Source organism: Roseivirga sp. (assembly GCF_034669765.1).
Classification (GTDB): Bacteria; Bacteroidota; Bacteroidia; order Cytophagales; family Cyclobacteriaceae; genus Roseivirga.
In genome coordinates, this window is record NZ_JAXMOQ010000011.1 from 1 (window position 1) to 57,296 (window position 57,296).

General features: G+C 39.5%; 60 protein-coding genes and 1 tRNA gene (1 of these 61 running past the window's edge). 27 read left to right on the forward strand and 34 right to left on the reverse strand.

Features of this window, described 5'->3' with window-relative positions; translation table 11 throughout:
• Positions 1 to 358: 358 nt before the first annotated feature.
• From pfkA to VOI17_RS17225, 5 genes are all read right to left on the reverse strand, one after another.
• Positions 359 to 1,342 carry a 6-phosphofructokinase gene (gene pfkA, locus VOI17_RS17205; RefSeq protein WP_323758467.1) on the reverse strand — a complete coding sequence of 328 codons (984 nt, stop codon included), beginning with the start codon at positions 1,340 to 1,342 and terminating at the stop codon, positions 359 to 361.
• A gap of 99 nt (positions 1,343 to 1,441) precedes the next feature.
• On the reverse strand, positions 1,442 to 2,011 hold the full coding sequence (locus VOI17_RS17210; RefSeq protein WP_323758468.1) for a NifU family protein: 570 nt from the start codon (positions 2,009 to 2,011) through the stop codon (positions 1,442 to 1,444).
• Between the two features lie 48 nt (positions 2,012 to 2,059).
• Entirely contained in the window at positions 2,060 to 3,457 is a 1,398-nt protein-coding gene (locus VOI17_RS17215) for a dicarboxylate/amino acid:cation symporter (RefSeq protein WP_323758469.1), read from the reverse strand.
• Positions 3,458 to 3,474: 17 nt separating this feature from the next.
• Complete coding sequence (gene aroC, locus VOI17_RS17220) at positions 3,475 to 4,551, reverse strand: chorismate synthase (RefSeq protein WP_323758470.1); 1,077 nt, start codon at positions 4,549 to 4,551, stop codon at positions 3,475 to 3,477.
• Positions 4,552 to 6,000, reverse strand: a complete 1,449-nt coding sequence (locus tag VOI17_RS17225) for a BatD family protein (RefSeq protein ID WP_323758471.1) — start codon at positions 5,998 to 6,000, stop codon at positions 4,552 to 4,554.
• 143 nt (positions 6,001 to 6,143) lie between these two features.
• Here VOI17_RS17225 and VOI17_RS17230 point away from each other — a divergent pair, with 143 nt between their 5' ends.
• Positions 6,144 to 6,332, forward strand: a complete 189-nt coding sequence (locus VOI17_RS17230; RefSeq protein ID WP_323758472.1) for a hypothetical protein — start codon at positions 6,144 to 6,146, stop codon at positions 6,330 to 6,332.
• A 41-nt stretch (positions 6,333 to 6,373) separates the two neighbouring features.
• On the opposite strand, the gene queG is transcribed toward VOI17_RS17230, so the two are convergent.
• From queG to ruvB, 3 genes are all read right to left on the reverse strand, one after another.
• The gene (gene queG / locus VOI17_RS17235) at positions 6,374 to 7,303 is read right to left on the reverse strand and encodes a tRNA epoxyqueuosine(34) reductase QueG (protein ID WP_323758473.1); all 930 of its coding nucleotides are present in this window, start codon (positions 7,301 to 7,303) and stop codon (positions 6,374 to 6,376) included.
• Between the two features lie 410 nt (positions 7,304 to 7,713).
• Entirely contained in the window at positions 7,714 to 8,103 is a 390-nt protein-coding gene (locus VOI17_RS17240) for an endonuclease domain-containing protein (RefSeq protein ID WP_323758474.1), read from the reverse strand.
• Positions 8,104 to 8,322: 219 nt separating this feature from the next.
• Positions 8,323 to 9,357, reverse strand: a complete 1,035-nt coding sequence (gene ruvB, locus VOI17_RS17245) for a Holliday junction branch migration DNA helicase RuvB (RefSeq protein ID WP_323758475.1) — start codon at positions 9,355 to 9,357, stop codon at positions 8,323 to 8,325.
• A gap of 113 nt (positions 9,358 to 9,470) precedes the next feature.
• Between ruvB and VOI17_RS17250 the strand changes: the two genes are divergently transcribed.
• A complete protein-coding gene (locus tag VOI17_RS17250; RefSeq protein ID WP_323758476.1) occupies positions 9,471 to 10,496 on the forward strand; it encodes an FAD:protein FMN transferase in 1,026 nt (341 codons plus the stop codon).
• Positions 10,497 to 10,582: 86 nt separating this feature from the next.
• Complete coding sequence (locus VOI17_RS17255; RefSeq protein WP_323758477.1) at positions 10,583 to 11,329, forward strand: zinc permease; 747 nt, start codon at positions 10,583 to 10,585, stop codon at positions 11,327 to 11,329.
• Between the two features lies 1 nt (position 11,330).
• Here the strand turns inward: VOI17_RS17255 and VOI17_RS17260 are convergent, their stop codons facing one another.
• A complete protein-coding gene (locus VOI17_RS17260; RefSeq protein WP_323758478.1) occupies positions 11,331 to 11,807 on the reverse strand; it encodes a YdeI/OmpD-associated family protein in 477 nt (158 codons plus the stop codon).
• 104 nt (positions 11,808 to 11,911) lie between these two features.
• Here VOI17_RS17260 and acs point away from each other — a divergent pair, with 104 nt between their 5' ends.
• The 4 genes from acs (at position 11,912) to VOI17_RS17280 (ending at position 16,882) form a co-directional block, all read left to right on the forward strand.
• On the forward strand, positions 11,912 to 13,810 hold the full coding sequence (gene acs, locus VOI17_RS17265) for an acetate--CoA ligase (RefSeq protein ID WP_323758479.1): 1,899 nt from the start codon (positions 11,912 to 11,914) through the stop codon (positions 13,808 to 13,810).
• A 111-nt stretch (positions 13,811 to 13,921) separates the two neighbouring features.
• A complete protein-coding gene (locus tag VOI17_RS17270) occupies positions 13,922 to 15,142 on the forward strand; it encodes a DUF4221 family protein (protein ID WP_323758480.1) in 1,221 nt (406 codons plus the stop codon).
• Positions 15,143 to 15,208: 66 nt separating this feature from the next.
• On the forward strand, positions 15,209 to 16,099 hold the full coding sequence (locus VOI17_RS17275; protein WP_323758481.1) for a cation diffusion facilitator family transporter: 891 nt from the start codon (positions 15,209 to 15,211) through the stop codon (positions 16,097 to 16,099).
• 120 nt (positions 16,100 to 16,219) lie between these two features.
• Complete coding sequence (locus VOI17_RS17280) at positions 16,220 to 16,882, forward strand: class I SAM-dependent methyltransferase (RefSeq protein ID WP_323758482.1); 663 nt, start codon at positions 16,220 to 16,222, stop codon at positions 16,880 to 16,882.
• A 112-nt stretch (positions 16,883 to 16,994) separates the two neighbouring features.
• Here VOI17_RS17280 and VOI17_RS17285 read toward each other — a convergent pair whose 3' ends face one another.
• The 4 genes from VOI17_RS17285 to VOI17_RS17300 form a co-directional block, all read right to left on the reverse strand.
• On the reverse strand, positions 16,995 to 17,675 hold the full coding sequence (locus tag VOI17_RS17285) for a Crp/Fnr family transcriptional regulator (RefSeq protein WP_323758483.1): 681 nt from the start codon (positions 17,673 to 17,675) through the stop codon (positions 16,995 to 16,997).
• 5 nt (positions 17,676 to 17,680) lie between these two features.
• The gene (locus tag VOI17_RS17290) at positions 17,681 to 18,304 is read right to left on the reverse strand and encodes a LysE family translocator (RefSeq protein WP_323758484.1); all 624 of its coding nucleotides are present in this window, start codon (positions 18,302 to 18,304) and stop codon (positions 17,681 to 17,683) included.
• On the reverse strand, positions 18,301 to 19,365 hold the full coding sequence (locus VOI17_RS17295) for a hypothetical protein (protein WP_323758485.1): 1,065 nt from the start codon (positions 19,363 to 19,365) through the stop codon (positions 18,301 to 18,303). Before VOI17_RS17295 ends, VOI17_RS17290 begins: the two co-directional genes overlap by 4 nt.
• A gap of 385 nt (positions 19,366 to 19,750) precedes the next feature.
• Entirely contained in the window at positions 19,751 to 21,616 is a 1,866-nt protein-coding gene (locus VOI17_RS17300) for a sigma 54-interacting transcriptional regulator (RefSeq protein WP_323758486.1), read from the reverse strand.
• A gap of 218 nt (positions 21,617 to 21,834) precedes the next feature.
• Here VOI17_RS17300 and VOI17_RS17305 point away from each other — a divergent pair, with 218 nt between their 5' ends.
• The 5 genes from VOI17_RS17305 (at position 21,835) to VOI17_RS17325 (ending at position 24,687) form a co-directional block, all read left to right on the forward strand.
• Entirely contained in the window at positions 21,835 to 22,221 is a 387-nt protein-coding gene (locus VOI17_RS17305; protein ID WP_323758487.1) for a TonB-dependent receptor plug domain-containing protein, read from the forward strand.
• A 145-nt stretch (positions 22,222 to 22,366) separates the two neighbouring features.
• The gene (locus VOI17_RS17310; protein ID WP_323758488.1) at positions 22,367 to 22,801 is read left to right on the forward strand and encodes a TonB-dependent receptor plug domain-containing protein; all 435 of its coding nucleotides are present in this window, start codon (positions 22,367 to 22,369) and stop codon (positions 22,799 to 22,801) included.
• Positions 22,802 to 22,921: 120 nt separating this feature from the next.
• Positions 22,922 to 23,389: a YHS domain-containing (seleno)protein gene (locus VOI17_RS17315; RefSeq protein ID WP_323758489.1), complete on the forward strand. Its 468-nt coding sequence runs from the start codon at positions 22,922 to 22,924 to the stop codon at positions 23,387 to 23,389.
• 111 nt (positions 23,390 to 23,500) lie between these two features.
• Positions 23,501 to 24,016, forward strand: a complete 516-nt coding sequence (locus VOI17_RS17320) for a hypothetical protein (protein ID WP_323758490.1) — start codon at positions 23,501 to 23,503, stop codon at positions 24,014 to 24,016.
• Positions 24,004 to 24,687 (forward strand): NRDE family protein, encoded by a 684-nt coding sequence (locus VOI17_RS17325; RefSeq protein ID WP_323758491.1) that lies wholly within the window; start codon positions 24,004 to 24,006, stop codon positions 24,685 to 24,687. The genes VOI17_RS17320 and VOI17_RS17325 overlap by 13 nt, the downstream gene beginning before the upstream one ends.
• A 108-nt stretch (positions 24,688 to 24,795) precedes the next feature.
• Here the strand turns inward: VOI17_RS17325 and VOI17_RS17330 are convergent, their stop codons facing one another.
• The 3 genes from VOI17_RS17330 to VOI17_RS17340 all read right to left on the reverse strand — a co-directional run bounded on the left by VOI17_RS17330 (position 24,796) and on the right by VOI17_RS17340 (position 29,201).
• A complete protein-coding gene (locus VOI17_RS17330) occupies positions 24,796 to 25,470 on the reverse strand; it encodes a hypothetical protein (RefSeq protein WP_323758492.1) in 675 nt (224 codons plus the stop codon).
• Between the two features lie 328 nt (positions 25,471 to 25,798).
• Positions 25,799 to 28,168 (reverse strand): ribonucleoside-diphosphate reductase subunit alpha, encoded by a 2,370-nt coding sequence (locus VOI17_RS17335; protein WP_323758493.1) that lies wholly within the window; start codon positions 28,166 to 28,168, stop codon positions 25,799 to 25,801.
• Positions 28,169 to 28,202: 34 nt separating this feature from the next.
• Positions 28,203 to 29,201: a ribonucleotide-diphosphate reductase subunit beta gene (locus tag VOI17_RS17340; protein WP_323758494.1), complete on the reverse strand. Its 999-nt coding sequence runs from the start codon at positions 29,199 to 29,201 to the stop codon at positions 28,203 to 28,205.
• 475 nt (positions 29,202 to 29,676) lie between these two features.
• Between VOI17_RS17340 and rplU the strand changes: the two genes are divergently transcribed.
• The 4 genes from rplU (at position 29,677) to VOI17_RS17360 (ending at position 32,950) form a co-directional block, all read left to right on the forward strand.
• Positions 29,677 to 29,988: a 50S ribosomal protein L21 gene (rplU, locus tag VOI17_RS17345; RefSeq protein ID WP_068412329.1), complete on the forward strand. Its 312-nt coding sequence runs from the start codon at positions 29,677 to 29,679 to the stop codon at positions 29,986 to 29,988.
• 9 nt (positions 29,989 to 29,997) lie between these two features.
• A complete protein-coding gene (gene rpmA / locus VOI17_RS17350; protein WP_068412330.1) occupies positions 29,998 to 30,273 on the forward strand; it encodes a 50S ribosomal protein L27 in 276 nt (91 codons plus the stop codon).
• An 89-nt stretch (positions 30,274 to 30,362) separates the two neighbouring features.
• Positions 30,363 to 31,433 (forward strand): helix-turn-helix domain-containing protein, encoded by a 1,071-nt coding sequence (locus VOI17_RS17355; RefSeq protein WP_323758495.1) that lies wholly within the window; start codon positions 30,363 to 30,365, stop codon positions 31,431 to 31,433.
• A 92-nt stretch (positions 31,434 to 31,525) separates the two neighbouring features.
• Positions 31,526 to 32,950: an amidohydrolase family protein gene (locus tag VOI17_RS17360; protein WP_323758496.1), complete on the forward strand. Its 1,425-nt coding sequence runs from the start codon at positions 31,526 to 31,528 to the stop codon at positions 32,948 to 32,950.
• A gap of 98 nt (positions 32,951 to 33,048) precedes the next feature.
• On the opposite strand, the gene VOI17_RS17365 is transcribed toward VOI17_RS17360, so the two are convergent.
• The 7 genes from VOI17_RS17365 to fbaA all read right to left on the reverse strand — a co-directional run bounded on the left by VOI17_RS17365 (position 33,049) and on the right by fbaA (position 40,312).
• The gene (locus tag VOI17_RS17365) at positions 33,049 to 33,669 is read right to left on the reverse strand and encodes a hypothetical protein (protein WP_323758497.1); all 621 of its coding nucleotides are present in this window, start codon (positions 33,667 to 33,669) and stop codon (positions 33,049 to 33,051) included.
• Between the two features lie 36 nt (positions 33,670 to 33,705).
• Positions 33,706 to 34,518, reverse strand: a complete 813-nt coding sequence (locus VOI17_RS17370) for a hypothetical protein (protein ID WP_323758498.1) — start codon at positions 34,516 to 34,518, stop codon at positions 33,706 to 33,708.
• 92 nt (positions 34,519 to 34,610) lie between these two features.
• Positions 34,611 to 35,216: a rhomboid family intramembrane serine protease gene (locus VOI17_RS17375; RefSeq protein WP_323758499.1), complete on the reverse strand. Its 606-nt coding sequence runs from the start codon at positions 35,214 to 35,216 to the stop codon at positions 34,611 to 34,613.
• Positions 35,217 to 36,191, reverse strand: coding sequence for a polyprenyl synthetase family protein (locus tag VOI17_RS17380; RefSeq protein WP_323758500.1), 975 nt, complete (start codon positions 36,189 to 36,191; stop codon positions 35,217 to 35,219). It abuts the gene before it with no gap.
• Positions 36,151 to 38,349 (reverse strand): ribonuclease R, encoded by a 2,199-nt coding sequence (gene rnr, locus VOI17_RS17385; RefSeq protein WP_323758501.1) that lies wholly within the window; start codon positions 38,347 to 38,349, stop codon positions 36,151 to 36,153. Before rnr ends, VOI17_RS17380 begins: the two co-directional genes overlap by 41 nt.
• Before the next feature lie 70 nt (positions 38,350 to 38,419).
• Positions 38,420 to 39,130, reverse strand: coding sequence for a 3'-5' exonuclease (locus VOI17_RS17390; protein WP_323758502.1), 711 nt, complete (start codon positions 39,128 to 39,130; stop codon positions 38,420 to 38,422).
• 117 nt (positions 39,131 to 39,247) lie between these two features.
• Complete coding sequence (gene fbaA, locus VOI17_RS17395) at positions 39,248 to 40,312, reverse strand: class II fructose-bisphosphate aldolase (protein WP_323758503.1); 1,065 nt, start codon at positions 40,310 to 40,312, stop codon at positions 39,248 to 39,250.
• A gap of 197 nt (positions 40,313 to 40,509) precedes the next feature.
• On the opposite strand from fbaA, the gene VOI17_RS17400 reads away from it, so the two are divergent.
• Both VOI17_RS17400 and VOI17_RS17405 read left to right on the forward strand, forming a co-directional pair.
• Positions 40,510 to 41,973, forward strand: coding sequence for a M20/M25/M40 family metallo-hydrolase (locus VOI17_RS17400; protein WP_323758504.1), 1,464 nt, complete (start codon positions 40,510 to 40,512; stop codon positions 41,971 to 41,973).
• 2 nt (positions 41,974 to 41,975) lie between these two features.
• Complete coding sequence (locus VOI17_RS17405; protein ID WP_323758505.1) at positions 41,976 to 42,722, forward strand: sulfite exporter TauE/SafE family protein; 747 nt, start codon at positions 41,976 to 41,978, stop codon at positions 42,720 to 42,722.
• On the opposite strand, the gene VOI17_RS17410 is transcribed toward VOI17_RS17405, so the two are convergent.
• Both VOI17_RS17410 and VOI17_RS17415 read right to left on the reverse strand, forming a co-directional pair.
• The gene (locus VOI17_RS17410; protein ID WP_323758506.1) at positions 42,708 to 43,187 is read right to left on the reverse strand and encodes a nucleotidyltransferase; all 480 of its coding nucleotides are present in this window, start codon (positions 43,185 to 43,187) and stop codon (positions 42,708 to 42,710) included. The two genes, VOI17_RS17405 and VOI17_RS17410, sit on opposite strands and share 15 nt — an antisense overlap.
• Complete coding sequence (locus VOI17_RS17415; RefSeq protein ID WP_323758507.1) at positions 43,180 to 43,365, reverse strand: hypothetical protein; 186 nt, start codon at positions 43,363 to 43,365, stop codon at positions 43,180 to 43,182. The genes VOI17_RS17410 and VOI17_RS17415 overlap by 8 nt, the downstream gene beginning before the upstream one ends.
• 62 nt (positions 43,366 to 43,427) lie before the next feature.
• On the opposite strand from VOI17_RS17415, the gene VOI17_RS17420 reads away from it, so the two are divergent.
• From VOI17_RS17420 to VOI17_RS17430, 3 genes are all read left to right on the forward strand, one after another.
• Entirely contained in the window at positions 43,428 to 44,000 is a 573-nt protein-coding gene (locus VOI17_RS17420; protein ID WP_416376058.1) for a Crp/Fnr family transcriptional regulator, read from the forward strand.
• A 68-nt stretch (positions 44,001 to 44,068) separates the two neighbouring features.
• Positions 44,069 to 44,635 carry a DinB family protein gene (locus VOI17_RS17425; protein ID WP_323758508.1) on the forward strand — a complete coding sequence of 189 codons (567 nt, stop codon included), beginning with the start codon at positions 44,069 to 44,071 and terminating at the stop codon, positions 44,633 to 44,635.
• A 48-nt stretch (positions 44,636 to 44,683) separates the two neighbouring features.
• Positions 44,684 to 45,139 (forward strand): nuclear transport factor 2 family protein, encoded by a 456-nt coding sequence (locus VOI17_RS17430; RefSeq protein ID WP_323758509.1) that lies wholly within the window; start codon positions 44,684 to 44,686, stop codon positions 45,137 to 45,139.
• Positions 45,140 to 45,215: 76 nt separating this feature from the next.
• Here VOI17_RS17430 and VOI17_RS17435 read toward each other — a convergent pair whose 3' ends face one another.
• Positions 45,216 to 47,615 carry an ABC transporter permease gene (locus VOI17_RS17435; protein WP_323758510.1) on the reverse strand — a complete coding sequence of 800 codons (2,400 nt, stop codon included), beginning with the start codon at positions 47,613 to 47,615 and terminating at the stop codon, positions 45,216 to 45,218.
• A 493-nt stretch (positions 47,616 to 48,108) separates the two neighbouring features.
• Here VOI17_RS17435 and VOI17_RS17440 point away from each other — a divergent pair, with 493 nt between their 5' ends.
• Complete coding sequence (locus tag VOI17_RS17440) at positions 48,109 to 48,345, forward strand: hypothetical protein (RefSeq protein WP_323758511.1); 237 nt, start codon at positions 48,109 to 48,111, stop codon at positions 48,343 to 48,345.
• Between the two features lie 46 nt (positions 48,346 to 48,391).
• The gene (locus tag VOI17_RS17445; protein WP_323758512.1) at positions 48,392 to 49,537 is read left to right on the forward strand and encodes a DUF4221 family protein; all 1,146 of its coding nucleotides are present in this window, start codon (positions 48,392 to 48,394) and stop codon (positions 49,535 to 49,537) included.
• Between the two features lie 642 nt (positions 49,538 to 50,179).
• Here VOI17_RS17445 and VOI17_RS17450 read toward each other — a convergent pair.
• Both VOI17_RS17450 and VOI17_RS17455 read right to left on the reverse strand, forming a co-directional pair.
• Positions 50,180 to 50,253 (reverse strand) — tRNA-Ala (locus tag VOI17_RS17450).
• 36 nt (positions 50,254 to 50,289) lie between these two features.
• Positions 50,290 to 50,769: a C40 family peptidase gene (locus tag VOI17_RS17455; RefSeq protein ID WP_323758513.1), complete on the reverse strand. Its 480-nt coding sequence runs from the start codon at positions 50,767 to 50,769 to the stop codon at positions 50,290 to 50,292.
• A gap of 107 nt (positions 50,770 to 50,876) precedes the next feature.
• On the opposite strand from VOI17_RS17455, the gene VOI17_RS17460 reads away from it, so the two are divergent.
• Together VOI17_RS17460 and VOI17_RS17465 are read left to right on the forward strand one after the other, a co-directional pair.
• Positions 50,877 to 51,545, forward strand: coding sequence for a CAP domain-containing protein (locus VOI17_RS17460; protein WP_323758514.1), 669 nt, complete (start codon positions 50,877 to 50,879; stop codon positions 51,543 to 51,545).
• Positions 51,546 to 51,667: 122 nt separating this feature from the next.
• Positions 51,668 to 52,261 (forward strand): hypothetical protein, encoded by a 594-nt coding sequence (locus VOI17_RS17465; RefSeq protein WP_323758515.1) that lies wholly within the window; start codon positions 51,668 to 51,670, stop codon positions 52,259 to 52,261.
• Between the two features lie 61 nt (positions 52,262 to 52,322).
• Here VOI17_RS17465 and VOI17_RS17470 read toward each other — a convergent pair whose 3' ends face one another.
• From VOI17_RS17470 to VOI17_RS17490, 5 genes are all read right to left on the reverse strand, one after another.
• Entirely contained in the window at positions 52,323 to 53,084 is a 762-nt protein-coding gene (locus VOI17_RS17470) for a peptidase (protein WP_323758516.1), read from the reverse strand.
• 62 nt (positions 53,085 to 53,146) lie between these two features.
• The gene (locus VOI17_RS17475) at positions 53,147 to 53,626 is read right to left on the reverse strand and encodes a DUF2306 domain-containing protein (RefSeq protein ID WP_323758517.1); all 480 of its coding nucleotides are present in this window, start codon (positions 53,624 to 53,626) and stop codon (positions 53,147 to 53,149) included.
• 2 nt (positions 53,627 to 53,628) lie between these two features.
• Positions 53,629 to 54,189 (reverse strand): hypothetical protein, encoded by a 561-nt coding sequence (locus VOI17_RS17480; protein WP_323758518.1) that lies wholly within the window; start codon positions 54,187 to 54,189, stop codon positions 53,629 to 53,631.
• A 58-nt stretch (positions 54,190 to 54,247) separates the two neighbouring features.
• A complete protein-coding gene (locus VOI17_RS17485; protein WP_323758519.1) occupies positions 54,248 to 54,535 on the reverse strand; it encodes a transcriptional regulator in 288 nt (95 codons plus the stop codon).
• Positions 54,525 to 55,106, reverse strand: coding sequence for a hypothetical protein (locus VOI17_RS17490; protein ID WP_323758520.1), 582 nt, complete (start codon positions 55,104 to 55,106; stop codon positions 54,525 to 54,527). Before VOI17_RS17490 ends, VOI17_RS17485 begins: the two co-directional genes overlap by 11 nt.
• A 115-nt stretch (positions 55,107 to 55,221) precedes the next feature.
• On the opposite strand from VOI17_RS17490, the gene VOI17_RS17495 reads away from it, so the two are divergent.
• Both VOI17_RS17495 and murQ read left to right on the forward strand, forming a co-directional pair.
• Complete coding sequence (locus tag VOI17_RS17495) at positions 55,222 to 56,058, forward strand: N-acetylglucosamine kinase (protein WP_323758521.1); 837 nt, start codon at positions 55,222 to 55,224, stop codon at positions 56,056 to 56,058.
• Positions 56,059 to 56,122: 64 nt separating this feature from the next.
• Complete coding sequence (gene murQ, locus VOI17_RS17500) at positions 56,123 to 56,932, forward strand: N-acetylmuramic acid 6-phosphate etherase (protein WP_323758522.1); 810 nt, start codon at positions 56,123 to 56,125, stop codon at positions 56,930 to 56,932.
• A gap of 66 nt (positions 56,933 to 56,998) precedes the next feature.
• Here the strand turns inward: murQ and VOI17_RS17505 are convergent, their stop codons facing one another.
• Positions 56,999 to 57,296: the final stretch of a GyrI-like domain-containing protein gene (locus VOI17_RS17505; RefSeq protein WP_323758523.1), read on the reverse strand. The gene runs 302 nt beyond the window's last position; the window shows 298 of its 600 coding nt (coding positions 303–600); its start codon lies off the right edge, out of view — the gene reads right to left on this strand; the stop codon is at positions 56,999 to 57,001.

The following is a 57,296-nucleotide window of genomic DNA, read 5'->3' on the forward strand; positions in this document are numbered from 1 at the left end:
CCCTGCAGGCTGGCTCAATTCTAAATTCTTCCACTGGAAGAATTCTTAACGTATTGCCCTCCTACGGACTACTTCAAAAAGCTCAGCACATTGCTGGGCTTTTTTGTTTTTAATCACTTTATGTTGAGTACTTCGGGGAGCTTCCCTGCAGGCTGGCTCAATTCTAAATTCTTCCACTGGAAGAATTCTTAACGTATTGCCCTCCTACGGACTACTTCAAAAAGCTCAGCACATTGCTGGGCTTTTTTGTTTTTAATCACTTTATGTTGAATACTTCGGGGAGCTTCCCTACAGGCTGGCTCAATTCTAAATCCAACTTGGATAAGCTTGCCCTATAAATTGGATTACTTGACTTTAATTAGATCGATAGAATTTTAGCGATCCTAAACTCGTCAGCATCAATTTCCTTAATGGTTTTAACTGCCTCGTTGATGGGGGTATAGACCACCTTACTGTTCACTACCCCAACCATAACATTTGATCGCCCATTTAGCAAGCCCTCAACAGCAGCCACGCCTAGATGACTGGCAAGCACCCTATCTGAAGTAGTAGGAGAACCACCTCGCTGTAAATGCCCCAAAACAGTGACGCGAATATCAAAGTAACCTAACTGAGCTTTTACTTTGGCTGCTATTTCATAAGCAGAACCAAGTTTACAGCCTTCGGCCACAATTACAATATTAGAAGCTTTATGATTAGATGCTCCTCTTTGAAGTCTTCTGATCAAATCATCAATTCCCCAATTATGCTCTGGCAGTAACATCGCCACGGCACCACCACTTATCCCAGAATTTACAGCAATAAAGCCAGCATCTCTGCCCATGACCTCCACGAAGAACAGCCTTTCATGAGAAGAGGCCGTATCTCTAATTTTATCAATCGCCTCGGTAGCCGTATTACATGCTGTATCATATCCAATGGTAAAATCCGTTCCTGCCAAGTCATTATCAATTGTGCCTGGTATTCCTAAAACAGGAACATCATACTCTTGACTAAACACATCGGCACCAGTGAACGAACCGTCACCACCAATTACCACTAAAGCATCTAAGTCATTTGCTTTGAAGTTTTCGTAGGCTTTTGCTCTCCCCTCTTTGGTTCTAAACTCATCACTTCTAGCGGAAAGTAGAAATGTACCTCCACGACTTAGTATGTTAGATACTGATCGCGCTTGAAGTTGTTCTATATCTCCATTAATAAGTCCGTCATAACCTTTATAAACTCCATAGACATCGAGGTTATAATAAACACTAGACCTAACCACTGCCCTAACAGCAGCATTCATTCCTGGTGCGTCACCCCCAGAGGTTAGTACAGCAATTTTCTTGATGTTCGCTTTCATACTATTCATTAAATAGAGTTTCTAAATCTAAGTGATGCTCAAATAAAAAGGTGATCCTTTCGAATCACCTTAAATATAAACTCAATATGTTTAATTCTTTTAAACCCCTTCAGCTACCACTTCTCTTACATCGTTAGGAAGCATTCTTTTTAACAAGTTCTCTATACCTGACTTTAAGGTAACAGCTGAAGCCGGACATCCGCTGCAAGAACCTTGAAGGTTCACTTTTACCACTCCGTCATTAAAGGAAGCAAAGCCAATGGCTCCACCATCCTGTTCTACTGCTGGGCGGATGTATTCGTCCAAAATGCCTTTGATTTGTTTTACTACTTCAGAATCGTTTTCGTCAAATAATGGATCTTTCTCCAACTCCTGAAGAATCAAAGGCTTTTCGTTCTCTAGGTATGGCTTAATTACATTTTTAACTTCATTCTGAATCTCTGGCCATTCCACAGATTCCGATTTAGTAACTGTAATAAAATTACTCATGTAGAACACTCTTTCTACTGAAGGGATATTGAATAATTCTTGTGCCAAAGGAGATTCCTTAGCTGATTCAATATTAGGATAATCGAAACTCACTCCCTCTTGCAAAAGCATAAAGTTCACCACAAACTTCATAGAGTTTGGGTTAGGGTTGGCTTCCATATATATGTTTACCGCTTTCATATCTAACTGTCTAGTCCTTTTGAACCACAAAGGTAATTGAAAAGTTTCTCAGTCTTCCTTTAATTCGTTTTCAGATTTAGCAACTAAGGTAGCTACTGTAGCATCACCTGTTACATTAACCACCGTTCTTAACATATCCAGTGGTCTATCGACAGGAAAAATAATTGCTATCCAGGCCGGGTTTAAGCCCACAGACTGAAGCACTACCACCATCATAACAATTCCAGCACTAGGCACTGCTGCCGAACCGATAGAGGCCAAAGTAGCGGTAAGCACAATTGTAAGTTGCTGCGTTATGGATAAATCAACCATGTGCATTTGCGCCATAAAGACTACCGCAACGGCTTGATACAAACTCGTTCCGTCCATGTTCACTGTTGCCCCAATAGGCAAAACAAAGCTCGAAACGTTTTTGGACACTCCTAGATTATCTTCAACACACTCCATAGTCACTGGCAAAGTTGCTGCGCTAGAACTGGTTGAAAAAGCCAAAAATTGAGCTGGGCTAATTTTTTGAAAGAACTTTTTATAAGAAAGTTTCTTGACGAAAGTCTTAACAATAAGTGGGTAAAATATAAAAATCAAGAACAGAAGGCCAGCCACTAAAGTAACAGAGTAGGAAGCTAGCCCTTTGAAAATCTCTAGTACTTCACCTGGCGTGTCCGCCATTTTCGAAATAACACCAGCCAATAAGGCGAAGACAAAGAATGGTGCAGACTTCATTATAATGTCCACCATTTTAAGAAATACTTCGTTGGTGGCATCCACAAAATTCTTAAGCCCAGCACCCTTGTCGTCAGGCACTAGTGCCAAACAAATCCCAAAAAATATGGCAAAGAAAATTACCTGGAGCATCAGTTTGTCATTCGACAGTGACAGCACAATATTTTCTGGCACCATATCTACCAAAAAAGAAAGAGGCCCCTCATCTTTCTTCTCATTTGCTGTCGCCTGCTTTTCCTCGACCATTTTCTTTTCAGCCTCGGTCATTTCTTGCTTGAAATCGAGATTGTTATATTTTGGGTCAGCTAAAAAGTTCTTACCATCTAATATTTCAACACCGTCTGTAGACGCAACCCACTCTTCGTATTGGAGTCGATTTTTTATTCTTTGCTCCTCGTCAATAAAATCACCTGGTCTAAAAACATTTACCAAGACTAAACCAATACCCACAGCGAAAACCGTTGTGACTAAATAGAATGACAATGTCTTAGCACCCATTCTACCAAGTTTGGACAAGTCTTTTAAGCTAGAAATTCCTCCAATAATGGAAAACAGCACTAATGGAACTGCTATGTACTTCAACATTCTGATAAAAATCTGACCAAATGGGTCGATCCAATCAGTAGTAAATTGATTCCAGCCAAGTGCACTTGCGGTGAATGCCCAAATAACACCAGCCAAAAGCCCGATCATTATTTTGATATGAAGAGGAAGCTTTTTCATATGTATATATAGATAGTCTAAATTCGATTAGTCTCGCTAATTAGCAAATAATCAGCAATTACCAAAGCGGCCATTGCTTCTACGATAGGTACCGCGCGCGGTACTACACAAGGGTCGTGGCGACCTTTACCTTCTACCGCAACCGTATCTCCAGCTTCATTAATACTTTCTTGATCAATCATGATTGTAGCAACGGGTTTAAAGGCTACATTGAAGTAAATATCTTGCCCGTTCGATATACCTCCTTGTATGCCCCCAGAGTAGTTAGTTCTGGTTTTCACTATGTTATTATCCATATAGAACGCATCGTTATGTTCCGAACCATTCATTTTTACCCCTTCAAAACCACTCCCATATTCAAAGCCTTTTACCGCATTAATAGAGAGCATGGCTTTGCCAATTTCCGCATGAAGCTTATCAAAGACAGGTTCTCCCAAACCAGCCGGAACGCCCAGAATAACTCCAGTAACAATTCCACCAATGGTATCACGATTTTTACGTGTTTGGTCAATTAGCTCAATCATTTTTTCAGCCATTTCTGGATCGGGGCAACGAAGAATGTTGTCTTCGGTTTTTGTAAGGTCGAGCTGAGTATAGTCTTTATCCAGTTTCAAGTTCCCAACTTGAGATACATAAGCATGAAATGAAATTTCATGATGCCTGAGGTAAAGCTTGGCAATGGCTCCAGCGGCAACTCGGGCAACTGTTTCTCTTGCAGAACTTCTTCCCCCACCTCTATAATCACGAATGCCATACTTTTTCTGAAAAGTATAATCGGCATGCGATGGGCGGAATTTATCTGCTATATGAGAGTAGTCCTTACTTTTCTGATCTTGATTTCGGATGATAATACTAATCGGTGTTCCAGTAGACTTCCCTTCAAAAACACCAGAAACGATTTCAAACTCATCGGCTTCTTTCCTCTGAGTAGTAATTTTAGACTGCCCTGGTTTTCTCCTGTCCAGCTCTGATTGAATAAATGCTTCATCAATATGCAAACCCGCTGGGCAGCCATCAATGATTACACCCAAAGCCTTTCCGTGAGATTCTCCGTAGGTGTGGATTCTGAAAAGATTACCGAAAGTATTGCCCATTTATTTTTTAAAGTAGATGAAACCAGCGCCCGCGAACATAGCTAATATTAAAATATTGGCAAGGACTTGCATGGTCTTATCTTCGGTCAAACTTTCTAAATTATTTGATTTATCTTCAATGGAGTCATAAAACGAGCCTAAATCAACTGAAGAAATTGAAATGTTCTTTTTACTTTCTCCCGTAACCTCAAACTTTACTTCAGATTTAAGGGTATCATATTTAGCAGTTTTCGGGTTAAAATACACCCAACTGAAATAGTCTTCCATGTTATACTGACCTGGTTCATTTGGCAAACCATAGTAAGTGAATTTTTTTGAACCCGTTACTTTGCTATTATTACGGTTTATGTCTTGACTCACATCGGGAGGATAAAATTCAATGGCTTTATTGTCAGGAATTTTCGGTCCACTAATTCCAGAAATATTACCTTCTCCATAAATTCCAAAAGTATACTCAAAGCTTCCACCGGTCTCGAGCGTTTTCTTGCTCATTTTTTCATCTAAAAAGAATTCCCCAACAGCAACCGCATCTTTAAGTGGGTGAGGTGGCAAAGCCTTCACCTTCACCGTCTTCTCCTTAGAGTAGAAGGTTTTAAAGTCCTCTTTTCTATCTCTCCCAAAAAACGAAGGTGATTTGGCCACTTGGTATTTAATCATTTCAAATGGCACGGAAGGGAAAACTATAGGATCTAGGTTGAGCGGAAAATAAGTGGCTCTATAAATTTTATACCTAATATATCCCTTGCCACCAACATTTACCTTCTCCCCAGTAATGCTCTCAATATTAAAATTCTCTTCCCAGCTATTGGTAGGGCGCAGGGTTTTAAGCACTTCTGACAATTGAGTACCAGGGTCATTAAACTGCAAAGGTGCTCTATTATCTTCAGCTACATAAAAGGCAAAAGTGGCCGTAAAGCCTTCTCCCATATAAACTTCGTCCTTATCTGTAGTTAGCGCCAAAAACGCATCTTCTTTCACCTCCACAAATTCAGGGTCCTTTTCTTCTCCAAACAGGTTATCAAAAGTGTTATGGCCGTATGTTGTTCTATTACTGTTTCTTCTGGTTTCAACCGGAGGGATAATCTTAATTTTCTTTCCCTTTGAGGAGATTGCTACTCCATTCACATCAATAGTAAAATCCTCCAACTGATATGTGCCCTCTTCTAAAGGAAGGTAGCGCTGAATAATACTCTGAGAAGAGCTCACCTGCCCGTTTATTATATTGGTACTGCTACTAGAAGAGGTCCCTCTTTTGGCAAAACCATCAATATTTGGAAAGTCTGTATACGATTTCAGTTTACCATTCAACACGGTTACCTTAATGGTAAAAAGCTGATTGAGGCCTACTTCGTCTGGCCCTAATTCAATAGAAGTTGATTGCGCCTTTGCCACCCAACTAAAGCATATGAGACAGGCGACAAGAATGAATTTTGAACTGGTAATTCTCATGTCAATTTATTATATTCGCTTCTCCTCAAACGAAGAGGTTTTAAATATAATTTAAATTTTTGGGGTAACTAAATCCTAATCGCTTCGTTCGTGATTATGTGCGAAAGGCACAATAGATTTATAACCAATTAAACGATCTTGACATGTTGGAATATTTCAAAACCATCCTCGCGAAGGTGAGCTTCGATAAGAAGCTATTTGAAAAAGAGTTGAGAAAGGCTATTCACTCCGTCATCGGAGAAGAATTAGAAGAATTAAAACGGTGGTGCTATGCAAAATTTGGGCACTTATACGGAAATGTTCTTAAAGAACAGTTTTTACTCGCAGTATAAAATCATTTAATCACACCGCCCGTTGCCGTCTTAGCAATGGGCTATTTTTTTGCCATTTTTATATTTCTTTTCAACCCTTCCAGCTTGGTTCTTTTCACTGCCGAACCTTTAAAAACCGATCGAAAAACCTCCTCCGTTAAATCTTGCCAATTATTGTTAAATAATTCTAAAAGCTCATTTTTAGGATGGAAGTTAGGCTCGGAGTGCGGCTTTGAAAACCTATTCCATGGACAAACCTCTTGGCAGATATCACAACCGAAAACCCAGTTATCCATCTTCCCTTGAAAAGTATCGGGAATTTGATCTCTCAGTTCAATAGTCAGGTAAGAAATACATTTGTTCGCATCTACTTCATAAGGTGTAATCGCATCGGTTGGGCAAGCATCGATGCAGCGGGTGCAGGTTCCGCAATAATCTTTGATTGGACCATCAGGCTCAAGTTCTAAATCAATAATCAATTCGGCTAAAAAAAAATAGCTGCCTTGCCCTTTATTGATTAATAAGGTATTCTTCCCTAACCAGCCCAAACCGCTTTTAGCCGCCCATTGGCGTTCCATTACAGGAGCCGAATCCACAAATACTCGGCCTTCCACATCTCCAATTTCTTCCTTTATAATCGACATGAAGGTTTTCAGCCGATCCTTAATGACAAAATGGTAATCCTCTCCATAAGCGTATTTAGCCAGTTTCAAATGCTCTGGATGTTCTTCGGCTAAATCTTTTTCAGGATAATAATTATAAAGTAATGAAACCACAGATTTAGCACCAGACACCAGTTTACTTGGGTCAAGGCGTTTATCGAAATGGTTTTCCATATAACTCATTTCGCCATGATTCCCCTTCTTTAACCAAGCCTCTAAACGTGGGGCTTCATCAGCCAAAAACTCTGCTTTGGAAATACCACAGAAATCAAAGCCTAGCTTTTGGGCTGTTTGCTTGATGATGGTGGTATTTTTAGAAATGTTTTGCAATAAATTTGAATTCTAAATTCTTGAAAATTAACTTCTATTTTCTAATATATATAGTCACCTCCCTGCCCTCCTCTGCTCCTTCGCTATAGGCTTCGGGCGCAAGAAAAAGGAGGGAATACTTTGTTAGTTAATATTTTGGCCTTTCCACATAATAAGCATTCCACTATAGGGCTCAAATATCTACTTTATCTCAAACCATTACCCTCTTGAGAGGGATTAGGGGTGTGTTGCTAAACTATTGTCTCACACTTTATTCTTTTGTCACCTCCCTACCCTCCTCAAGGAGGGAATACTTTGTCAGTTAATAATTTAGTCTTTCCACATAATAAGCATTCCACTTTAAGACTGAAATATTTGATTTACCTCAAAACCATTCCCCTCTTGAGAGTGGCTAGGGGTGTGTATTACTCCTAACTTCTAGTTTTCTCAAATTCATCAATATACTCTTCAATATCCGCTATCGCTGCCTGAATATCATGCTTAATCGTTTCATCTCTAAATCTCAGGAACGTTATTCCTAAAGCTTCAATTCTTTCTTGACGATCTTGATCATTTCTCCTTACATCTTCCCTATCATGATAATTGCCATCAATTTCAATAACGAGCATTAAATCGTAACAAAAGAAGTCTACAATCCAGTGAAGAATGGGTTTTTGTCGATGAAAATCATACCCTCTTCTCCTACCTCTCTTAAGCTCATTCCACAAAAGCACTTCAGTTAGAGTGCTGTTATTCCTGAGGTATTTAGCCTTCTCAGTGAGTTCTTTGTCGTAGGTTATTTTTGGTTTAAACAGGTTCATGCTATCACATTCTTGTCACCTCCTTGCCCTCCTCTGCTCCTTCGCCATAGGCTTCGGGCGCAAGAAAAAGGAGGGAATACTTTGTCAGTTAATAATTTAGCATTCCCACATAAGAAGCATTCCACTTTAAGGCTGATATATTTGATAAACCTCAAAACCATTTCCCCCTTGAGAGGGGCTAGGGGTGTGTTGCTAAAAGGCATTAACAAAGCATAACTTCTAAGAATCAAACAAACTACCTGTCTGCCCGCCTGGAGGTTTAATATTCAAATGTTTGTAAGCCAATTCTGTTGCTTCACGGCCGCGAGAGGTACGCTTAAGGTAGCCTTCTTGAATTAGGAAAGGCTCATAAACTTCTTCTATGGTTTCGGCCTCTTCACCTACTGCCGTGGCAATGGTAGAAATACCTACTGGCCCGCCTTTAAATTTTTCGATAATGGTAAGCAAAATACGGTTGTCCATTTCGTCCAATCCATGCGAATCGACATCCAAAGCGTTCAATGCCATTTCACTTATCGCTTTGGTAATGGTTCCTGTTCCCTTGATTTGAGCAAAATCCCTTGTTCTGCGCAAAAGGTTGTTCGCAATTCGTGGAGTTCCTCGGCTTCTTCTTGCAATTTCATAAGCTGCATCATCATCAATAGGCGTATTCAGAATTTCGGCTGATCGTTGAACGATGGTGGTTAATAATTTAGCATCATAATATTCCAGTCTGGCATTGATCCCGAAACGCGCACGTAAAGGTGATGTCAATAAACCCGACCTAGTAGTAGCTCCAATTAACGTAAATGGTTCCAATGAAATTTGAACTGAACGCGCATTTGGCCCTGAATCGAGCATAATATCGATGCGATAATCTTCCATAGCGGAATACAGGTATTCCTCTACAATGGGATTCAGCCTGTGGATTTCATCAATGAACAACACATCACCATGTTCAAGATTCGTTAATAAACCAGCTAAATCGCCTGGTTTATCGAGTACGGGGCCAGAAGTAATCTTTAAATCAGACTTAAGTTCATTGGCAATAATATGAGACAGGGTGGTTTTACCCAAGCCCGGAGGGCCGTGCAATAAGACGTGATCCAAAGGCTCTGACCGCCCTTTAGCCGCCAAAACGAATATTTTCAAGTTCTCTACAATCTTATGCTGCCCCGTAAAGTCCTCAAAACTTAGCGGTCTCAGTGCTCTCTCAATATCCTTTTCTTCAGGATTGAGATGATCATCTTCAGCATTTAAATAGTCTTCGCGCATTCACCAATCTTTTTGCTAAGATAGCAGTTAGTTTTTTTCACCTAATCAATCTTTTACTCTTTAACCTTACATCAAGGAAAAGCACTCATTATCTTTGCTCAAATTTTGAGACAATGGACAAGAATCAAAGGTCTAGAATATACCTACTCGTGTTAGTAATTGCAATTTTTGTGGTTTGGAAATACCGCGAAAACCAAAAACCAAAAATGGTATTGGTTCAGGGCACCACAATGGGCGTTATTGCTTATAACATAAAGTATATTGACGAAGACCTGAGGAATTTCAAAAAGGAGATTGATTCACTTTTGATAGACTTCAATCAATCACTTTCTACTTACATCCCCGATTCTGAAATTTCAATCTTCAATAAAGAAGGAAAAGCGACTTTCAACTTCCCCTACTTTTCAGAAGTACTTATCGCCAGCCAAGAAGTATATAAGGCATCTGGAGGTTATTTCGACCCAACAGTAGGCCCATTGGTGGATGCTTGGGGTTTTGGTGATGGAAAAAGCGTGATGCTTGACAGCGGTCAAGTAGATTCAGTTTTGAAGTATGTAGGCTTTGAGAAAGTTAAATTCACAAGCGAAAAAGTATTTAAAAGTATTCCAGAACTCAAACTCAATTTTTCGGCCATAGCAAAAGGCCAAGCAATTGATGTAATAGCGGAGTATTTAATGAAACAGAATATTGAAAATTTCATGGTTGAAATAGGTGGCGAAGTGCGTGCGAAAGGCAAAAACGACTCAGGCGAAACTTGGACCATTGGTATTGAAGTACCCGATGAGAACCGAGTGGGTGGAGTTTTCGATGCCATTCAACTAGAAAACCATGGAATGGCCACTTCAGGAAACTATCGTAATTATAAAATTGTGGATGGGAAAAAAGTGGCCCACACCATTGACCCAAAAACGGGGTACCCAAAAATGATCACGCTTTTGAGCGCGACCATAGTAGCCCCAACTTGCATGTATGCAGATGCTTATGCTACAGCATCAATGGCCATGGGATTAGACAAAGCAAAAGCAATGGTAGAAAGTAACCCAAGCTTGGAAGCCTACTTTATTTATTCCGACCAAGACGGAAATACGCAAACCTACATTTCTTCTGGCTTAAAGGGAAAAACCATAAACGAGCAATAATACAGTGACCTATAGGGAACTATTTAAATGAAAATTCGATTTTCTTTATCATATTTGCAATGTTGTTGCATTAACGATTTTTAGGTTTGCTTATAAACGTCACCATTTTACTGCTTTGCGCGCTTGTTCCAGGCCTCTTTATTTTAGGCAATGCCACTTTTAGTGACACCAAAATTCGCTATTTCCTTGTTTTTGCTGGAGCCTATTTATTTTCAGTTACAGTAATCCACCTTATTCCAGATTTATTCATGAGTGGAGAAGATCCATTCAACCTTGGCCTCTACATCCTTATCGGGTTCTTTATCCAGAAAGTATTAGAGAATTTTTCTAGCGGGGTAGAGCATGGCCATATACATGTTCACACCAAGGTGCCTGTTACTTATTTGTTAATTGCCCTTGTCCTGCATTCCTTTTTAGAAGGCTCTATTCTAACAGACTCCTTACATTCCAATCATACTCCTGATTCAGTTTACAGTCATGGAAGTTCGCCTAAAATTCTATTAGGAATTGTAATGCATAAAATACCTGCTTCATTAGCGCTAATGGCACTATTGGTTGCTCAACTTAAAAACAAATACAAGGCTTTCGGCCTACTATTCATCTTTGCCATTAGTTCGCCTTTGGGTTTAGTTACCTCCGAGTATTTTAGTCATTCCAACCTATTACCAGAAAAATACCTTATCATTTTCTTTGCTGTTGTGACAGGCAGTTTCCTTCAAATTTCTACTACTATTTTTATAGAAAGCGATCCTCATCACAAACTCGACTGGAAAAGATTTTCGATTTCTCTAGTGGGTGCGGGGGCAGCGGTATTGGCTCAGTTGATAATTTAAATTACGGATGCTTCACTCCACCCAATAGCATTTCAATGGTTTTTTCAAGTCTGCGGTCTTTGGTTTCTTGCTTTTTAGCAGAAGTAATCCAAAGTGCATATTCTTTTCTGTTGGTGTAAGAGAGTGAGTTAAAAAATTCTTCTGCCTTTGAATTGGTATGCAAAAGTGTCTGAAGCTCAGCTGGCACCTCCACAATTCTCTCTTCAGTATCTTTTTGAATGGTGACAGTCACTGTATCTCCATGACTTTTTTCAATCGCAGCCCTAATGTCATTTCTTAAAATCAAAATATGTCCTGTGCCCATATTGGCAATTGAACCTCGGTATGGCTCCCCATCAAAAGTAGCCCTCACTTTCACTTGGCCTTTCGTCCCAAACACTTCCTCCACACTAAACGGAATTGAAACACAGGCTGCTTCTGGCCATTTCTCACCTCCGTTTTGGATAATGGCTTCGAACTCGTGAATTTTTTCTCTCATAATAACTCATGGCTTTAAACAAATCTACAATTACACAACTGATCTACAAAACCTCTTTCAGTTAAGCCCATAAATGATTAAAATGGGATGTAAATTCAGCAAACATGAGCGACAGAATCCACAGCCTTAGCGGTTACATGCACGAATACCAAAAGAGTGTTCAAGATCCAGAGTCTTTTTGGGCAAGAATAGCCGATTCTTTCCATTGGCGTAAAAAATGGGATAAGGTGGTGGAATGGAATTTTGAAACGCCAGATGTAAAATGGTTCGTAAACGGAAAGCTGAACATTACTGAAAATATTTTAGACCGCCACCTGTATACCCGAGGCGACCAAGCGGCCATCATTTGGGAACCGAATGATCCCAACGAAGAACACATTACCCTGACCTATAAAGAGCTTCACGCCAAGGTTTGTCAGTTTGCAAATGCCATTAAATCCAAGGGAGTTGGCAAAGGCGACCGGGTCATTATTTACATGCCGATGGTACCCGAAGCCGCCATAGCTATGTTGGCATGCGCCCGCGTTGGCGCTATTCATTCCATTGTATTTGCCGGCTTTTCTGCCAATGCATTAAGCGACCGTATTAATGACTGCCAAGCGAAAATGGTAATAACTTCTGATGGTAACTTCAGGGGCAACAAACAAATTCCAGTAAAGGAAGTAGTAGACGAAGCTTTAGAAAAATGCGACTCAGTTGAAACAGTGGTTACACTAAAAAGAACTGGACAAGAAGTTGAAATGACCGAAGGTAGAGACATTTGGTGGCACGATGCCATTGAAGGAGTTTCTTCCGAGAACAAAGCAGAAGAAATGGATTCAGAAGACATGCTCTTTATCCTCTATACTTCAGGCTCAACAGGCCAGCCCAAAGGTGTGGTGCATACTTGCGGTGGCTATATGATCTACACTACCTATTCTTTCCAAAACGTTTTTCAATACAATCAAGGCGATGTCTATTGGTGCACAGCCGATGTCGGTTGGATCACAGGCCACTCGTATATTGTTTATGGGCCGTTACTCGCTGGCGCCACTTCCATTATGTTTGAAGGCGTGCCTACTTTTCCTGATGCAGGAAGGTTCTGGGCCATTTGCGACAAACATCAAGTCAATCAGTTTTATACCGCACCAACGGCCATCAGGGCTTTGCAAGCCTATGGCACCGAACCGATTGAACCTTATAAACTAGACTCATTAAAAGTACTCGGCTCAGTAGGCGAACCTATCAATGAAGAAGCTTGGCATTGGTACCATGACCACATAGGGAAAGGGAAATGCCCAATCGTAGATACTTGGTGGCAAACCGAAACAGGTGGAATTATGATTTCGCCTTTGGCGGGAATTACCCCAACCAAACCAGCCTATGCTACTTTGCCGCTACCGGGAGTTCAACTGGTAATTTTAGATAATGAAGGAAACGAACTAAAAGGAAATTCGGTAGAAGGAAACCTTTGCATCAAGTTCCCTTGGCCTTCGATGCTTCGCACCATTTATGGCGACCACGACCGATGCAAGCAAACTTACTTCTCTACTTTCCCTAACCATTACTTTACTGGCGATGGCGTAAAAAGAGATGAAGATGGCTACTACAGAATTCTAGGTCGCGTGGATGATGTGATTAATGTTTCTGGACACAGAATGGGCACAGCCGAAGTGGAGAATGCGATTAACGAGCACCCTAAAGTGATTGAATCTGCAGTAGTAGGTTATCCGCACGACATTAAAGGACAGGGCATTTACGCTTTTGTGATTTGCGATATGGAAGGCCGATCTGAAGAAAGCCTGATTCAGGAAATTAAAGAAACGGTCACTAAGATCATTGGCCCGATTGCCAGACCAGATAAATTACAGATTGTTCCAGGCTTGCCTAAAACCCGCTCGGGCAAAATTATGCGTAGAATCCTGAGAAAAATTGCCTCGGGAGAAGGTGATAATTTAGGCGACATTTCAACCCTGTTTAACCCAGAAGTGGTAGAAATTATTAAAGAAGGAGCGAATAAGTAATCAGAAATTGGGATTCAGTATTTGGGTAAAAGTGAAGTTTTTGATCAGGAATTTCACGGAATTGTTGTACCTAAATTTATTTTAACTAATTTCATAGTTAAAATAAATCTGATGAATAGATCAAGTCATACCATACTACTTTTATCGGCCTGTTTTCTCATCTTATTTTCTTGCCAGCAGGAAAAGAAGGGCACCAATGAAGGCCGCACAACTCAAACCTTAACCATTTCTGATGGTGGAATTAAAACTTTGGCCCTTGAAGACGGGGTGAATTTTGAAGGTTTAACAGCCCTCAAATTAGCCACCATTGATGATAAGGAATACATTACATTCTATGACTATAAAACCCACTCCATTTACTTGTATGACTATGTAACTAATGATCTTTTCAAGAAAATTAGCATGGAAAAAGATGGCCCTAACGCAGTGAAAAATGCTAGTAAATTCTTCTTCCAGAGCATCGACTCAATCTTTGTTGATGGTTCATATGGCATGTACCTGATCAATAGTAATGCTGAAGTGTTTACAAAGAAGAGCAAGGGTGCCAAACTCCACAATGGGATGCCACTTGTTACTTCTGACTCAAAATTCTATCGTTTTCACCCAGATTCACGCTTCAAGAACGGTCACATAGAAATGGTGATTTCCCAAATGCGTGGAGATAATATAAATAATGAATATGCAATTTTCAATTTTGAGAAGGACACCATCATCGAGGAATTTGTTCAAACAGAAGAGATAATTAACAACTTCGGAGAAATTCAGAAAGTGCAAGAAGAAGCAAACGAAAGGCGTGAAAGTGCTTATACCATTAATAGGTTTTTCGCTAGTAATAAAAACTACCTCTATAGTAGCAATTCCATTTCCGATAGCCTCTTTCTTTTCAAAGAGGGCAAGCTGGCCAAAACTATCTATGCTGGTATCCCAACAATAGAAATAGCCAACTATTCTGATTACTCAACCCTACAAATTATAGAGCGTTATGAACGAGGCTCAAGGGCTTTAGAGAACCCTAAGCAACCACCTCATTATAAAAGTATGCTGTTATCTCCCGATGGCCGATTTATTTATAGAGTGCTGCATCATGGCACAAAACCAAAATTTATTGAAGGGGAAGAAAGACCGATTCCCAACCCAATAGGAGCTACCCTAATTGTAGTGGATACAGAAACAGAAGCATTGAATTACTACGACCTTCCTTTGGGTGAAATTGACTTGCCCTTATATTTCGAGAATAGTCTATTTGTCAGCAATGAAGGAATCTACTTTCGGGTGAAAGACCAACAAAATGAAGATCAGGTTCAGTTTAGGTTTTTCAAAGTGACTCAATAAATATTCACTCATAAACCAAAACCTTATTGAAGCCCTGTTGCACGCTTTTGTCTTGTACATTTGGGCATGGGCCACGATCATCATCACGGACATCACCACCATCATCATGGAACAGGCAACTTACGCGTTGCCTTCTTCTTAAACCTGTTTTTCACGCTGGTTGAAATTGTTGGCGGAATCTATACTGGTAGTTTGGCCATTCTTTCCGATGCCCTTCACGATTTAGGCGATAGCCTCAGCATTGGACTTTCATGGTACTTCCAAAAGCTGTCTCTAAAAGGCCGTGACAAGAAATTCTCTTACGGTTACAAACGCTTTTCCCTACTAGGGGCTATCATCAATTCTGTAGTGCTGTTGGTAGGGTCTGGTATTATCCTTAGCAAAGCCATTCCCGCCCTATTCGCCCCCGAAACCGTGGATGCCAAAGGCATGATGTTCCTTGCCATTTTTGGAGTCATCGTCAATGGAGCTGCCGTATTGAAACTTAAAAAAGGTTCTTCTATCAATGAAGAAGTCATTTCACTCCATTTAATGGAAGATGTTTTAGGCTGGGTAGCTGTGCTCATCGGTAGTTTGGTCATGATGTTCTGGGATTTGCCCATTATCGACCCAATTCTTTCGTTGCTCATTGCGGTGTACATTATTTACAATGCCTTCCGAAATCTTAGAAAGAGTACACTTATTATTCTTCAGGCCAAACCCAACGAGGTGGACATTGAGGGAATTCACAAGACCCTACTTTCCATTCCTGAAATTACGGGTGTACACGATTGCCATATCTGGTCAATGGACGGAGAATATAATGTGCTTTCTGCACACCTTGTCATCGAAAAGGAAATTTCTATGAACGAAATGGCCAACATAAAATCAAAAGCCAAATCCCTGCTTAAAGAAGAACACATCGACCACGCCACCTTTGAGTTTGAAGGGAAAGATGAGCATTGTGGGGGGTGTTGAAAAAGACTGTTTTTCCTGCCGATCCAAAGCTATATCAGACTGCAAGAAAATAGTACATATTAAAAATATTGATGCACTTTTAACTATCTGTAAATAGTTGGTTCAATAAAGCTTCATTACATGGATAAAAATGTATTCAATAAAGCAGTAAAATTTTGGGATAGAGCAGCCAGTTCATACGACAAAGAGGAAAAAAATGATGAGGAAAAATATCAAAAAACCTTAAATCAATTAGCCCAGTATTTAAAGCCTGAGTATTCGGTGTTGGATTTTGGTTGTGGAACAGGACTTATAGCTAATGAAATATCACCCTTAATTCAACAGGTTCATGCCATTGATTTCTCTCATAATATGATTGAGCTAGCTAAAGCAAAGGCTCAAGAAAAACAAATAACAAACGTTCAGTACAGACAAGCAACCATTTTTGATGATTACCTAAAGCCGGCTTCCTATGATGTCATCTTATGCTTCCATATACTTCACTTGCTTGAGCCTCCAGAAAGAGCCATTTCGAGGATGCATGAACTACTCAAGCCAGAAGGTCTTATAGTTTCGGTTACACCATGTATGGCTGAAAAGCCATTAATGAACGGCCTGTTTTCTGTTCTATATAAATTAGGACTAACACCAAAGATTAATCCTTTAAAACTACAGGATCTAAAGAAGTTATTCACAGATGGAAACTTTGAAGTTACAGATCACCACCTCCTACCTAAAACTTCAAATGAATATTTCACAGTCTCTAAAAAACAGAATATCTATTCCAGCCAATTAAAGAAGTAAACCCCGAGAAATTTGCTAGATGCAGCAAAACTTATTGCATTTGTGAACAATACAGAACGCAGTCCATTGAGTAAGAAAGAAGCATTGCGACTGTTGACTTAATTACCCTCATTCAACTCAACACCGCAATATTAGGAATCACAATTTGGCTGCGAGAGTAAGACAATGCGCCTTCTTCTTTGAGTTCGTTGATAATGGTGGTTACGGTTTGGCGAGAAGAGCTGATCAAACTGGCAATTTCATTATGGGTTAAGTAGTTTTTGATCAACACGCCTTCTGGAGTGTCTTTGCCTTCGTTAATCGCCCACATTTTAAGGAAGTCTTTGAGTCTTTCCTTAACATCTTTAAACACCAAGTTGGCATGGCGATGCTCTAGTTTGCGCAGCTTATCACCCATTTTCTTAGTGAAATTCAGACAGAGCATCGGGTGTTTGTACATCAATTCTTCAAACTCGTTCATGGTAAAAGTGCAGAGAATTACTTCACTAGAAAGTATTTCGGCATACTCATGACTGAGCGTAAGCATATTGAAAGAGATTTCGCCAAACAGGTCACCCGTAAGCAAAATGTCTTTGATCATTTCATTGCCCGACTGATCCATTTCGCTGATTTTTATTTTCCCGTTAATGAGAAAATAAACGCGTTTCACCTCATCGCTGGCAAAGTAAATGGTGTGGCCTTTCTTCATTCTCACGAATTTAGAAATACCACAAAGGTCATTGATTTGTTCTTTTGTGAGGTTTGAGAAAAGGTCATAATTCCTCAAATACCAGTACTTAATTTCTCTTTGCATTGCTCTTAAAGGTTGATTACCAGTTGAAAAACTGCTACCGCGAGGATTACCGCCCCGAGTACTTTGTTGTAGTTCTTCGTTAATTTCATGTATACAAACTCCCTCTTTTTAGAGGTAACTACCGCTACAATATACTGTAGCAGAAAAGCCCCTGCAGCAGTACCAACTACGAATGCGGCTTGCACAGGCCAGCGCTCATCCGTAAGCAGATCATTGCTTCTGAGGTTTGTAATAATGAAGAGCCAAAAAGGATATAATTGAGGGTTTAGAATTCCGAAACCCATACCGCGCCATAGGTGGTTGCCTTTATCTGGACTGTCCTTTTCACTTGCCTCAGTGGGCTTTTGAAATATCAGATATATTCCAAAAATGAATAAAACACCGATTGTCAGGTATTTGAGGTAGTCATCGAGGTATTCGTAACGACTGAGTAAATTCGAACTACCCAAGGCCAAAGCGCTGTAGAATAATTCAGGTAAACTTCCCCCAAAACCGAAAAGTATGGCTGATTTTTTATTGTACCGAAGGGCAGTTCTGATGGTGCCGAAATTAACTGGCCCCAATTGAATCGACCCTGCGAAACTAATGGCTGTTGCTAATATTAAAGCTTGAAATATGTGCCAAATCATGTGCTCATGCTTTGGTCTACAATTTCGCTTTTTTCACGTCCAAAGTGCGTTTTGATCAAACGCGCCATTTCAAAAACCGGAGTCACTTTAACCCCTTGATTTATATTGGCTTTACTCACTCGGTACATCATCGTCATGTTCTGAGCAATTTCTTTATACGCCCTGAACAATGAATAAGATGGATCGTAAATATGCGCTGGTTCCGAAGTTACTCCGTTGAGTTCTAAAATTTTGATGTTTTCCCCCTTATAAAGGTCGTCCACCGATTTCACTTTTAAGTCAAACCTACCGAAATAGAAACCATCAATTCCAGAAGCTACATCGTCAAACACTTCCACCAATTGATCGTTCAGCAAATGCATTGCACTTAAAAACTTAGTGCCTCGACAGTGATTCCCAATCGGTTCAAGATTTCTCTTTTCACCTTCGGGAAGCACTTCATTCATCGCAGCGCCTCGTCTTTTCATCATGCTTTCCAGCTGAAGTCGTGCTCGGTCATCGTACTCCATCAGTTCACGAATGGTGGATTTACCATCGCCCGTTACAGTCAAAAACTCTTTGACTACAATAGAGGTAATTCCAGTTTCATCACTGTCTGAGAAACGATAATACAAAACGCCCAACTCTATATCATAACTCACATATTCCTGAATAATGAAATCTTCCTTCGACCTTTTGATGTACCGATCTAATGCGGCTGTATTTTCAACTTTCTCCACCTCATTCCCACGCTCGCCCACATTGGGTTTCACGATAACCGGAAACTCCAATTGGATGTTTTTCAACTCTTGAGTTACGTTTTCAGAAGGCGTTAGCTTTTTGAAGAAAAGGGTTTTAGGTAAATACTTTGCATCGATTTTCTTAAGAATATCAATTTTAGATTCGCCAAAAACACCTCCGTGCTCAATACCTGGATTGGCAGCAGTAAAGTAAGTGAACGAACGTGCTCTGATAGCAAGGTAAATCCACCATGGCACCAATGGCATAAAAAACAACCAAAAGGGCCAGTACTCATAGCTCAACCACTTGACAATAAACAGAGGTAATTTCTTTTTCTTCATTTGCGGGTTGAAAGATAAACAACCAATTAAAACCTTAGATACTTTTAGCCTCAATTTAATTAGCAAGCCATACTTGTCATTCTGCCGTCTGCAGAATTGTCTGCATTAAGACAATGAATGTGCCAAGCGACAAAACACAAACACAAATAACTGACAGACATATATTTAGATAAGGTAATCCACTAAAAAAGAGCTAAACAGGAGCTTATTTTTCACGATATATTGTGAATATCATGAAATAAAGGGATATGAAGTTTTGGTAAGCAATGTAGACGACAAATTACGCAATATTCAGTTAACCAGCGGGTTACAAGGACATATTTTCTACCCAACTCATTTCAATAAAAAAATACACGATATTTCGGGAAAACGAGTTCTACCAAAACTACCTTTTAATCCCTAGTTTCTTCATTCTGGATTCCAAGGTTGTAGGCTTCATTCCTAAAATCTTTGCAGCTCCTTTCTCTCCGCTTACGCGCCACATCACTTCATTCAATACTTTTAGAATATACTTTCTCTCAAAGTCTTCTAGGCTTAATAATTCTGATTCTGAGTGTTCTGATATTTTATTCGGCATCCAACCAACCAACTCCAGCTTTTGATTTCCGCTAATAATCACTGCTCGTTCGATTACATTCTCGAGTTCACGAATATTCCCTGGCCAGTGATATGATTGTAAAGCCTTAATAACAGACTTTGGAATGTTGGATATTTTTTTACCCAAAATCGGCCCATACTTGTCTACAAAATGCCTAACCAATAATGGGATATCTTCTTTGCGTTCCCGTAACGGAATGCTGTAAATCGGGAATACATTTAACCTGTAATACAAATCTGCCCTAAACCTTCCATCAGCCACTTCTTTTTCCAACTCACGGTTTGTCGCGGCAATAATTCGAACATTCACTTTAATGGTTTTGGTACCACCAAGCCTTTCAAACTCACCTTCTTGGAGCACGCGTAATAACTTGGCTTGAAGCTCAATGGGCACCTCTCCTATTTCATCCAAAAAAATTGTGCCTCCATCAGCCAATTCAAACCTGCCAGACTTTCGCATAATTGCCCCAGTGAAAGCTCCCTTTTCGTGACCAAAAAGTTCACTCTCAATCAAGTTGGCTGGCAGGGACGCACAGTTGATCTTTACCAGCGGCCGATTTTTTCGATTACTAATATTATGCACCGCACGCGAAAGCAGCTCCTTTCCTGTTCCCGACTCACCCAAAACCAATACTGTTGCATCAGTTTTAGCTACTTGTTCTACTTGAGTTAAAACCTGCTTAAATTTTAAACTCTGACTGATAATTTCTTCAAAATTGTGCTCGATTTTAATCTCTTGTTGTAGGTATGTATTTTCGGCTTCGAGTCTGTCTTTTAAGTCTTCAACTTCATTCAAAGCCTTTACAAGTTTAGCATTTGCCGCATTTCGCTCAATTTCTAAACTTGCCCTTTCTGCCAAAGTATTTAGAATTTGAATTTCTTCTTCAGAAAGATTTAGCTCATGATTACTAAATAAAGCCAAGTTACCAATGCATTCTCCAGTTCGAGACACAATAGGAAAACCAATATAACCTTCCACTCCCTCCTCTTTATAAAATTCCTTTCCCACATTACCCTTTTGATGATAAGGTTTCCGAGTTTCAAGAATAATTTCACAAGGTGTTCCTTTCACATCGTATTCAATATTTTCTTGTAGCTGCCCATTTTCATAATAAGCCAGAGTTCTCAGCCTGGTTTTCTCTGCACTGGTACATTCCGTTACAATCGACATGGATACTCCAAGGGCGTCAGTAATATTCTCTACCAATAATTTGAAGTAGTCCTCACCAATTGCTGCAGTAGTATTTTGGGTAATTGACTTTAAGAGTTTCTCCTTTCTTTTTCGCTCACTGATATCCAGAACGAAGCTAATGTTGTATGCCTCACCTTCAAACTCTGCATAATTCAAAAATATCTCGACCGGAATTTCCTCTCCGCTTTTAGTGACATGGGTAGACTCCATGATAAACCTCGTTTCAGCAGGGAAACGCTTCCACATCTCTTTAAAGCTACTCTGAGTGTAATTTCTATTCACATCATAAATGAGCATTTTGAGAAACTCCTCTTTAGTGTAGCCATAATTTTGACATGCCGTATCATTGGCATATACAATTCTACCTTCACTGTCCATCCAAAAAATAGACGCCAAAGCTCGCTCTAGCGTAAAATATGATAATCGAGAAAGGTCTTCTAAACTGTATTTCCTCTGTGCCATACCGTACTTTTTTCCCGAAATATCGTTAAATAATCACCAACTTGAGTACCCTATCTATTTGGTCCATAAAGAATAGACCTACACCATAAAGTATACACTCTAAAAATAATGTCTATTCATCTCAGTAGATAAGTAAGGGATTTCCTTTCCATTCTTGTATATTTAATTGAACAAAATCAGCCTTAACAATGAAGTCCCTAATTAAAACCTGCCTCGTCATGTTTCTATTCCTCTCTCTAGGAGCCTGCGCAAGCACTGCTGGATCGAGTAGCAAAAAAGGAAAAGACTATTCCATTTACCAAACGCTTGGAGATGCCTTGCAAAGTGTTGGAAGCCTTAAAGTAACTGGTCAAGGAGGGTCGTTTACCGTCAATCTTATTGCTGGAAAGTATGCCAATTCCAATTTGGGAGCCGATCAAGGAAGCGTGTTGTATGTCATTAATGGGATTGATCAAGGTAAAGATTACGGAGCCGCTTCCTCTTTGGTTACACCTAAAGACATTATATCCATCCGTGTTTTAAATGGCTCAGAAGCGGTCATGAAATGGGGAGATAGAGGAACAGGTGGGGTTGTTGAAATAAAGACCTCTACAGGTAATGAATAACTATTGCAATCTTTGCCACCAATATTGATTTTTTACAAAAAAACACTCTATTACTGATCCGAAAAACGGAATTAAGTATTTGTTATATAAGGGATTACGATAACTGCATTGTTTCTTTATTAAGCAATCAACCTTAACTTTTATTATGAAGTACCTAACCAAAACAATTGTCATTTTTTCAATTCTGCTTTTTGGTTCCTCTTGTGCAAGGAATATGCAGAACTCGAGAACCAAAGCTCCTGAAAAAGATTATTCCATATATCAAACACTAGGAGACGCTTTACAAAGTCTAGGGACACTGAAAGTAACGGGGCAAGGCGGGATGTATACCGTAAACCTAATAGCAGGTAGATATGCCAACACAAACCTTATGTCAAACCCAGGAAGTGTGTTGTATGTCATTAATGGGGTTGACCGAAGTAAAGACTATGGAGCAGCTTCCTCTTTGGTTACACCTAAAGACATTCTTTCAATCAGGGTACTCAATGGTCCTGAAGCAGTAATGAGGTGGGGTGAACGAGGAACGGGTGGTGTGGTTCTTATTACCACCAAAGAAAAAGAAATGGGTACCCATAAATAAGACTCCCTTTCTTTGACAGTTTGAATTGTCTTCAATCCAACACTTTGACTAAATACGTAGGTAGATATGGAAACTACTGAGTATTTACTAGCGTAGATACTCCGCAAACGAAAAAGTGTCATGAAAAAATCTAGTTATATAATATTGCTGATCATGAGCATTTGCGCTACCCATGTTCTGAATGCGCAAGACATTAAAACAAAAGATTATAACCTAGAAAATGGTTTGGCCCTACAAGGCTACGACCCTGTGGCCTACTTTACAGAAAATAAAGCCGTTGAAGGCAACAAAAGTATTTCATCGAAGCATAACGGTGTCGCTTACTATTTCTCCAACATGAAACACAAAACAATGTTTGATGTTGATCCGTCCAAGTACGAACCTGCTTATGGAGGATATTGCGCCTATGCGATGGCCTTTGGTGATAAAGTGAAAATCGATCCTGAAACCTTCAAAATTAAGAATGATCGCCTTTTCCTTTTCTATAATTTCAGGTTCAACAATACATTAAAAGACTGGAATCAAGACGAGAACAATCTATTTAAGAAGGCCGAGAGCGAATGGATAAAAATAGTTTCCAAAAAATAATATTCTTGCTTCTCAGCTAAATACGTAACTTATTTGGGTTTTAGCAGACATACATAATTGAATATTTTGGTAACTTTGCCTATTGGTGGTCTAAATTTTAACACACTTTAAATGCAGTTACAGCAAATTTCGGTTGAAATACTCAACCAGCTCATTACGATCTCAAATCAACTAAAGGACAATGAATTCAGATCTCCTTTGAGTATTCTATCTAAGAATTCTATCGGGAAACACATCAGGCATATCATTGAATTTTATGACCTTATGATGGTGGGTCATACCACTGGAAAGGTAGATTACGATAAACGTTCACACGACAAAGTACTTGAAGAGAATAGGGTTTTGGCCATTGAGAAAATGAATACACTTGGCCAAGAAATCATGGCCATTTCAGTAGACCAGCCCATCACCATGTTTGCCAATTATTCTCTGGATGGAAACGACCCCGTAACCATTAATACCACTCTATTTAGAGAACTGCAATACAATATCGAGCACGCTGTCCATCATATGGCCATTATCAAAATTGCCTTATTAAATGCCTTTGCCGAAGTGAGAATTCCGGAAAGCTTTGGTGTGGCTTATTCTACCATAAAATATCAGAGAGATTCTGAATGTGCACAGTAACTTTTCTTCCTAAGGGAAAATCATCCTACATCTTAACCTCTAACCGAGACGAAACACCCAAACGAGCTGCTTTAGCTCCAGCCGCTTATGCAGTCTACGGTAAAGAAATTTTCTTCCCTAAGGATCCATTGGCTGGCGGAACTTGGATAGCTACGGACAAGCAGCAATTCACCCTTTGCCTATTGAATGGCGCTTTCGAAAAACATCATCACAAACCACCTTACAAATTAAGTCGAGGAATCATGGTGCTTGATTTTTTCAAATACAGCAGTGCTCAAAGCTTTATAGAACAGTATGACTTCAGCGGAATTGAACCTTTCACTTTAATTCTCATTGAAAGTAACCATAGCCTGAGCGCTACTGAGCTAGTGTGGGACGAAGTGAAGCTACATGTCAGGGTTTTGGATGTAAGTCAGCCTCAAATCTGGAGTTCCAGTACGCTTTACCCTGAAGCGGTGAGAATGGAAAGAAAACACTGGTTTAAACTTTGGCTCGAAGCGCAGAGTAATTTTCAACAAAATGAAATTATCGACTTTCATAAAACCGGTGGCAAAGGAGACGAATGGAATGACTTTGTCATGAACCGCGGAGGCAAAGTGCAAACCGTAAGTGTTACTTCCATTGAAAAGGACTCTGATTACACCATGGTTTATGAAGATTTGCTAAAGTAAGCCTCCACTTCTGCATTAACTCAAGTCCAATATATGCTAATTCTAAAGGTATAAAAAAAGCCCTCACATTGCTGTGAAGGCTTTTCAGTAATTAATTGAGCATCTACTTTATAGGTAATCCCACCTAATTTTGATTTCCTCACAAGCATCTGTGATTTGCATCCATTTTCTCGCGAAGTTTTTAGGTGCCGTTATTACAGTACTACTAAAGACATCAAGAGAAAAACAAAATTCGGGTCTCACCTTCATCTCTGGATATGTTTCAATTAAATATTGATACAACAAAGTCGAGATAAAAGAGCCCGCTTCTTTATCCAATTGATTTGTCTTTGAGAAATGCATCTTGATAGCACCAATAAAAGGTTTCCCTCTCATCTTACCAGAAATTATAACCTCAGGCCTAATGCTCACCGAAACACCAGAGACATCCAGACGCTTCGATTCAAAACTTCTAAACTTCTCAAGATCGAAATTAAATAGACTCTTATCGAATGTCACATTCTTCTTAAAGATACTCAATGCTTCAATCGACAAAATACTATCGGACTTTTTAAAATCCGTATCATATTTCTCATAGATAAGTGATTGAATTAGTCGCTCTATTTCCTTCTTATCACCTCGGTGATAAACAAAGTAATCAGCGATTGCTCTTCGTGCAATTGAATAACGCTGAACAATAAACCTTTTGGGCTTTTTCTGATCGGCAATTATCCTTTTTCTCCTGCTGGGGTCTGCAGTCATATACTCCCCTAATTTATTTACAGAAATTTTTATCTGCTTCATTATTCCTCCAATTTTGAGGGTTCAAAACTAGAGCCTATTAACTATACCTGAGTATTTTTGATAAATGGTTTCTTTGAGAAAAGAAATTCATTTACTTTTGAAGTACAAAAACAATTACTCGAGCAATCAATAAAGCTCATTTAAAAGTTCATATCAGGTTACAAGCCTGTAAAGCCGAAACGATGCTCTAACATCCTTTCGGTTTTTTTATTTTCTATTGTTTCATCCTCCTTCTCTTAAAAAATCAATATATTTTCATATCTCGATTTTGGGTTAAAAAGAGCCCTCACATTGCTGCAAGGGCCTTTTATCAAATTTCAATTCTATTTTAACTTCCGCAAGCTTCGCAATCGTCTGGATTGTCAATCGAGCAAGCCATATCGGCTGCTTTTTGTTCGATTTGTGCTGCAGTTGGTGTAGCGGCAGATGCCTTGTCTACGGTAAACTGGATAGCATCGGCTGCTGCTCTTGATCTCAAGTAGTACATTCCTGTTTTCAAGCCTTTCTTCCAAGCATAGAAATGCATAGAAGTCATTTTCCCGAAATTCGGATCTTGAATGTGAATATTCAAACTCTGAGACTGACAGATAAAGGCTCCTCTATCGGCAGACATCTCGATAATACTCTTCTGAGAAATTTCCCAAACAGTTTTATATAGTTCCTTGATATGCTCAGGAATTTCAGGGATGGCCTGAATAGATCCTTTTGCCCCAATCAGCTTATTTTTCATGTTGTCATTCCACAAGCCTAACTCGATCAAGTCTTTCATTAAGTGTTTGTTCACTATAATGAATTCACCAGACAGGGTTCTTCTTGTATAAATGTTTGAAGTATAAGGCTCAAAGCACTCATTATTTCCTAAAATCTGAGAAGTTGAAGCTGTAGGCATTGGCGCTACTAACAAAGAGTTTCTCACTCCGTGTTTCTTCACTTCCTTCTTCAAGTTATCCCAATCCCAAAGACCAGAATCTGGCGTAACGCCCCACATATCGTATTGGAAAATTCCTTTTGATACTGGTGAGCCTTTGAAAGTTTCATAAGGACCTTCCACTTTCGCCAAATCCTTAGAAGCCGTCATGGCTGCAAAGTAGATGGTTTCGAAAATATCTTTGTTCAACTGGCGTGCTTCAGGAGAATCGAATGGCATTCTCATTAAGATAAATGCATCGGCCAAACCTTGTACTCCCAAACCAATTGGTCTGTGACGCATATTCGAATTCTTAGCCTCCACAACAGGGTAATAATTCACATCAATCACCTTGTTCAAGTTCATCGTTGCTACATAAGTAACATTATACAAAGTCTGGAAGTCGTACTTACCAGTTTCTTCGTTTACGAATTTCGGCAAAGCCAAAGAAGCAAGGTTACAAACGGCTACTTCGTCAGGAGCAGTATACTCTATAATTTCAGTACATAAGTTGGAAGACTTGATTGTACCTAAATTTTTCTGATTTGATTTTTTGTTGGCCGCATCCTTATACAACATATAAGGTGTGCCTGTTTCAATCTGAGATTCCAATACTTCGAACCAAAGGTCTTGCGCTTTTACCGTTTTACGGCCTTTACCTTCACGCTCGTATTTTTCATACAATCTTTCAAACTCTTCACCATAACAATCCGCCAAACCTGGCGCCTCGTTAGGACAGAAAAGTGTCCAGTCTTCATTGTTCTCAACCCTTCTCATGAAGAGGTCAGAAATCCAAAGTGCGTAAAATAAATCTCTAGCCCTTAATTCTTCCTTTCCGTGGTTCTTTTTCAAGTCAAGGAAATCGAAGATATCAGCATGCCAAGGCTCCATATAGATAGCAAAAGACCCCTTTCTTTTCCCACCACCTTGATCTACATAACGAGCCGTCATGTCGAAGTTTCTTAACATTGGTACTATACCATTGGAAACCCCTCCAGTTCCTTTGATATATGACCCTTTAGCTCTCACATTATGAATGCTAAGACCAATACCACCAGCTGACTGTGATATTTTTGCAGTTTGCTTAAGCGTATCGTAAATACCATCAATGCTATCATCTTTCATTGTTAGTAGAAAGCAAGATGATAATTGTGGTTTTGGTGTACCTGCATTAAATAATGTAGGCGTGGCATGCGTAAACCATTTCTCTGAAAGCAGATTGTAGGTTTCTATTGCCTTTTCAATGTCTTCTCCGTGAATACCCACCGCTACTCTCATGAGCATGTGTTGTGGACGTTCAACGATTTTACCATCGATTTTCATTAAGTACGAACGCTCTAAGGTTTTGTAACCGAAGTAATCGTAGCTAAAATCTCTATCGTAGATAATCGTGGAATCTAGAGTTGCAGCATTTGCTTTCACTATTCCGTAAGTTTCCTTCGATACCAGTGGTGCATTTTCACCTGTTTTAGGATCTACATAGGTATAGAGCCTCTTCATGGTGTTTGAAAATGACTTACTGGTGGTTTTGTGCAAATTGCTAATGGCAATTCTTGCTGCAAGCTTCGCGTAGTCAGGGTGTTTCACGGTCATAGTGGCCGCGATTTCAGCTGCTAGATTATCCAGGTCTAGTGTGCTTACTCCGTCATACAATCCTTCAATTACTTTCTTGGCCACTTCCACAGGCTCAACGAAGGCGGGATCTAATCCGTAGGATAGTTTGTCTATCCTGGCAGTGATCTTGTCGAACTTTACCGACTCGTGTCTGCCATCTCTTTTTACTACTAACATATTTGGGGTTTTTGGGGGTGTTTATAAATATAAACTAAAAATCTTCATCCATACTAAATTTGTGCGCATCCGGATCATCACCTTCCTTCATTACGCCAGCTTTTTGGTATTCACCTACTCTTCTCTCAAAGAAATTGGTTTTACCTTGAAGTGAAATCATTTCCATGAAATCAAAAGGATTGGTGGAGTTGTACACTTTTTCGCATTCCAATTCCATCAATAGTCGATCTGCAACAAACTCCAAGTATTGCGTCATTAAATCAGAGTTCATCCCGATAAGACGCGCAGGAAGAGATTCAGTAATAAATTCTCTTTCTATATCTAAAGCTTCAATTATAATCTCCTTAATTCTATCCTTTGGCACCTTATTAATCAAATGCTGATTATGCAAGTGACAGGCAAAATCACAATGCAAACCTTCATCACGCGAGATGAGTTCATTGGAAAACGTAAGCCCTGGCATTAATCCTCTTTTTCTTAACCAGAAAAGCGAACAGAAGCTACCAGAGAAGAAGATTCCTTCAACAGCAGCAAAGGCAATAAGCCTTTCTCCAAAAGATGGAGACTCAATCCATTTCAAAGCCCATTCTGCCTTCAGCTTAATGGCATCAAAGGTTTCGATGGCATGAAAAAGTTCATCAGCCTCTTTTGGATTCTTTATATAAGTATCAATTAAAAGCGAATAGGTTTCTGAATGGATGTTCTCCATCATAATTTGAAAACCATAGAAAAACTTTGCCTCGGTATACTGAACCTCATTGATAAAATTCTCGGCCAAGTTCTCATTCACAATACCATCAGACGCGGCAAAAAACGCGAGCACGTGTTTAATGAAATAGCGCTCATCATCATTTAACTTATTATCCCAGTCGGTTAAATCTTGATGCAAATCTATTTCTTCAGCAGTCCACATACTGGCTTCCGCTTTTTTATAGTAACCCCAGATATCATCATGCTCGATTGGAAAAAGCACAAATCTGTCCTTATTCTCTTTCAATAATGGTTCTTCTGGTATTGCCTTTCGCTCACTCATCTTTCGATATCGGTTTTATTCTTTTAATAAAAAGATTACGCTGCATCACTTTTTGCATGATGCATTTTTTTTATCCTCAGGCATCACCTTGGGATAGTATTCCTATACAGTATAAGGTGCTTCTGCTATAAGTGTCTGACATTCTTGGGAATGAGACTTTAACAGAAAGATAGGTTGTTGTTTTGGGGTCGTAACCTGAAACAAATATTACACAAAACTGCGTAAAAATCAACGTGATTTTTATGATTATTTTTCATATGTAGCGCCTTCAATATGATCACATAAACTACTGTATAATAACTAATTATGTATTTCAATATAATCCATAACTTATACTTGTATTCCACGCAATTGAAGATCAAAAAAAATGAAAATTTAATATTGCAAAAACTCTTGCATTTATGATTTGGTTTTGGTTTGGATTTAGAAATCAAACTGTTATCTTTGCATTCCGTTTTTGAAAAGATTCAAATTAATGTACGCAATTGTAGACATATCAGGGAAGCAGTTCAAAGTAACACAAGACCAATTCGTTTATGCCCCGTTAATGGCAGGCGAAGAAGGCGCTTCCGTAGAGTTCGACAAAGTCTTATTGATAGACAATAATGGCACAGTCGAGGTAGGCGCACCTACCGTTAGTGGTGCAAAAGTTTCCGGTAAAATTATCGGACACGTAAAAGGTGATAAAGTAATCGTCTTCAAGAAGAAAAGAAGAAAAGGTTACAAGAAGAAAAATGGCCATCGCCAGAACTTCACCAAGGTCCTAATCGAAACAATATCTAAATAACAACTTACCATGGCACATAAGAAAGGAGCAGGTAGTTCGAAAAACGGTCGTGAATCGGAAAGTAAACGACTAGGTGTTAAAATATATGGTGGTCAAGCTGCTATTGCTGGTAACATCATTGTAAGACAAAGAGGAACTAAACATCACCCAGGCACAAACGTAGGTATTGGTAAAGACCATACACTATTCGCTTTGTCTGATGGTGTGGTTGAATTCAGAAAAGGTAGAAAAGACAGATCTTTTGTTTCTGTTGTTCCTTTTTCAGGAGAAGCTGCTGAAGCTTAATCAATAAAGTTCTTAAAATATAACTGAAAGCTCAATCTCAAAAGGATTGAGCTTTTTCTGTTTAAGCACTATTGTTAAGTACTCAAAGTATGCAACTCTCTATCATCAATATTCTTCAGTTATTACTGGTTTTTCAGAGCGTGGTATTTATGACTTTCTTGCTAAGTCAAGGAAGGGGCAAATACATTAGCAATAGCCTATTAGCTATTTTTCTATTTGTACTTGCTGTTCATATGATCAGTAACTTTGCTTTTGACCTCAATTTATTGTGGCCAATTCCTGATTTGACAAATTCTTATGGTTTTTTATATGGCCCACTTATTTTTCTTTATATCAAAAGCCTGGTTTATAAAGATTTTCAATTAGCGCTTCGAAATGCTCTCCATTTACTTCCATGGCTAATCATTCTTAGTATTTCATACTTCACCACCATTCCAATTCGGCTCTCTGGAATCTCCATTTTGATTAGCTTTTCGACCTACCTCATTTTTTCATTTAGGCTCATTAAGCGTTTTCACCTTATCATAAAAAACACGCAATCACGCTTCGACAGCATTGCATTATTATGGATGCAACGCTTTCTGTATGGCCTTATTTTTATCACACTGGTTGATACCATACATAATCTGATTGTTGTTAATAATTTGGTGATGGAGAATCTATTTTACGGTTTTCTAATCACTGCCCTACTCTTCTTTGTCACTAGCTTGGTCTTTCATGGATTAAGACAGCCAGAACTCTTTCAGGGTGTTTCAGTTGAAGATGAAGCATTGGTCAACGATGCGGCATCGAGTTACACTTCTTCCAAACTCTCACAGAAGGAAATCGACTCCATGGCCGAATTGATTCAAAGCTACTTCAACTCCAATCAACCGCATAGAGATCCCGACCTCAACATTCAAAAACTTGCAGAATCTATGAACTTGAGTAGTCGCACTATTTCAGAAGTGATTAATCGCTATTACAAGCAAAATTTTTCTGACTTCGTGAACTCCTTCAGAATACAAGAGGCTATTTCCCTTTTAAAAAATAGCAATGATAAAACTACGGTGCTGGAAATACTCTATGCTGTTGGTTTTAATTCCAAATCAAGTTTTTATACCGCTTTCAAAATAAAAATGGGGATGACCCCAAGTGAATTTAAAAAGTCGCTACAATAGTAATTTTTAAGAAAATCAGTCCAAGAACAGGAATCTGGACGACTTGAGTACTGCTAGAAACTACTTTTGAAGCAAATTTAAAGGTCAAAAGTATGAAACTCATTTTACGCATTCTTAAAATCATTGGGAAGTCTATAGCTTTCCTTCTTCTTGCCATTATAGTTTATTTAACAGCAGCTATTCTCGTGGGCAGAATGGAATTAGGTTCTCCAGGCCCAATCGTTCCGAACGAATCTAAAGTGGCATTTACCCATGTCAACATCATCCCTATGGACAGTAATCATGTACTTATGGACAAGACCGTATTGGTTGAAAACGGAATTATTACAGGCATTTATGAAGAATTTAAATCTCCCAAAAACACTAGGTTAGTTGACGGTCAGTATAAATACCTCGTACCAGGTCTAATGGATGCTCATGCCCATATTTTTGACCGATCTGATTTAGCACTGAACCTTTCACAAGGTGTAACTACTGTGCGAAATATGATGGGTTTTCCCATGCACTTAAGGTGGAGAGATGAAGTAAATAATAACTTATTTCCTGGCGCTTATATTTATACCGCTGGCCCAACACTTAATATGGGCAGCTATAGTGGCCCATTTCACAAGGTATTAAAAAATTCTAGAGAGGGGAGAAAGGCCGTAAGACTTACTAAATCTAAAGGCTATGATTTTGTCAAAATTTATGATGGACTTACTGAAGAGGCATTTAAAGCTATCATGGACGAAGCAAAACTCCAGTCTATAAAAGTTGCAGGTCATCCACCTAGGGCAGTAAATCTAGAAACCTTAGCCAATTCGGATATTGTTTCAATAGAACATGCGGAGGAAATATTTCAAGGCATGATGAACTATAAATATTCGCCTAAAAAGACCGATAGCATTGCCAAGATTTTATCTGAAAAGGAAATCTATGTTACGCCTACACTTATCATCTACAATTACCTCAATCGCACGATGAATGATGATAAAGAATTCTTAGATAGTATTCCACAAGAGTACATTAACCCTTTGACTCGTTTTATTGGAAATAAACAGCTTGGAGACTACTTGAATATGGATGAAAAAGGAAAAAAATATTCCGCTTCCAAAAATACAGCGCTCTCTGAAATTCTATCCATTCTTCATCAAAACAACGTTCCATTACTGCTCGGCACTGATTCAGGGCCTAACCTAACGGTTGCTGGGTATATACTTCACTCTGAAATTGATCTTTGGAAAAAGGCGGGAATTGAAGATTACGAAATTATCAAAGCGGGCACCATTAACGTGGCCAAGGCACTCGATATTCACGATGAAGTTGGAACTATTGAAGTAGGCAAGCGTGCTGACTTTATTTTAGTGGATCAAAACCCTTTAGAAGATGCCCGAAACTTGCGTAAACTTTCTGGGGTATTTCACAATTCTGGTTGGTACAATTCCGAAAAATTGAAAGAACTTGAAGAAATAGGCAAAGACAAATCAAGTTGGTTTTCTACAATTGGCAGATTTATGGAGTATATTCTTTTTAAATAAACTCTCAAAACACCAAAGCTCAATCTCAAAAGGATTGGGCTTTTTCTATCTATTTTCTTTAACTAGTAAGTGTGCCTAACACTTTAACCTGCTAATTATCAGTAAGAGATTATATCTCTATTTATCAAGAAGAGTTTCTCTTGATAATAAAATAGTTGGAGCGTGTCATCAGAGTCTGATATGTCAAACATAAGTAAAACCATATCATTCCAACGACCTTCTGGAATCACCGATTTTAACATATTGGGATACCTATCTCTCCAATTATATGATTTTGGGAACTTCTCCTTAATCGTTGATAACTCATTCAATTCTATTCCATTTGATTTAATACTACATTGAATTGGCGCGGTTATATCTTTCTTCATCACGTTTGTTGCGAGAATCCATTTCTCATTTATATACGCAAATGTAAATCCGTTCTGCATTACCTTTCTAAAATTTAGTGCCGAGTTCAGGTTATTAAAATCTAAAGTATCATCAAATTCAATCTTAGTCCCATCACAGGTTACAGCATCCAAACTAAGGGAATTCAAGTCAATCCCATTATTCAAACCTGCTGAATCTATTGCCCAAAGTGGCCAATTTTTTTTGTCTTCCCCATATTTTAATAATAAAGCTTCATTGCTCAAAATTGGGGCCTTTGGAATAGCACGATTTTGACCATAACAACTTAAGGAAGAAAAAAATAGAAGAAGTATAAATGCAATTCTATTCATAACGGGTGTTATTATTCATCAGACTTTACCGACAACTCAGTTCCCACTAGACAATGCCACAGCCAAAGGAATATCAAAAGCCCTGTAAGTATCAACTCCCAATTCCTTTTCCATTCTTCGTCTGGCCTGAATTAACTTTATATCAAAAGGGTTGTACAGAATTAATTCCGAAACCGCCTTATATGCCTGCTTTGTCTTCTCTTTTGCTACATACTTTTCGTACTGATTAAGTTTTGTATTGTAGTTTTTAAGTTGATAATCAGAACCTCGTTTATTAGACACATTAAAGGCTGTAGAAGCCTCAGATGCACTGATTGTTCTTCTTGTACTACTCGTTGAGCCAACTGGCACACTGGATGTACGAGACATCATCATAACAAAGGACTTAACAGGCTCCATCCATGAACCGTTATATTCTGTTTTAAAACCATCCACGACACCTTCAAAAGCGTCTTGAAAATTATTATGAAGGCTAAAGAAAATTGTCTGGTAAATGGAATACTCTTCAGGTTGAACGAGAAACTGGTCACCTAAACTTCCGATCAGAACCGTCACTGCCTCGTTAATCTCTTTTCCTAAATCTGTAAGGAGTGTAGCCTTCATACTCCCCACAGGAGTTATTGTAATCTTAAAGATCATAGTCCCTTGCTTCTCAGACATAACCGCCTCTCTTGGGTATGGCATAACCCTTACTTTCTTTAGATAAGCCTCTTTTCCGTACCTAAAAATCAAAGAATCAGAATTAGGGCTCGTTACCGATGAAGAATGGAAATTCGGAGTGATTGTGTCTGCATTAGCATTTATAGAAGCACACAACAGAAAAAAGGAACACAGCCAAATAAATTTCATAGAAATGTAATTAAAAATCATACTTAGCTATAAAGGTAAATTTTTTCATAGCTAAAACACAAAAAAATATCTCTATTCCTACTTAATGATTTTCAAAAAATTGCCTCTATAAAATAAGAAAAGGTAGAAGGGCGAAGGAGTAATGTGAAGATGACACCATAAATGGCTCCAAAAAGATGAGCATCATGGTTAATGTTGTCGGAATTACGCTTACTCATAATAATGGAGTAGACAATAAAGAGTCCGCCTAGAATATAGCCAGGCAAACAGATGATGGCATAGAGACATAGGTCTCTAATAGGATCGAAAAGAATAAAGGCCATCACCAAGGCCGAAACCCCACCGGATGCCCCAAGTGAATTATAGTTGTAGTTATTTTTATGCTTTATCGTAGTGGGGATATTCGCCACAATTACGGCTGTGATGAAAAGAAGGATGTACAGAACAAGACCCATCTCCCCAAAATAGCTATAGAAGATTTGCTCTATCGCCAAACCAAAAAAGTAAAGCGTAAACAAGTTTAAAAGTAAATGGATGCCATTGTTATGGACAAAACCCGAAGTAATGAGCTGATAATACTTCTTCTCGTGAACCACAGTATAGGGATTAAGCATTAAACGCTTCTGCCATTCCGGGCGCTCCCAAGCAAAATACGTGATCAAACCAATCACGGCCATTAATATGTAAGTAACCTGCATCTAGTGTTCTCTATCAATCAAGTATTCTGCAAACCTCTTTAACGAAGTTCGTTTCTCTTCTTCAATGCCAAGCTGTTCCAAATCTGAAAAACCATGGTCAAAGTATTCGTTCATCTTGGCTTTGGTCAATGCTTCGATGCCAATGGCATCATAAATAGCACGCACTGCCTTCACTTTGGCTACGGCGTCAAATTCATTCAGCCCCAACCAATAATCGAGTTGCTTTTTTTGCTCTTCATTGGCCAGCTCTAGGGCTTTGAGCAAAAGGAAAGTCTTTTTATTAGAAATAATATCTCCTCCTACCTGCTTCCCAAACTTGGCCTGATCGCCATATACATCTAGCAAGTCATCCTTTAACTGAAAACCAATCCCAATACTTACCCCGAAGTCGTAAAGCAGCTCAGCGTCCTCCTTTGAGCTTTGGGCAAGCATGGCACCTAACTTCAAGCTAAAACCCAAAAGCACAGCCGTTTTGAGCCTAATCATATTGATATAAGCCGACTCATCTACAGTTGCCAGTGCTTCGAAGTTCATGTCCAGTTGCTGACCTTCGCAAACCCCCGCAGCACAGGCGTTAAAATCCAGTACGATTTGTCTAAGATTGGCTGGGGCATCCAAAAGCATGTCGTAGGCTTTCACCATCATCACATCACCCGAAAGAATGGCGGTATTCGCATCCCACTTTTCGTGCACAGTGGCCTTGCCCCTTCGCAAAGGGGCATTGTCCATAATATCGTCATGCACTAAGGTGAAATTATGAAACACCTCCACCGCTAAAGCTTGGTCTACAACCGTCTCGGGGTCGTCTTTAAAAAGCTTATAAGCCAAAAGCACGAGTAAAGGGCGTATTCGTTTCCCCCCCAAAGACATGATGTATCTTATGGGATCGTAAAGCTCTTTTGGCTCGCTACCGTAATTCCTTTCTTCTAACCTCTTATTTATGAGCTGAACCAGCTCTAGGTGATTTTCGGTCATCCTCTGCAAATGTTAAATCGATGGTTCGTCTGTCTATGTCCGTAGCTTTCACTCTAACATCTACATTATCGCCAAGGGTAATGATTTTCTTGTTTCGTTTACCAATCACACGATAGTTTTGTTCATCAAACTCATAAAAATCATCTGTGAGATCCGACATTCTTACCATGCCCTCACATTTGGTTTCGGTGATTTCCACAAAAATACCCCATTCTGTAACACCACTAACAATCCCCGCAAAAACTTTATCCTCGGCCATGGCCATGAACTCAACTTGCTTAAATTTAATAGAAGCACGTTCGGCATCCGCAGCACGTTTTTCTCGCTCCGAAGTGTGAATACATATTTCTTCAGTTTCTTCTTTGTCAATAGACTTTCCCCCATCTAAATAATGCTGAAGCATACGGTGCACCATCATATCGGGGTAACGCCTAATGGGCGAAGTGAAATGCGTGTAATGATCGAAAGCCAAACCAAAGTGACCATTCTCGGCCGTGGTATATTTTGCTTTCGCCATGGTACGGATGGCCAACTGCTGTAAAACGTTCTGCTCAGGTCTACCTTCTATTTCACTAATTAATGTATTCAGTGATTTAGAAATTCCTTTACGTTCTATATCCATTTTATGCCCAAATCGTACGGCAAAGTTTGAAAAGGTATTCAACTTTTCCGGATCAGGATCATCATGTGTTCTGTAAACAAAGGTTTTAGGTTTGTCCCTCGTGCCTTTCTTAAACACAAATTCAGCCACGCGTTTATTGGCCATGAGCATAAACTCTTCAATCAGCTTATGCGCATCTTTTCTTTCTTTTGGAGTAATTCCAAGCGGCTTACCATTTTCATCCAGTACAAATTTTACCTCCACGGTTTCAAAATTCACAGCGCCATTTTTAAAGCGTCTATCTTTTAAATGAAGGGCCAGTTTGTTCAAATGATTGATATCGTCTGCAAAGTCACCTTCCCCAGATTCAATCCTTTCTTGAGCTTCTTCATACGTAAACCTTCGGTCGGAGTGAATGATGGTTCGGCCAAACCATTCGTTTTTGACATTGGCGTTTTCATCCAATTCAAATACGGCTGAAAACGTAAGTTTGTCTTCATTAGGTCGAAGAGAACAAAGTCCATTCGAAAGTCTTTCGGGCAACATCGGAATGGTACGGTCGACCAAATAAACCGAAGTAGCCCTGTTCACGGCTTCTTTTTCGAGTTCAGAATTTGGTATCACATAATGCGTTACATCGGCAATGTGAATCCCTACTTCCGTATTTCCGTTCGGCAATACTTGAACCGATAATGCATCGTCAAAATCTTTTGCATCGAAAGGGTCAATCGTAACAGTAGTCACATCTCTGAAATCTCTACGTTTGGCTATTTCTGCTTTGGTGATTTTATCTGAAATGGTTTCGGCTGCTGCTTCTATTCCCTCTGGGAACTCTAAAGGCAAACCAAATTCGGCAATAATAGAGTGCATTTCTGCATTGTGTTCACCGGCTTTTCCAAGCACTCGGGTGATTTTTCCTTCTGGTTTTTTATTCCTTTCAGGCCACTGCGTAATTTTCACAATGACTTTATCATTGTGCTTCGCTCCATTTAAGTCTTTTAAATTGATGAAGATGTCGTAAAACATTTTTCTGAAATCAGAAATTACGAAAGCGTATCTACTCGACATTTCTAGTCGGCCCACAAACTCATCGCGGTTTCTTTCAATCACCTCAACAATTTTACCTTCAGCATGCTTTCCATGCTTTTTGTTCTTCAACACCACTTTGACTTTATCGTCATCCATGGCGCCATTGGTATCGTCTATCGACACCCAAATATCAGCGGTATCCTCGTCACCACCATCAGGGGTTACGTAAGCAAACCTTGCGTTAACAAAATCAACAGTTCCCGTAATGGTTTCTCTTTCGCCTTTACCGAGCGCAAAAGAGCCGTTACGTAGTTTTTTAATCGCACCAATATCTTCCAGACGGAAAATGGCTTCAGTTACTGTTTTCTTCGAGTTTTTATCTCTGACCCCAAGGGCCGTTAATATCTGCTTGATCTGATATCCTCTACCCGGATGTTCACCGAGGAAATCGAGGATGAGGGGCTGTACTTGTTTAGCTCCACGATCGGAGCCATTTGTATTTGTTTGTTTGTTTTTTCTATTACCCATAAAGGGGTTATTTAATGTTGTTTAAAAATATGCTAGAAATTAAGCAAAGGTGGGGAGAACACGAATCTTTCTAGATGATGAAAATGTCATCATTTTCTATTGCAGGGAATTGATTGAGTTTTAAAAATACCTGCGCGAGCACAATTACGTCCTTTTTACAGTATTTAGCAATTCTCTCCAAATCGTTTTCTTCGTAATACACTCTATTTACTTGACTTCCATCAATGTCGTCTTTACTGGTGGGGATGTTTAAAATGGCGGCCAACAAATCCAGAGAGGTAAAGTGTTTATAGTCACCAAACTTCCACATTTCCATGGTATCCAAATGTGGAATTTCCCACGGTTTCTTGCCAGACATTTGAAGTGTTTTAGGCACCTCAATGCCATTTATGATCATTCTTCGGGCGATATAAGGAAAATCGAACTCTTTACCATTGTGCGCACAAAGTCTTAACTTTTTTGATTTGAATTTTTCTTCTACCAAGGTTTTAAACTCGGTTAGAATTTCAATTTCATCGTGGCTCGATATGTCCTTCACCCTAAGCGAAAAGCCTTTTTCCTCCTCTTTAAAATAGCCCACCGCAATGGAAATAATTTTTCCAAATTCTGAATAAATTCCTGCTTGGCCATACAACTCGGCTGGCGACAGCTCATTTGGATTTCGTAAGAACGCAGCTTTTTTAGTCCAAAGCTTCTGCATTCTTTCGGATAATTCCTCAAAGTTTTTATGGGCTGCGGCTGTTTCTATATCCAGAAACAAAAGGTCGGAAAACTGTTTCATCCTTTTAAGATAATAAGTATTCTGACAATTATAATACTGTATACCAGATAAAAAGGGCACAAAAAAAGCAACTACCACCTGTAGTTGCTCTCTTAACCTTAGTTTTTGAAATAAAGTTTAGTTTCTGTTCATACAGTTCAAATCGCTGAACGCTTCTTCTAACCTTTTCACAATGCTTTCTTCTCCTTTTCTTAACCAAACACGTGGATCATAGAACTTCTTGTTTGGAGAATCATCGCCAGTTGGATTACCAATTTGCCCTTGAAGGTAGTCCTTCTTGTCGTTGTAATAGCCATGAACGCCATCCCAGAATGCCCACTGAATATCTGTATCAATGTTCATTTTGATTGAACCGTAAGAAGTAGCTTCTTTAATTTGAGCAGGCTCTGAACCTGACCCTCCGTGGAATACGAAGTATACTGGTTTGTCTTCAGTATTGAACTTAGCTTTGATATAATCCTGAGAGTTTTTCAAGATTTCAGGTTTCAAAGAAACATTACCTGGCTTATAAACACCATGAACATTTCCGAAAGAAGCAGCAATGGTGAAGATATCACCTACTTGTCGTAAAGCATCCCATGCTTGAGCAACTTCTTCTGGCTGAGTATACAATCTAGAAGAGTCTACATCTGTATTATCTACACCGTCTTCTTCTCCACCCGTAATTCCCAACTCTATCTCAAGCCCCATTTCGAGGGCATGCATTTTTTTATAATATTCAACACTGATAGCAATGTTATCCTCAAGTGTTTCCTCAGAAAGATCAAGCATGTGCGTGCTGTACAACGGCTGACCGTGTTGCTTGTAGTATTTTTCACCTGCCTCTAAAAGGCCGTCAATCCAAGGCAATAGTTTTTTAGCAGCGTGGTCCGTGTGAAGAATTACCGGAACACCATAATGCTCTGCCATTTGATGCACGTGCATAGCACCAGAAATGGCTCCTTGAATAGATGCGTTGTAGTCATCGTTTGCAAGTGATTTACCTGCGTAAAATGAAGCTCCACTTACTGAAAACTGGATCATCACTGGTGAATTCACTTTGGCCGCAACCTCTAAAACTGAATTGATTGTGTTGGTACCAGTAACGTTTACTGCTGGTAACGCAAACTCATTCGCTTTGGCATAAGCTAAACAATCCTTAAGCTCTTGGCCATAAAGTACACCACTTCTGAATCTTGACATTTCTTTAATTTTATGCTGGTTAATTTTGGGGCAAAGAAACGAAAATTATCTATCTAAAGGAACTCAAATCCTAACGAATAAAGGGTTTGAGCATTAGTCCGTTATGAGTAACACTCATTTAATTATGAACGATCATGTAAAAGTGGCTACACTGCTCCGATTTCTTTTTTAACTTCCGCCACCAAATTTTTATGACTATGAAAAAAACACTCTGCATACTCTTAAGCACTGCGCTAGTCTTTACGGCCTGCTCTCCAAAAGCCGATAACCAAGCTACGGTTTTCAAAAAAATCAACGATGAAGTTTTGGCCAACTCTAAAGCCTACGAAACTTTAGGCGAAGCCACGTCTACCATTGGGCACCGACTTACGGGTTCTGAAAATGGTGCACAAGCCGAGCAATATGCTTATGACCTTATGAAAGGCTATGGCATGACGGATGTTCAGTTCCAACCTTTCGAAGTAGAATCATGGTCGAGAGGAGATATTGACGTGCAAATTGGCGCAAAAGGAAAATTAGAAGGGGTACCTGCAGTTACTTTAGCGCACTCTCCTGTTTCGGCAGATGTTACTGCTGAGATCGTAGACATGGGCAATGGCGTTGATGCTGATTACGAAGCCAGACCTGATGCCGTTATGGGAAAAATTGCCTTGGTGTATATCGGTACTTTGCCGGATAGCCCAAAAGGAACTCCAGGTTTACACCGTTCTGAAAAAACTGCTTTGGCGACTAAGTATGGTGCCATAGGTATCATCATCATTAACCAAGTGGACGGAGGCGTATTACTTACAGGAACTGCTTCGGTAACGGGTAGCCTTATTCCAATCCCTGCGGTTTGTATTGGAAAAGAAGATGGCATGGCCCTGAAAGAAACTTTGGCTGCAAAAAGCCAATTTGCTGCGATTAAAATGACCAACCAATCGGGCTTAATCAAATCCAGAAACGTAATTGCTACTATTAAAGGTTCTGAATTTCCTGATGAAAAAATCATCGTGGGTGGCCACTTAGATTCTTGGGATTTATCTACTGGAGCGATTGACAATGGTATTGGTTCATTCGCAGTATTGGACATGGCCAGAACTTTCCAAGCCTTGAATTTGAAGCCAAAAAGAACTGTTCAGTTTGTCATGTTTATGGGTGAAGAAGAAGGCTTATTAGGCTCAAGATATATGGTAGACGAAGCCATTAAAAACGGAACCATCGATCAAATTAAATACGTAATGAACCAAGACATGTCGGGCAACCCTGCTGGTTTTGGCACAGGCGGAAGACCAGAGGCCGAAGCTTTCTTTAAAGCAATAGGCAAAGAAATCATGGCAATTGATTCTTCTACCTACACGAATGATGTAAGCACTGGCGCTGGTCTGCATAGCGATCATCAGTCATTTATGTTACAAGGAATTCCTTACACTGCACCAAGCTCTAGATTAGACCGCGCCATTTATGGTTGTTATCATGCTGATTGTGATTCATTCGATTTGGTGAACAGAGAGCACATGGTGAACAATGTGCGTTTTAGCTCAATGATGCTTTATGCTTTGGCCAATGCCGAAACACTTCCTGCTAAAAAACTAAACGATGCCGAAACCAAAGCATTCTTAGAAGGTCATGACCTAAAGCTGAAGCTACAAATTGGTGGAGATTGGAGATGGGATAACTAATATTGGACTATCAGATTATCTTGGTGTTACTGGCAGTCGGCCTAATAGCCGGCTGCTTGAATACCCTAGCTGGGGGAGGTTCTTTGCTTGCTTTGCCAGTGATGATATTTTTAGGATTGCCTCCAAATGTGGCCAATGCCACTAATAGAGTAGCCATAGTTTTGCAGAATATTTTTGCGGTACTCGGTTTTAAAAGCAAAGGCGTTTCGGTTTACCCCTTCAATGTTTGGCTGGGAATTTCCGCTTTTTTCGGATCCATTTTAGGTGCTTTCCTTGCTGTTGATATCAACGAGGATGTATTCAATAGAATCCTCGCATTTGTCATTGTCGGGGTTGTTATTTACATGGCCATCAATCCGCTCAAGTATTTCAAAAAGGAAGAAAATAGAAATAAAAAAGCGACCCTCACTTCTATCATCATCTTCTTTTTTATAGGCATTTACGGAGGCTTTATTCAGGCTGGAGTAGGCTATCTTATGATTATGGCGCTCACCCTCGTGAATGGTTTTAGTTTAGTAAAAACGAACAGTATAAAAGTCTTTGTGGCCCTTACTTATACTTCCGTGGCTTTGGCCATCTTCATTTATTATGGCATCATCAATTGGGAGTTTGGTATTCCACTGGCCATTGGGCAAGCATGTGGCGGCTGGCTAGCGAGTCGTTGGAGTGTAAAACTAGGCGACAATTGGATTCGTTATTTCGTGATGATTACTGCTTCAGTCTTTGCCATTAAGCTATTCTTCTTTTAATTTTTTTGCATAATAGGCTTCGGCTTCCTCTAGTTTTGAAAGATCATCTAAGTCTTTATATCTCTTCGATCGGGCTTTTTCGTTTTTCAAGTCTTGGAAAGAAATAACTTTAATTTCAGTTTCTTCAATTATTCGGGTTTCGGCTTTTTCTAAGGCTTCATCAAAGCTTATGTCCTTACTGATATTAATTCTTGTAAGTAATTCCACGGTGTAATCACCTTCAGAAAAACTCACAATACTGTTTTGTCTAAGTTCATTCGCCCCTTCTTCTGAAAACACATAACCCATTCTATAGAAAACGTCACCAAGCCTAATTAAGCTACTTTCATCATTCGATACCCATAAATCTAAAGCCCCAGTGGTACGATTGTAACCATAAAAGTTCACGGCAAATCCTCCAATAACCATGTAGCGGACATCGCTTGCATTAAAAGCTTTGATCACATTGAGGTAAAAATCATCCATTTCTTTTCTTCAATTGAAAACCTCTGGGTTCTTTTTTATTAGACTGAAATTTGTTCATAATCTTGATTTGGTTCAATAACCAAAGAATACGCTCTTCTGGAGTTCGGTTCAAGGACTGCTCCAGCATAAAGCGCTCTGATTCTTCATGAGACTTAAATATGCGAACGGGTTTACCCATAACCTAAAGCTATCAAAAATGACTCCCAATTGAAACGCATATGTTATTTTAGATGCATGGAAGTGGCATTAGCACAATTAAGAAAGAAAATCTACAGTTTGGTGGAGCCAACGGATGAAGAATGGGAAGCCTTTACAGCACAATGGAGACCTTTTTCCTTCGACAAGAATCATCGTGTAACTGACCTTGGCGAAGTGGAATCTTACTTTTATTTTATTTCAGAGGGTGTCATTCGGGCTTACTTTATAAAGGATGGTGAAGAATTCAATATCGGATTCACTTATCAAAATGAATACAGTGGGGTGTACGATTCCTTTATGCTTAAAAAACCATCTCAATATGCGTTAGAAACGCTCACTGAAACTTATGGGATAAGAATTAAATACAGTGATTTAATAGCTTTATATGACCAACACAAAGTATTTGAGCGTTGGGGACGTCTCTTCAATCAAGGAATTTTAATTGGTTTTGGTGTTTTCGTTCAGTCCATCTTAGCCGATTCTGCTGAAGAACGCTTTAATCGTTTAATGCAGCAAAGTCCGCACATTTTTCAGCTGGTTCCGCAAAAACATTTGGCTTCCTACTTAGGCATGTCTGCCGAAACTTTTAGTCGAATGAGAAAAAAAACGATGTAGTGCTTTCTTGATTTATATCAAGTTCGTTTCCATCAATTGCCTATAGTTTTGTTCCAAACTCAAAAACAATGACAATCAGTACTCAGAAATATCTAGACGGGGTTATAAACGATCTTGAAGAGGCCATGACTAAAGTAGAGCGCCTCACTGAAAATTTAGATGAGAAAACACTAAATCAACCAGAAGCTGAAGGCAAATGGAGCATGCTACAGTGTGTTGAGCATATTACTTTGGCTACAGCGATTTATGTAAAAAACTTTAGTGAGAAGCTAGATGGTCAACAACTTCCCGCAGCAGTAGACAACTACAAAGGTCATTGGAAAGGTCGAATGTTCGCTAAAATGAATGCCCCAAAGCCTGAAGGGGAGATTCCTATGAAACTGAAAACCTTCAAATTTCTAGAGCCCAAAAGTCAACTTAATTCTCAATCCGTACTGGCCGAATTCAGGCAGGTTCATGAACAAATGATTTCCTTAGTAGAGAATAGTCGTATGGTGAATATTGACCGCATAAAAGTACCTACGGCTTTGGGCTCAATGGTGAAACTGAGATTAGGGGAAGCCCTTCGATTTATCATAGCTCATACCCAACGACATTTGGTGCAATTGGAGCGAATAAAAAAGGTCGTCCAATAGGTTCGAGCAAATTAATATTTTTAACTTGAGTTCATCTATAGAACAGAGATGACTCGATTTTTTACTTTCATTTTAATTACTTCCCTTGTTTTTGGTTGTAAACAGCCAAAGGAGAATAATATTGAGGAAGCACGATTGGCAATTTCCAATGCCGCTAAAGCCTTCTCACAAGCTTATATTGATGGTGATCTTGAAGCCCAAATGGAGTTTTACACCGAGGATGCCGTTATACTGCCAGGAACGAGAAATATGGTAGAAGGAATAGAAAAAATCACCAATTACTGGGACATTCCAGAGTCCGTCAAAGTACTCAAACATAAGAGTACCCCGGTAAAGCTTGAAGTTTCAGGTAGTACGGCTTCGGATTACGGATATTATGAAGGTATCAGCGTTAATAATGGCGATACCGTCAATTTCCGTGGTCAATATGTAATTGTCTGGCAAAAGGGGCAAGACGGAAAATGGCGAATGGCAGTTGATATGTGGGCAGCATTAAATAACTAACCAGTAAGCACCCTGAAAACAGAAAGAGGCTTCTCAGTAAACTGAGAAGCCTCTTTCTGTTTAAGTCTTAGCAAAATCACTCATCCCTTAACCTTTCCGAAGGATTTGAAACCGCAGCTTTGAAGGTTTGGAAACTGATGGTAACAAAAGCAATGGCTCCAGCAATTACAGCCGCCAATACAAAAGGTGAAGCACCTATTGAAGTGCGATACGCATAACCCGCTAACCAATCACTCATAAAATACCAAGCCACTGGGAATGCCAAAATCATGGCCACAATAATGAGAATGATGAACTCTTTGGAGAGAATCCCCACAATTTGCTGAACCGAAGCACCAAGCACCTTTCTGATGGAAATCTCCTTACTACGTTGCGACACCGTAAACGAAGCCAAGCCAAACAAGCCTAAGCAAGCCAAGAAAATGGCCAAGCCCGAGAACAAGGTAAACAATTGACTGCGTTGAGTTTCGGTGGTATAAAGGTTTGCAAACCTATCGTCCAAAAAGTTATAATTCAGTGGAGCATTAGGAGAAAACTTCGCGTAAAGCTCTTCCACTTGCTGAATAGAATTCTTAATGTTAGTGCCCTCAATTTTGATGGAAAGGTTACGCATTTGGTTAGGGCGATTTACTAGAATAATAGGCGAAATTTCGCTTTGTAAAGACTCAAAATGAAAGTCTTTTACCACACCAATTACTTTACCGCGCACACCAGCGTAAATCATGTTTTGCCCAATTGCATCTTCGGCACTTTTCCAGCCAATCACCTCAACAGATTTTTCATTCAATACAAATGCGGCAGAATCTGTGGCGAAATTCTTGGAGTAATTGCGTCCGCTGGCCATTTCCATTTGGTAAGTTGGAATGAAATCAGGGTCAACAGACAAACTTTTTATGACTACTGGCGTGGGCGACATTTCACTATTGACTTCGGCTTGAGCCCCTTGCGAATCGAGCAATTGCCCTGAAGGAACACGACTTGAGCCGCCCGCCATTTTCACTCCTTGAATGGTTAACAACTCATTTTTAAAGGCTTCATATTGGTCAGCTACTTGCTGACTTACCCCCATAATCATCATCTGCTCACGGTCGTAACCTAATTTCTTATTCTGAATAAAATCGAGCTGCTTAAACACCACGATGGTGGATACAATCAAAATTACCGAAATCGTAAATTGAACAACTACCAAGAATCTTCGCAAAGCACCACTTTTTGCCCCTCCTGTGAGTTTCCCTTTTAAAACTTTTAAAGGTTGAAAAGAAGACAAATAGAAGGCGGGGTAACTACCCGATAGAACTCCCACTAGAATGGCACTTGATAAAATAACTGCTATAAGCGGAAGGTTTGTAAACAGATCGAATTCAAGTTGCAAACCGGTAAATGACCTAAAATAAGGCAGTATTAAAGAGGTTGCACCAATGGCCAAAACCAAAGCAAAGAATACTAATACAATGGACTCGACTAAAAACTGATTAATCAATTTACCCTTTCCAGCACCAAAGACTTTGCGCATGCCCACTTCTTTAGCGCGAGTGGCAGAACGGGCCGTAGCCAAATTCATGTAGTTGATACAAGCAATCGCTAAAATCAAGAAAGCAATCGAAGCGAAAATATAAACATAAGTAATATCGCTGTTTTGTCCCTGCTCGTCATCCAAACTAGAATGCAAATGAACATCAGTTAGTTTTTGAATGTGCAAGGCTGTCCAGGTAGTCGCTTTTTCATCTACGTGTGTATTGAGAAATTCACCCATCCTACGTTCGATTTCTTCAATTCTACCTTCAGGTTTCAGCGTGAAGAAAGTAGCGAAATTATTACTCCCCCAGTTACGCATCATGGCTTCCCTACCGCCATAAAAGGCATATAAAGGCGTTATTTCTGCTAAAAAATCCACTTGAAAAGAAGAGTTTCTAGGTAATTTTTTGAATACGCCTTTTACGATTAAATCGGCCTGAGAAAGAAAGTTGATCGACTTACCTATTGGATCTTCATCACCAAAATATTTGAAAGCCATTTCATCTGAAATCACTACTGACCCTGGTTGCGATAATGCCTCCACCAAGTTTCCTTCAATTACATCGAAGGTGAGGATTTCGGCTATTTCAGGATCAGCGAAGTAGAAATTATCCTCATCATAGAGCCTGTTATTATATTTAACTGGACCGCCGACAGGCATCATTCGACCAATTTTTTCTATTTCTCCAGAAAAATCTTCTCTGGCCAAAGGACCAAAAGGAGGTGCTACTCGCGACAAATGAAGCGATGTGGAACCATCAGGGCTTATGAACTCACGTGTAAAACGGTAAATATTATCCGAGTCCTTATGAAACTTATCATAACTGGTTTCCTCCGAAATGTAAAGCCCAATCAGCATACAGCAGGCGAGCCCGACCGATAAACCCAGAATATTAATGATGGAGAAAGCTTTGTGTCGCTTTAAGCTACGCAAAGCAATTTTGAGATAACTTTTAAACATGGTGTTGTTGTTTTGAGGTTTGAATTTGGTTTTCTAATCCGTTAAACTGCCTTTTCTTGACCAAAGGCAGCTTAACTGGTTAAAGATAAGGATTTTGGAAGAAGGTTGCGTGGAAATGGGTTCGTAATCAGAAAATGCAGCACGATGGCTCTCCGAGGTCAAGTCTGGGAATAGGCACTTCTATTTTTGCCAAAAGTGACGATTTACAAAGTATAGAGTCATTTTTATTACTCCATGAGCAAAGAAACAGTAGAAACAAACTTGATGAGAACTCATACCCACCCTGGACAAGTAGTAATTAAATTACTTATAGTGAAGTCAAAACCATAAGTAAACATATAGAATAAATCTTACGCAGAAATACTTAAAATATTATTAATAGACTATATTACATATACTGTCATTATATAAGCAGTTAGTTTATTATTCATAAATAAAGATTACATTTTAAATATTTAGCACTAAATTACAACTAAAACAAATTCAAATAGCTATGAAATCGATTTTTAGAAAGTTTATACCTGCCTCATTAGTCTTAATTTTTATGGTGGCCCTCTCCCTAAATACTTCTTCAGCGAAAAACTATGAGGAAAATGAAAATAATAGGAGAAGGTATTTCGATGCATGGGGTTGGCAAATGGGACCAGATGGCCCTGTATTGGTAAGAATTGTCCATTGTGACTGGGAGGGCACTGATTGTATTGTTGGCCCTATCATAACTCCAGAATAGCCGACCCATTTTCTCGACAATCCATCAAGCGCAGACCTCATTTTGTATGATAAAGTTTTTGAAGTCGTTAACACTTGTTTATGTATTGACAGTAGCCATTTTCAGTTGTTCAAACGAATCAAACGAAAATGGCTACTATTCTTCTGGGATCTTCCCCACCAAAACCTCTCGTATAGCCATCGAAATTGATGACCAGACCAGAGACTTTAGTTTAAACGTAAGACATCTTGAGATAGACCAGGGCATAGAGGCAATATTTCACCTTAATGACATTAATAATTCAATTGGAATCTATGATGTAGAAAAAGGCAAGAAGATTAGAACCCTCTATTATGAAATCAACGGGCCAAATGGGGTGGGCGAGATAAATGGCTTTGACGTAGTAAGCAAAGACACCTTACTTCTTTTGGCCAGGTATGAAAACCGTGTCTCAATTGCCATAGCCACAGATAACTCTGACACACTAAAGCTGATTCGCAGCTACAGATTGAGAGCACCTAATGATCCTCTTATAACCACCCCCTATAGTTCTGTGCAAGCACCCATTGTTATTCGGAATGACTCGATAATCATGGCGGGTGTTCCTTATGTCAACCCAGAGGGAGGTAATATGTATGATGCCGGGAATAATGTTATTAAAATCAGCTTGAAGGATTCCTCTTATGTGTATGAAAACATGTATAGCCAAGGATATAAAGAAAAGTGGACGCAACATTATTCCAGAATATCATACACTTACAACAAAGAGCAAGGCCTACTTGCTTTCAGTAACCCAATCTCCGACTCGATCTACACTTTTGACCACAAAGGTGTTCGAAAAGACTATATGGTTAAATCTGCACTTTCTGAAAAAATGACACCTTATCGTGGAAGTTTTCAAGATAATCGAAGAATGCGAGACCATTATAATAACCAGCCCAATTATGGCTATGTCATGTATGACAAGTATAGAGACTACTATTACAGATTTACAGAAAATGTAGCGACAAAGGAGCTGATAAAATACGGGTCAACCGGAATAATAAGAAACATTGGAGTTATTGTTATGAACAAGGATTTTGAAGTTATAGGCGAAACTGAATCGCTTACCCTAGGTTCTTTTCCAACCATTTTCATTGGAAAGCGTGGTCTTTATTTTATGCTAGTATCCAATGAAGAATCAAAAATGTTATACGATCTCTATGAGTTTTAGAAATAAGCTCACCTTTTTATTTCTGACTGTTACACTTTTAGGTTGTAATACATTAACCAAACAGGCGAATGTAACTAGCCTCTTTTCACCTGAGAGTGCTCCAAAAAATGGGTTAGTAATTACAATTCCAATTAGTGGGTGCTCAGGCTGCGTTGAGGCAATGTTGTCTTTTGCCAAAAAAAACAAAAACAACGTTAACCTTTTTTTAATACTACTTGGAGATGACATTAAACAAAGCAATTATATCTTAAGCTGGGAATTCCAGAGTCATTCAAACTTCATATCTAGGCCTTTGGATAGTGTGGGCCAATTAACTTTGGATTCTCAATTTCCAATGTATTATGTGGTACGATCAGGGAAAATTGTTGAAGAATCTCAAATCAATGCCAGCAACCTATTAACTGAGAAACTCAAGCTTCAGGAAATGCTTGAAAATTAACTTTTACCCAATGAACCATAAAACCACGGGAATACCCAAAACAAAAAAGCCTCACATTTCTGCAAGGCTTTCAGTTTTGTGGAGAATACCGCCCCGAAGCCTCGGGGCGAACCGGTGACCTTCCCGAAGCAGGTTCGGGACGCTCTAGCTAACTGAGCTAACATCAAAAAAGCCTCACATTTCTGTGAAGCTTTTTTCTTTTGTGGAGAATACCGGAGTCGAACCGGTGACCTCTACACTGCCAGTGTAGCGCTCTAGCCAGCTGAGCTAATCCCCCAAAAGGTCGGCAAATATACGCGGCCAAGTATATAAATCAAAGCACTCTTCTGGCTCGTTTGAATCTTTCTATATAATAAGGTGAAAACAGATTGCTTTCCGTTACCCCAAGCGAGGTAGAAGCATGGATAAAACGGATGTCAGACTTGCTTCTTACCACAGTTACAATGCCCGCATGGGTAATTTCATTTCTTCTTTTCCCAGTCGCAAAAAACACCATGTCGCCCGGTTTTAACTCTTTCAACTTTACCTTCATGCCAATTTTAGACTGATCTTCCGATACTCTTGGCAAGTTAATTCTAACACTGTAATAAGCATGATACAAAAGTGCAGAACAGTCTAAGCCCACTCTTGTTGTTCCCCCATACTTATAGGGAGTGCCTACATATGACCGTGCGGTTTGAATTACTGTGTTGACTTTTTGATCTCTAATTTTTTTTGTTCCTGCACAATCGGTTAGAAAAAGCAGGGAGAAGACCAGAAGAGTTGTTAAGATTAAGGCTTTATTGTACTTCACTTAAAAAAATTTCTGTTTGAGTAAAACTAACATAAATTCATTTTAAAAGCAGGGCTACTTTTCTGAAGAAGTTAGTTTATCATGAAATAACATACATATCTTCGCCCATGAGATACCCAAAATCTTTTCTGCTGGTAACCCTATTCTTGTGCATTAGCGCTTCATTAAACGCACAACGAAAATGGAATGATAAATACTATGAAGAACTGAACGACAATAATTTCAGGTCATTCAAACTCTTCAAAGAGCGAATTGATTTGGATGATGTTGATTACAAGGTTTTAAATGCCGCCATATTTTTCATTACTAATGAAGCTAGAATAGAAAAAGGGATAGCCCCTGTAACCTATCAACCCAACCTAGAAATTATGGCTTGGAATCATTCTATTGAAATGGGAAAAGAAGATTTTTTCGACCACATTAACAAAAAGGACAAAAAAAGAAGCACTCCAGAACAAAGAGCCGTTTTGGCAGGAATAACCAACCCTAGTGTTTCAGAAAACATATCTGCTGTAGGAGGAGTCTACTTTGGCTCCTACCTAGAATTAGCTGATCATTTAGTGGACAAATGGATCCAATCTCCTCCACACGCCAAAACGCTTTATAGTGAAAAAGTAATCCAATTGGGCTGCGGTGCTTATTATTACAAAGGTGTTTGGCAAGGCAACAAAACCATTTGGAAACAAGGCGATGGTTTCTGGCTGGCCACTCAAAACTTCCAGTCTTTTGCCGAAATTGTAAGCGAAAAATCAAAAGATAGTGCTCCGTCTAAATAACTAATGCAATATCAGTTCATAATTTCTGCAACTTATTGCGTTGTATGAACGTCTTCCGTTTTTAGCATGGTTAAATCAAAAAAGGCCTGAAAGTTGTTAGGAAGAAAGAAAAAGAATTAAACATGAGAAAATATATAATAGTGTTGGCCATTGGAATGCTCTCTTCAGGGCTTATGGCGCAATCGTTAAGCAAAACGGACTCAGAGGACATCAATACCCGGTTCAGTAAGTTTTTAGAACATACTTCTAAACAAGAGTTTGATAAGCTTTTGAATTTCTTGCATCCTAAACAGTTCGAAGGTAACTCCTCTGTTAGCATGAAAGAAATGGCTCAGATGCTACAGTTGATGAGGATTAAGCTGGAAATGGAAAATGTGGAAGTAGGCAAGCTGAATGGGCTGAGTCCTCAAGGAAATAACAAATATGCCTTAGCCGATTACTCCATGGACTTAAAGCTTACTTTGAACGAGCAAAACAAAGCCTTTGCTGACCAAATTGTCAGTGGATTAAAGGGTGAGTTTGGTGCTGACAAAGTAACTTACGATGCTTCTAAATACGTTATTACCGCAAAGGGTGCTAAAAACGTAATCTGGGTAAAGGAAAAAGCACTGGGCAATGATTGGTACCTGATAGACTTTGACCCTCAAAGACCACAAGCCTGGAAAAGCATTATCCCTGAAAAAGTATTGACAGAAGCCGCGAATAAGGCAAAATAGATTTAATAACTTTGTTAAAACGGAAGGGCCACTCAAATCGAGTGGCCCTTCTGTTTTTTTGCTATTTACCTCCGTTCGCCTTTAGGTCTGCCAAACACTGCATATCCAAAGTTGGGGGAGAATTCATCCCCAATAAATCATCTAAACCAGCTGTAGACTCCACCGCGAAATACATTAAACAATTGTCTACATCGCAATGATGCCCATTCGCAACATCCTGATGCTCGCTTTGTAGTGGAGAACCTGTATTCACCAAGCCCAAAATATGACCAAATTCATGCGCCATTACACTTGAGGTTAATAGCGATGTGGAAGACTGGCCAATTCCGCCTGATAGCTCTTCGATTCTACTTTGGAAAAGTACCATGGAAGTATTTTTATACGCCACACCCAATACATTTTCGTTGGATGCATAACTGCCATCGGCAAAGAACAAATAAGCACCAATGGTTGACTCATTATTGAACTTTAGTCGATTAGCCGTTTCAATATCCACCAGTTCCTGAAGTGTGTATTGAGATTTTCCTGGAGCAGAAATTTGTCGTGTGGTCACCGAAATTCCTCCTGACTTATTCAATCGCTCCGTCAAAAAATTTCTGAGGTAATCTACACTGGCCGATGGTGGCTCAAAGCCAGCGGCATAAAGCAACTCAACTTCCAATCGGCTATAATTTGAAGAGGTCAAAAGGTCATTAGCCGATTCACCCACAGGTTGGTTATTTAAATTTCCGCTTCCACCACCATTTGGGTCTGAATCACCTCCACAAGACGCCAAAAGCAAACAGAGTGCAACCCAATATATTCCTGACTTTATCTTCTTCATAGTTTCTAAACTAGTAACTACTTACGATGTTCAAACACTATTTGATTTTGCCAACCCATCCCTTAATTCAGAAAAAGTGACTTCGCCTTTTTCTTAATGACAAGCATTCCAACAAATCCCGTCAGCATAGTAGCAAGCATTACTACCCACCAAAAATATTGCATGTCGAAAAAGCGAACCCCCACTTCGGACCAAAAAGCACAATAAAGGCCCACCACTGACCAGCTCATAAAATAGAAGTGCTTTTTGTACCAATCTTTACTTCTTCTTATGGCTGGAATAACGCCTAAAAGCACCGTAATCAAGCTGATAAGGGCAAAGGCATGAAATAACGAAAAGCTTCCGAAATTATAAATACCAAAACCACTGAGGTTCATGAGCACCATTGAACCCACATAAGTGTAACCCATTTTTTTATGGAGCGCTGTTCCCTTAGTGTTGAACACGACCATTGCTCCAAAAACCATAGCCAACACCGCACAACAGGTGTGAAGGAGCCCCAAATAAGAGCTAAACACCTTCAAGCTTTCTAAGAACTCCATATCTATTTGAGTTTGGTTAGGTTCATTTCCAAAACCGTAAAGGCCTGACCATTGGCCATTATAAACTCTCCTTTCTCATGCCAAGTATCTCCTTTCAGCGTGGTAGTGTATTGTATGCTTCCGCCAGGTACATCAAAACCCCAAATAAATTGCCCCTTGTCGTTAAGCTGCGCGGTTGCCAAAACCATATTACCATCGGCCAGCAATGATTTCAATTCATACCGCTTATTTTCATTATTGTAATACAGTGCTCCCAAAGACTGAAACCCCACCTTACCATCTGATTTATTGGTGCCAATGCCTTCTGCGAGTATGGCCATTCCGCCAATTTTCTTTTGTATGTTTTCTACCACAGTAAACTCGGCTTTTTGACGTGATTCATCCATAGACCAACCTTCTCCTTCCCACTGACCAATCCAATTGGAGAGTTTAGCCATGGCTTCTTTGTTCAAAGTTCCTATTTCTTGCGCCTCGGCTGCATGATTTACAAGTGCTCCATAAAGCACTACGATAAAGATAAAAATTGCTTTGACTGTCTTCATTTTGATTGATTCTGTTTCCATGATTATAAATTTATATTATACAAACTAGTTTATTTTATAAACCATAATTGCAAAAAAATTATGGCTTCAAGTATTGCTGAATTTCCTTCACGTAATTATCAAAAGCATCAACGCCTTTTTTGGTCACCTTGCAGGTTGTTTTGGGCTTTTTCCCCTCAAACTGCTTGGTAATTTCTATATAACCTGCGGTCGAAAGTTTATCTAGCTGTACACTCAAATTACCCGCGGTAGATTCCGTTTGCTCCTTGATGTACACAAAGTCCGCTGTTGCCACACTGATCAGCAATGACATTACTGCTAGCCTAAGCTGAGAATGTAAAAGCGGATCAAGTTGATTAAACCCCATTGTTTCTGAAATTTGCTTTCATAATATATCCAGGCACTAAATAACCTATTGCAACACCAAAAGCCAGTAAAAGCATTTGATAATTTTCTGGTTGTCTAAAAGCAATAAATGCCAAGATCCAGAACGCAAAACCTCCAAATTGCAAAGGCTTAAAGCCCATCATTGCTCCAGATACCGCAGTGCCAACGCCAGCCAAAAGTAGTATGAAAGGAACAGTATTCCAGTTAATCAACTGACCATTAAAAACAATAGTAAACATGGCCATTCCCAAACTGAACCAAAGCCAACCATACATTTTATCCGAATAGTTCCTAACCTTCGCGTTCTTTCCTTGCCTTGCCCCCACAATTCCAGATATCACTCCGCCAACAACTGTCAAAGACCAAGCAATATAAGGTTGCTCATAGGTAGTGTACGTTGCCAAATAGAAGTGGGTCAAACTAGCAATTAGGACGATCCAGCCCCATAACAGAAAAAAGAAACTGTTGTCTGAGTAGCGTTTTCGGGACTTTCCAATCATTGACTGAATCAGCGCCATGCTTTCCTGAGGAGTTAATTCTTTTTCTTCCATCTCAATTTATTTCTTCAAATGTAAAGTAGTTTATTTTATAAACCAAATGTATACACGCAATGAATCACCTTAAGGTTTCATTTGAATTACTATTTTTGATTCTCGATAGCATAGCATGATTAAAATTTTAATAGCAGATAGCGGCTTTACAAAAACCGATTGGCGACTGATTGGTGCTGATGGCAGTATTGAACAGGCCCGAACCATGGGCATTAACCCCTATTACCAAACCGAAGAAGAAATTCTATTGGTAATTCAAGACTTGCACAGCCAATTACCCGACAAGGTAGACGAAATCTATTTTTATGGAACGGGCTGTTCTTCGGGTACGAACCGCGACAAAATAGCCAAGCTCCTGAACCGCTATTATCAAGATGCTAAAATTGATGTAAACCATGATTTATTGGCCGCTGCCCGCTCCTTGTGCGGCAATGAAAAAGGTATTGCTTGTATTATAGGCACCGGTACAAATTCATGCCTTTACGATGGTAGCAAGATCATTAGCAATGTACCTTCCTTGGGCTGGGCCATTGCCGATGAAGGTGGGGGAACTTACCTAGGAAAAACCTTGGTCACCGATTATTATAGAAAAGACATGCCCGAACATTTGAGGGTCATTTTCAAAGAGCGTTTTGGCTTGAACAAGGACGCATTTCTCACCGCTATTTACCAAGAACCGATGCCAGGTCGTTTTTTGGCCAGCTTCGCGAAGTTCATCAACGAGCACATCAGCGATCCGTACATGTATAAATTAGTGTATGTTGCCTTTACCACCTTCATCACCAAAAACGTTGTCAAATATGAAGGTTATAAAGAAGTGCCCGTTCATTTTACGGGTTCGGTGGCCTATTACTTCAATAATATTTTACGGAAAGTGGCAGTAGACCAAGGCATTTACATCAAGCACATTACTGAACACCCAATTGCTGGGCTCACGCTTTTTCACCAATAAAATAGAATTCCATAAGTTGCCAATCGTAAATTGGTTTCTTTGCATCACCTAGAATAACAAACCCATGAACATCACCGAATCAGAATCTAACTACAACTCGCTTGAAAATATGTCGGTAGCCGACTTGCTGACCAATATTAATAAAGAGGATCAAACGGTTTCGATTGCCGTGCAAAAAGTGATTCCTCAAATCGAAGCTTTGGTAAGCCAAATTGTTCCTCGGATGCAAATGGGTGGAAGGATTTTTTACATTGGCGCTGGCACCAGTGGGCGTTTGGGTGTGGTGGATGCTTCGGAATGCCCTCCTACTTACGGGGTTGAACACGGTGTTGTGGTAGGTATTATTGCGGGTGGTGACACTGCCATTCGTATGGCAGTAGAAAATGCAGAAGACGATGAAAATCAAGCTTGGGAAGACTTGCAAGAACACATCATCAACCATAAAGATACTGTCATTGGAATTGCGGCTTCGGGTAGAACTCCTTATGTAATTGGTGGACTAAAAGAGGCACGGAAAAATGATGTACTCACGGGCTGCATTGTGTGTAACCCAGATAGCCCTGTAGCTTGGGAAGCAGAGTTTCCGATAGAGCCCATTGTAGGGCCTGAGTTTATTACAGGCAGCACACGCATGAAATCTGGTACGGCTCAAAAACTTGTCTTGAACATGATTTCTACTTCGGTAATGATTCAATTAGGCAAAGTGCAAGGCAACAGAATGGTCGACATGCAGCTTTCCAATAACAAGCTGGTAGACCGTGGCACAAGAATGATTATGGAAATGCTCCAAATTGACAGCCCCACTGCTGAAAAGCTACTTAAAACGCATGGCTCTGTCAGAAAGGTGATTGACTTTGTGATGAATCAGGGGTGAAATAAGCCCAAAGCCGTCTGCCTTGGGCCAATGAAGTATTAGAATTGTGTTGTTTTGAACAGATTGTTATTTCACTGCATATCTGAGAATGGTTTTAAGTTTTTCTTCTGCTGTTTTTCTTGGGTCGGAAATATAGATTTCGTGGTGCTGACCATTCATTTCTAGGTCATTTTCCTTCATAAAGGCAAAGATTTTCTCCAACGTTCCGCGCTCGTCATAATATGAACCTACATGCATCGCTTGCACTGATTTACCTTCGTGAATCGACTCGAATTTTAGCTGGTGATCGTTGGCCAGCTTTCCTTCTTTTACTAATTGATCAACCACCACTTTGAACTCCCCTTCCCCAACAAAATCGGGCATA

Coding starts and splice junctions, on each gene's coding strand:
- pfkA (WP_323758467.1), bottom strand. CDS start 1,342: ATGAAAGCGAACATCAAGAAAATTGCTGTACTAACCTCTGGGGGTGAC.
- VOI17_RS17210 (WP_323758468.1), bottom strand. CDS start 2,011: ATGAAAGCGGTAAACATATATATGGAAGCCAACCCTAACCCAAACTCT.
- VOI17_RS17215 (WP_323758469.1), bottom strand. CDS start 3,457: ATGAAAAAGCTTCCTCTTCATATCAAAATAATGATCGGGCTTTTGGCT.
- aroC (WP_323758470.1), bottom strand. CDS start 4,551: ATGGGCAATACTTTCGGTAATCTTTTCAGAATCCACACCTACGGAGAA.
- VOI17_RS17225 (WP_323758471.1), bottom strand. CDS start 6,000: ATGAGAATTACCAGTTCAAAATTCATTCTTGTCGCCTGTCTCATATGC.
- VOI17_RS17230 (WP_323758472.1), top strand. CDS start 6,144: ATGTTGGAATATTTCAAAACCATCCTCGCGAAGGTGAGCTTCGATAAG.
- VOI17_RS17240 (WP_323758474.1), bottom strand. CDS start 8,103: ATGAACCTGTTTAAACCAAAAATAACCTACGACAAAGAACTCACTGAG.
- ruvB (WP_323758475.1), bottom strand. CDS start 9,357: ATGCGCGAAGACTATTTAAATGCTGAAGATGATCATCTCAATCCTGAA.
- VOI17_RS17250 (WP_323758476.1), top strand. CDS start 9,471: ATGGACAAGAATCAAAGGTCTAGAATATACCTACTCGTGTTAGTAATT.
- VOI17_RS17260 (WP_323758478.1), bottom strand. CDS start 11,807: ATGAGAGAAAAAATTCACGAGTTCGAAGCCATTATCCAAAACGGAGGT.
- acs (WP_323758479.1), top strand. CDS start 11,912: ATGAGCGACAGAATCCACAGCCTTAGCGGTTACATGCACGAATACCAA.
- VOI17_RS17270 (WP_323758480.1), top strand. CDS start 13,922: ATGAATAGATCAAGTCATACCATACTACTTTTATCGGCCTGTTTTCTC.
- VOI17_RS17275 (WP_323758481.1), top strand. CDS start 15,209: ATGGGCCACGATCATCATCACGGACATCACCACCATCATCATGGAACA.
- VOI17_RS17280 (WP_323758482.1), top strand. CDS start 16,220: ATGGATAAAAATGTATTCAATAAAGCAGTAAAATTTTGGGATAGAGCA.
- VOI17_RS17285 (WP_323758483.1), bottom strand. CDS start 17,675: ATGCAAAGAGAAATTAAGTACTGGTATTTGAGGAATTATGACCTTTTC.
- VOI17_RS17290 (WP_323758484.1), bottom strand. CDS start 18,304: ATGATTTGGCACATATTTCAAGCTTTAATATTAGCAACAGCCATTAGT.
- VOI17_RS17295 (WP_323758485.1), bottom strand. CDS start 19,365: ATGAAGAAAAAGAAATTACCTCTGTTTATTGTCAAGTGGTTGAGCTAT.
- VOI17_RS17300 (WP_323758486.1), bottom strand. CDS start 21,616: ATGGCACAGAGGAAATACAGTTTAGAAGACCTTTCTCGATTATCATAT.
- VOI17_RS17305 (WP_323758487.1), top strand. CDS start 21,835: ATGTTTCTATTCCTCTCTCTAGGAGCCTGCGCAAGCACTGCTGGATCG.
- VOI17_RS17310 (WP_323758488.1), top strand. CDS start 22,367: ATGAAGTACCTAACCAAAACAATTGTCATTTTTTCAATTCTGCTTTTT.
- VOI17_RS17315 (WP_323758489.1), top strand. CDS start 22,922: ATGAAAAAATCTAGTTATATAATATTGCTGATCATGAGCATTTGCGCT.
- VOI17_RS17320 (WP_323758490.1), top strand. CDS start 23,501: ATGCAGTTACAGCAAATTTCGGTTGAAATACTCAACCAGCTCATTACG.
- VOI17_RS17325 (WP_323758491.1), top strand. CDS start 24,004: ATGTGCACAGTAACTTTTCTTCCTAAGGGAAAATCATCCTACATCTTA.
- VOI17_RS17330 (WP_323758492.1), bottom strand. CDS start 25,470: ATGAAGCAGATAAAAATTTCTGTAAATAAATTAGGGGAGTATATGACT.
- VOI17_RS17335 (WP_323758493.1), bottom strand. CDS start 28,168: ATGTTAGTAGTAAAAAGAGATGGCAGACACGAGTCGGTAAAGTTCGAC.
- VOI17_RS17340 (WP_323758494.1), bottom strand. CDS start 29,201: ATGAGTGAGCGAAAGGCAATACCAGAAGAACCATTATTGAAAGAGAAT.
- rplU (WP_068412329.1), top strand. CDS start 29,677: ATGTACGCAATTGTAGACATATCAGGGAAGCAGTTCAAAGTAACACAA.
- rpmA (WP_068412330.1), top strand. CDS start 29,998: ATGGCACATAAGAAAGGAGCAGGTAGTTCGAAAAACGGTCGTGAATCG.
- VOI17_RS17355 (WP_323758495.1), top strand. CDS start 30,363: ATGCAACTCTCTATCATCAATATTCTTCAGTTATTACTGGTTTTTCAG.
- VOI17_RS17360 (WP_323758496.1), top strand. CDS start 31,526: ATGAAACTCATTTTACGCATTCTTAAAATCATTGGGAAGTCTATAGCT.
- VOI17_RS17365 (WP_323758497.1), bottom strand. CDS start 33,669: ATGAATAGAATTGCATTTATACTTCTTCTATTTTTTTCTTCCTTAAGT.
- VOI17_RS17370 (WP_323758498.1), bottom strand. CDS start 34,518: ATGAAATTTATTTGGCTGTGTTCCTTTTTTCTGTTGTGTGCTTCTATA.
- VOI17_RS17375 (WP_323758499.1), bottom strand. CDS start 35,216: ATGCAGGTTACTTACATATTAATGGCCGTGATTGGTTTGATCACGTAT.
- VOI17_RS17380 (WP_323758500.1), bottom strand. CDS start 36,191: ATGACCGAAAATCACCTAGAGCTGGTTCAGCTCATAAATAAGAGGTTA.
- rnr (WP_323758501.1), bottom strand. CDS start 38,349: ATGGGTAATAGAAAAAACAAACAAACAAATACAAATGGCTCCGATCGT.
- VOI17_RS17390 (WP_323758502.1), bottom strand. CDS start 39,130: ATGAAACAGTTTTCCGACCTTTTGTTTCTGGATATAGAAACAGCCGCA.
- fbaA (WP_323758503.1), bottom strand. CDS start 40,312: ATGTCAAGATTCAGAAGTGGTGTACTTTATGGCCAAGAGCTTAAGGAT.
- VOI17_RS17400 (WP_323758504.1), top strand. CDS start 40,510: ATGAAAAAAACACTCTGCATACTCTTAAGCACTGCGCTAGTCTTTACG.
- VOI17_RS17410 (WP_323758506.1), bottom strand. CDS start 43,187: ATGGATGATTTTTACCTCAATGTGATCAAAGCTTTTAATGCAAGCGAT.
- VOI17_RS17415 (WP_323758507.1), bottom strand. CDS start 43,365: ATGGGTAAACCCGTTCGCATATTTAAGTCTCATGAAGAATCAGAGCGC.
- VOI17_RS17425 (WP_323758508.1), top strand. CDS start 44,069: ATGACAATCAGTACTCAGAAATATCTAGACGGGGTTATAAACGATCTT.
- VOI17_RS17430 (WP_323758509.1), top strand. CDS start 44,684: ATGACTCGATTTTTTACTTTCATTTTAATTACTTCCCTTGTTTTTGGT.
- VOI17_RS17435 (WP_323758510.1), bottom strand. CDS start 47,615: ATGTTTAAAAGTTATCTCAAAATTGCTTTGCGTAGCTTAAAGCGACAC.
- VOI17_RS17440 (WP_323758511.1), top strand. CDS start 48,109: ATGAAATCGATTTTTAGAAAGTTTATACCTGCCTCATTAGTCTTAATT.
- VOI17_RS17445 (WP_323758512.1), top strand. CDS start 48,392: ATGATAAAGTTTTTGAAGTCGTTAACACTTGTTTATGTATTGACAGTA.
- VOI17_RS17460 (WP_323758514.1), top strand. CDS start 50,877: ATGAGATACCCAAAATCTTTTCTGCTGGTAACCCTATTCTTGTGCATT.
- VOI17_RS17465 (WP_323758515.1), top strand. CDS start 51,668: ATGAGAAAATATATAATAGTGTTGGCCATTGGAATGCTCTCTTCAGGG.
- VOI17_RS17470 (WP_323758516.1), bottom strand. CDS start 53,084: ATGAAGAAGATAAAGTCAGGAATATATTGGGTTGCACTCTGTTTGCTT.
- VOI17_RS17475 (WP_323758517.1), bottom strand. CDS start 53,626: ATGGAGTTCTTAGAAAGCTTGAAGGTGTTTAGCTCTTATTTGGGGCTC.
- VOI17_RS17480 (WP_323758518.1), bottom strand. CDS start 54,189: ATGGAAACAGAATCAATCAAAATGAAGACAGTCAAAGCAATTTTTATC.
- VOI17_RS17485 (WP_323758519.1), bottom strand. CDS start 54,535: ATGGGGTTTAATCAACTTGATCCGCTTTTACATTCTCAGCTTAGGCTA.
- VOI17_RS17490 (WP_323758520.1), bottom strand. CDS start 55,106: ATGGAAGAAAAAGAATTAACTCCTCAGGAAAGCATGGCGCTGATTCAG.
- VOI17_RS17495 (WP_323758521.1), top strand. CDS start 55,222: ATGATTAAAATTTTAATAGCAGATAGCGGCTTTACAAAAACCGATTGG.
- murQ (WP_323758522.1), top strand. CDS start 56,123: ATGAACATCACCGAATCAGAATCTAACTACAACTCGCTTGAAAATATG.